Genomic DNA, 53445 nt, shown 5'->3' with positions numbered 1-53445 from the left:
GTCCGGCGGGCCTGCGTGACCTGGTCGCAGTTCCTCCCGACCTTCGGGGCGCTCTTCGTCATCGTCATGCTCCGGGCCAATGCCACGTACTGGCTCGGCCGCGGGGCAGCTGCCGGTGGTCGTCGTTGGCGCAAGAGCGAAGGGGAGGGCTCGCCCGCGTGGCAGCGCGCCCGATCACTGGTCAACAGGTGGGGGCCGATCGCGGTCGTCCTGTGCTTCTTCACCGTCGGCATCCAGACGGCTGTCAACGCGACGGCCGGCGTCACCCGGATGCCGCTGCGCCGGTACCTGCCCGCCGTGACTCTCGGCTCGATCGCCTGGGCGACGATCTACGCGACGGTGGGTCTGGCCGCTGCGCGTGCCTGGCTGGCGGCCGCCGCCAGGTCGCCGCTCGCGGCGACGGTGCTGGCCGTCGTGGTCGTCGTGGGTGTCACCGCTCTGCTGTGGTCGCGTCGCCGGCAGGCGCGTGCGCTCGTCGCGGAGGTCGAGGGGTCGACACCCGATCGGGACTCCACCGACGCCGTGAGATCGTGAGGGCATGAGCACCCCCGAGCGCGCCGGCTGGTACGACGACCCGGAGGACGAGACGCAGCTGCGCTACTTCGACGGGATCATCTGGAGCGAGCGCACCGTGCCCCGGCAGACGCGGGCCGCGCAGCCCACCCCGGAGATCGCGCCGCAGGGCGACCCGGCGGTCGGTCCCGGCGCCCCGGGCACGCAGGGCGGGCAGGGCAGCCCGGGTGGGCCGGGCACGGATGTCTTCGGCCGGCCGACCCACGGGGCAGGGCAAGCCCCCTTCGGCACGGCGCCGCAGGGCGCAGCAGGCTACGGCGACGCCGCCCCGCAGCCCACGACGGCCGACGGCCAGACCCTGGCCAGCTACGGCCAGCGCGTGGGCGCCTACCTCGTCGACTGGATCGTGCTGCGGATCCTCAACGTCATCTTCGCCGGCTGGGCCGTGTGGCTGGCGAGCCGCGACTACCTGACCTTCATCTGGGACGCGGCGGCGGCCAACGACCCGGAGCGGCTCGAGCGGGTCACGCCCGAGGAGCTGCTCGGGCTCTTCGACGTGCAGTACCTGCTCGTCGCCCTCGGTATCGGCATGCTCGTGCGGTGCCTCTACGAGGTGATCTTCCTCAGCCGCTGGGCCGCGACCCCGGGCAAGCTGGCTCTCGGCCTGTCGGTCCGCCGGGTCGACCGCCCGGGCCGGCCGAGCGCCGGGACGGCCTTCATGCGGGCGCTCCTGCCGATGGCGACGATGCTGCTGTCCGCGATCAGCTGCTTCTCGACCGCCGTGACGGCCGCCGACCTGCTGTGGCCGATCAAGGACCCGCAGCGGCAGACGCTGCACGACAAGATCGCGGGCACGCTCGTCGTCCGCGGCCGCCAGGAGAAGGTCAGCGGCGAGGCCGAAACGGACCGCGAGGCCCGCTGAGTCCTAACCGTCGCCGTAGTGCTCGAGGACGGCGCGCACGAGGGCACCCATGCGGCTGCGCTCGGGGACGAGCGGGTCGACCCCCTTCGCCTGCAGCGGGGCAGCGGTGACCGGACCGACCGCGGCGACGAGCAGACCGGCGCGTGACCGATGGACGATCTCGTCGGTGACGCCCGCGGCGTCGGCCGCCGCGAACCAGGCCACGACGGCCGGTGCGGAGGTGAAGACGACCGCGTCGACCTCGCCGGCAGCGGCGGCACGGGTCGAGGCGGTGACCGCGGCAGGGTCCGGCGCCGGACCCCACCGGTAGACGACCAGCGGCGAGACCCGCGCGCCCGCGGCCGTCAGGGCCTCGTCGAGCCCGTCGGACCCGTTGCCGTGGTGCTGGACCGCGACGCTCGCGCCGTCGACACCCAGGGCGAGGAGGTGCTCGGTGATCTCGGCGGTCGTCTCGGACTCGGCCACCCACTCGGGGGTGAGCCCGTGGGCGACGAGGGCGCCCTTGGCCTTGGGGCCCCGGGCGAAGATCCGGGCGGAGGAGAGCGCGTCCGTGAGGGAGCCGTGGAGGCCGGCCACATCGGCGGCCTCGAGCCAGCCGCGCAGACCGGCCCCCGTGGTGACGACGACGAGATCCGGCGGGTCGGCGACGAGGGCACGGGTGTCGGCGACGAGCCGCTCGTCGTCGCTGTGGTGGACGATCGACATCGCCGCGGCGTGCCGGATCGTCGCACCGCGACGGGCGAAGGCCTCGGCGAGGTCGTCGCTGCGCCGGTCAGCCGTGATGAGGACGGTGCGGCCGGCCATGACCGCCGGCAGGGGGCGGCTCACGCGTCCGTCGTGGCGCCGGCGGCGGCCATCTCGGCGAGTGCTGCCTGCGTCGTCTCGGGGGCGACCCCGGCGATGGTGTCGGTGAGCAGTCGCACCGCAAATCCCTCGCGCAGCGCGTCGAGGACCGTGGCCCTGACGCAGTGGTCGGTGGCGATCCCGCCGACGTCGAGGTCGGTGACGCCCCGCGTGCGCAACCAGTCCGCGAGACCGGTGCCGTCCTCGGCGAAGCCCTCGAAGCCGCTGTAGGCGGCGTCGTGGGCGCCCTTGCGGAAGACCTCGGTCACCTCACCCATGGCCGGCTCGAGCGCAGGGTGGAAGGCGGCGCCCGTCGTGCCAGCCGCGCAGTGCACCGGCCAGGTCGTCGCGAAGTCGGGCTCGCCGTCGGTGGCCCAGTGCGCGCCGGGGTCGTGGTGCCAGTCGGCCGTGGCGACGATCGCGGCGTAGGGCGGGCCGTCCTGGTCGAGGACTCGTGCGGCGGCCCGCTCGGCGACGGCGGCGCCTCCGGTCACGGCGAGGGAGCCCCCTTCGCAGAAGTCGTTCTGGATGTCGACGAGGACGAGTGCACGGCTCATGGTGGTGAGGATGTCATGCCCCGGCGACGAGCAGGCCCCAGAAGTGGTCGAAGGCAGTCGTCGTCGCGGGGGAGTCGACGGTGACCGCCGTGGCGAGGAAGGCGGCCCGCCCAGTGGCCGGATCGGCATAACCGATGGTGCCCAGGCCACCGGCCCATCCCACCTGCCCGCCTGGACGGACCTCGACGGTGAGCCCCCAGTCGCAGCCCGGCTCGATGAACCCCGCTGCGGTGAGCCGCTGCTCGTCGGTGAGCGTGCCGGTGCGCAGAGCCGCGAGGGACTCGGGCGAGAGGACGGTGGGACCGCCGACGAGCGAGCGCAGGAAGGCCAGCTGGTCGGGCACGGTCGAGACGAGCCCGGTGGCAAGGGACGCGAAGGGAGGCGGGTCCACGAAGGTGCCCGCCGGGAGCTCCACGGGCCTGAGCCCTCCCCCCTCGGGAGCCAGCGGTGGGGCCAGGCAGGTGGCGTCGGCGCTGTAGCCGGTGTCGGTCATCGCGAGCGGCTGCAGCACGTGCTCGGTGAGCAGCTCGGGGACGCTCGACCCGGTGGCCCGGGCGAGCAGCACCCCGAGGACGTCGCTGCTCGTGTGGTACCGCCAGGCCGTGCCGGGCTGGTCGGCCAGCGGCACGCTGCCGAGTCGGCTCATGAAGTCGTCGGGTGACATCGTTGGGCAGAAGGGGCCGGGGGCGACCTGCTCACGGGCGAGGGCATCGGCGAGGGGGCCGGGCTCGCTCACCCAGCCGAAGCCCGGGGTCATCGTCAGCAGGTGCCGCAGCGTGATCGGTCGCTCGGCGGGGACGGTGGCGGACAGATCGGCAGCGGGGTCGACGAGCACCCTCGGGTCGGCCAGCTCGGGCAGCCACGCCGCCACGGGGTCGTCGAGGGTGAGGACGCCGAGCTCGACCAGGCGCAGTGCGAGGACGCCACCGATGGGCTTGGTGCACGAGCTGAGGGCGACCTGGGTGTCCCGCGTCATCGGTGCTCCGCTGGGGGAGCGGGCCCCACCCACGCGCAGGCGGGCTCCGTCGGCATCCGCCACGCCGACCGCCCAGCCCGCGAGCTCGCCGGCACCCTGCAGCCGGTCGAGGGTGCGGGTGAGGTCCTCGAGTGCGTTCATCGCCCCACCGTGGCACGGATCTGCCGGGCGCGGCGAAGGGGGAGTGCCCCCCTTCGGCAGCACACTGGAGCCATGACCTCGTGCACGATCCCCGACCTCCCCGAGCTGCACCCGACGCTGGCCCACCGCTTCAGCCCGGTGCGCTTCCGGGAGGACGCCGTGGTCGAGCGAGCACACGTCGAGACGATGCTCGAGGCCGCTCGGCGGGCGCCCTCCGCGGGCAACTCGCAGCCGTGGCGCTTCGTCGTGGGGGTGCGGGGGGACGACGTGCACGAGCGCATCGTGCGCCACCTGGCTCGTAGCTCAGGGGCGTGGGCGCCCGCCGCGTCGGCGATCGTGGTCAACCTCGCCGTGGTGGGCATCGAGGACGCGCCGGGCTGGGAGTACTCGGAGTTCGCGACCTATGACCTCGGTCAGGCGGTGGCGCACATGTGCGTCCAGGCGCTGACCATCGGGCTGGACAGCCACCAGTTCCGGGCCTTCGACCGCGAGGGGGTGGCGGCGGAGCTTGCCGTCCCGCCGCACCTCGAGGTCGTCTCGATGACGGCCTTCGGCGTGGCCGATCATCGCCCGGGCGAGATCCCGTCACCCGGGACCAGTCGGGAGCGGCTCGCTCTCGAGGAGATCGTCTGGCTCGAGGCCGGCGACGGGGCCTGATCAGTCCCGGGCGGCCAGCTCACCGTCGGACCTCAGCACGCAAAACAGGTTGCCCTCCGGGTCGACGAGGGTCACCCACCCGGTGCCGGGACCGTAGTGCCCGCGAAGGTCGGCGTGGAGGCTCGCGCCGTGGGCGAGCAGGCGCTCGACCTCCTCGGCCTGCGTCAGGTCGGTCGGCCGCAGGTCGTAGTGCATCTTGGTCTTGCCCGGCGTGGGGTCCGGGACCTCGATGAAGAGCACCCTGTGCCCAGTGACCGGGTCGACGAGCATGCACTCCTCGTGCCCGGGGCGGTTGGGGTCGCCGGGCACGTCGGTGTAGCCGATGACGCCCTTCCACCACTCGCTGAGGGCGTAGGCGTCGCGGCAGTCGAGGGTGGTGTGCGAGATGCGGGAGGTCATCCGCTCACCCTCGCGGCAGGTCAGCGGAGCCGCAAGCGGATTGCGTCAGGCCGTCGCGAGCCGGTAGCCCCGCTTGACGACCGTCTCGACGACCCGTCGGTCCCCGATCGCCTCACGCAAGCGGCCGACGGCCACCTCGACGGCGTGACCGCTCGCGGAGTCGCCCGGCAGCACCTCGAGGACGTCGGCACGGGTGACGACATCTCCCTTCGCGTCGATGAGCAGGTGGAGCACGGACAGGCCGCTCGGGGAGATGGCGAGCACCCGGTCGCCGAGGAGCGCGGCGGTGCTGCGCAGCTGCAGCGGTCCGGCGACGGTCTCGACGGCGGTGGCCATCATCGCCTCGTAGTGGCCGACCAGGGCTCGCACGAGCGACCCCAGCCGGGCCCGCTCCGGGAGCAGCGGGCTGATGCCGACGTGCTCGAGCGGGCGCGCGGTGACCGGCCCGACGGCCGCGACGACGAGACGGCCGGTGCGGACCCGGCCGACGATCGACGGCAGAACGCCGGCGTCCCGAGCCGCGTCGAGCCAGGCCGCCGCGGCCGGTGCGGAGGTGAAGACGACGACGTCGATGTCACCCACGGCCGCCTGCTCGACGCCGCAGGTCACCGCGTCGGCATCCGGTGGTGGCCCCCAGCGGTAGACCACGAGAGAGGTCACCGTGGCACCGGCGGTCGCCAGATCGACGTCGAGCTCGTCGCACCCTGCGCCGTGGTGCTGGATCGCGATGCTTTGTCCCGCAACGCCTTCAGTGATCAGGAAGTCACGGATCTCAGCGGAGGTCTCCGACTCGGCGACCCAGTCCGCGTCGTGCCCGGCCGCCTGGATCGCGCCGCGCGCCTTGGGGCCGCGGGCGACGATCCGGGTCCGGTCCAGGACCTCGTGCAGCTCCTCACCCAGACCCGTGGCGTCGGCCGCCTCAACCCACCCGCGGAATCCGATCGCCGTCGTCACGACGACGACGTCGGGCGGTGCGGCGAGGAGGGCCCGGGTCCGCTCGACGAGCTCCGCGTCGGCGGTGTGCGGCACGATCGTCAGCGCCGGGGTGTGCACGACCCGGGCACCGCGCCGCTCGAGGGCGGCGCGCAGGTCACCGGCGCGCCGGTCCCCGGTGACGAGGACGACGCACCCGGCGAGCAGTTGCGGCAGGCTCACGTGACACTGCGGTCGAAGGGGGAGCCCGTCACCTCGTCGCCGCGCGGCTCGATCCACACCTCGCCGTCGACGACGGCCACCGGCCAGGTCCGCAGGTCGACCGGGTCGCTGCCGGCCCCGTCGAGGCAGGCGCCGGTGCGCAGGTCCCAGACCTGCTTGTACATCGGCGAGATGACCGTCGGGACCCCGCCGCGCGTGCCGACGAGCCCGCGGGCGACGACGTGTGCGCCGCTGTAGGGGTCGAGGTTGGCGATGCCGTGGACCTCGTCGTCATGGGTGCGGATCAGCGCGACCTGCACACCGTCGACGAGGGCGACCGCGCCGCGCTCGGGAACGAGGTCGGTGAGGGCGCACAGGCGTACGCGGGCCTGTGGGGGAGCAGCGGTCATGAGCGGACCTCCAGAGTCGTGCCGGCGATGAGGACGGACCCGGAGGTGCGCTCCTCCGGGGTGGCGGGACGGGCCTGGCCGCGCTCGCCGACGTAGGCGAGCGAGTCGTCGACCGCGTCAGGGGCATTGACGAAGGACGCGAAGCGGGCCAGCTTGTCCGGGTCGGCGAGCGTCGCCGCCCACTCGTCGCGGTAGTTGCCCACGTGGGCGGCCATCGCGGCATCGAGGTCGTCGGCGATGCCGAGGCTGTCGTCGATGACGACGGCACGGATGGCGTCGAGACCCCCTTCGTGCTCCTCGACCCAGGGGGCGGTGCGCTGCAGCCGGTCTGCGGTGCGCACGTAGTACATGAGGAAGCGGTCGATGGTGCGCACGAGCGTCTCGGTGTCGAGGTCCTCGGCGAGCAGGCGGGCGTGCTTGGGGGTGAATCCGCCGTTGCCGCCGACGTAGAGGTTCCACCCCTTGTCGGTGGCGATGATGCCGACGTCCTTGCCGCGGGCCTCGGCGCACTCACGGGCGCACCCGGAGACGCCGAGCTTGATCTTGTGCGGCGAGCGGAGCCCGCGGTAGCGCAGCTCGAGGTCGATCGCGAGGCCGACGGAGTCCTGCACGCCGAAGCGGCACCACGTCGAGCCGACGCAGGACTTCACCGTGCGCAGCGACTTGCCGTAGGCGTGACCCGACTCGAAGCCGGCGTCGACCAGCCGCCGCCAGATGCCGGGCAGCTGGTCCATCCGGGCACCGAAGAGATCGATCCGCTGGCCGCCGGTGATCTTCGTGTAGAGGCCGTAGTCCTTGGCGACCTCGCCGATCGCGATGAGCCCTTCGGGCGTGACCTCGCCGCCCGGGATGCGCGGGACGACCGAGTAGGAGCCGTCCTTCTGCAGGTTGGCCATGACGTGGTCGTTGGTGTCCTGCAGGGTCGCCTGCTCGCCGTCGAGGATGTGCCCGGTGCCGAGCGAGGCGAGGATCGAGCCGATGACCGGCTTGCAGATGTCGCAGCCGCGGCCGGTCCCGTGGCGCTCGATGATCTCGCTGAAGGTCCGCAACCCCTGGACCCGGACGATGTCGAAGAGCTGGGCACGCGACTGCTCGAAGTGCTCGCACAGCGCACTGCTCACCTCGACGCCGGCGGCGGCGAGCTCGCTCGTCACGAGCTTCTTGACCAGCGGAAGGCAGGAGCCGCAGCTCGTGCCCGCGAGGGTGCACGCCTTGACCCCCGCGAGGTCGGTGCAGCCCCCTTCGCCCACGGCACAACGGATCTCGCCCGCGGTGACGTTGTTGCAGGAGCACACGGAGGCCTCGTCGGGCAGGTCGCCGGCAGGTGCCGGCGCGGACCCCTCGGGCAGCAGGTAGGCCGCGGGGTCGCCGCCGAGCTCGCGACCGACCATCGGGCGAAGGGAGGAGTAGGCACTGGCGTCGCCGACGAGGATGCCGCCGCGCAGGGTGCGGGCGTCGTCGCTCATGACGAGCTTCTTGTAGACGCCCGCGACGGGGTCGGAGATGACGACCTCGAGCGAGCCGGGCTCCTGCGCGAAGGCATCGCCGAAGCTCGCGACGTCGACGCCCAGGAGCTTGAGCTTGGTGGACAGGTCGGCCCCGGGGAAGGTCCCGGCACCGCCGAGCAGCCGGTCGGCGACGATCTCCGCCATCGTGTAGCCGGGGGCGACCAGGCCGAGGCAGCGACCGCCGATGCAGGCGACCTCCCCGATCGCGTGGATCGCGGGATCCGCTGTGGCACAGGCGTCGTCGACGACGACGCCCCCGCGCTCGCCGATCTCGAGCCCGGCCTCGCGGGCGAGCTCGTCACGCGGGCGGACGCCGACGGCGAAGACGACGACGTCCACGTCGAGCGCGGGGCCCTCGCTGAACTTCATCCGGGAGACGGCGCCTCGCTCGCCGACGATCTTCGACGTCGCGGTCGAGGTGCGCACCGAGACCCCGAGCCCCTCGATGAGCCGCTTGAGCCCCTCGCCACCACCCTCGTCGACTTGGAGCGGCATGAGCCGTGGCGCGAACTCTACGACCGTCGTCTCGACCTCGAGCGCCCGCAGGGCGCCGGCCGCCTCGAGGCCGAGCAGGCCGCCGCCGACGACCGCGCCGCGGACCGGCCGGTCGAGCTCCTCCCGACGGGTCTCGACGAACTGCCGCAGGTCGGCGACGTCGTCGATCGTGCGGTAGACGAAGGCGCCGCGCAGGTCCTTGCCGGGCACCGGTGGCACGGCGGCGTAGGAGCCGGTCGCGAGGACGAGGGAGTCGTAGGGCAGGACCTGGCCGGTGCTCGTCGTCACCGTCCGGGCGTCGCGGTCGATGCTCTCGGCCCGGACACCGCGGCGCAGCGTGACGAGCGGGTCGTCCCACAGCTCCTGCCCGCCGAGGGCGAGGTCCTCGGGGTGGCGCCCGGTGAAGTAGGAGGTGAGGGCGACGCGGTCGTAGGGCGCGCGCGGCTCCTCGCACAGCAGCGTGACGGCCCACCGCCCGGCGTCGTCCCGGGCGCGCAGCGCATCCACGAGCCGGCGGGCGACCATGCCGCCGCCGACGACGACGAGCTGTTGCGGCTGGGTGGTGGAGGTGGTGGTCTCTGGCATGGCGCTCAACTTAGGAAGCCCTCGTTTCGGCTCGGTCTTGGTCGTGTTTCCCCGGTGTGAACCCGCCCTCACCGGGTGCAGTCGTGGGCTGTGAGGGGCCCGTGTCTGCGCCGAGCCAGTCGAGGATCCCGCACACCGCATCGGTGCACCCACCGCAGCCGGTGGTCGCCCGGGTGCTCGCGGCGATCTGCTCCACAGTCGTTGCGCCGGAGGCGAACTCGGCGCGGATGTCCCCCTTCGTCACGCCGTTGCACCGGCAGATCGTCGCCTGGTCCGGGATGAGCGAAGGGGAGTCGCGTCGCGTCGTCGTGGCGGCCGGAGCGATGGCCGGCAGCAGCAGGTGCGCCGGGTCTGCGGGCAGGGGAGTGCGACGGGTGTAGGTGGTGATCAGGTCGGTGCCGACGCGGCCTGCCCCCACGGCGGCCGCGCCCACGAGCAGGCCGTCGCGCACGACGATCTCGAGGTGCCGTCCGGCGGCCGGGTCGCTCAGCCGCACGACGCGCAGGCCGGGGTCGTCGACTCGCCCGCTGCCGCACACACCCATCGTCACGATGTCGACACCGTGGGTCTTGGGCTTGACGACGTCGCCGACGCCGGTGGTCACGGCCTCGGGGTCACGACCGGTGAGCAGGTCGGCGAGACGGCGGGCCTGCTCCCACCCCTGGGCGACGAGGCCGCTGGCGCCGCCGGGAGGTTGGGCGCAGTCACCGATGGCGTGCACGTGCGGGTCGCTCGTCGTCAGGTCGGCGTCGACGAGGACGCCGCGGTCGACCTCGAGGCCAGCCTCGGCCGCCAGCGCGACATGGGGCACGGTGCCCGTGCACAGCACGAGCAGGTCGGCGGCCAGGACCTCGCCGTTGGTCAGCTGCACCCGTCGCAGCCGGCCCTCCTCGACGACGATCTCCTGCGCCCCGACGCCGACCCGCTGGTCGACACCGGTCCGGCGCAGGGTCGACTCGACGACCCGGCTGGCGGCCTCGTCGAGCTGGCGCTCCATGAGGGCGGGGGAGGGGTGGACGACGGTGACGGCGAGGTCGCGTCGGGCGAGCCCGCTCGCGGCCTCGAGGCCGAGCACGCCGCCGCCGAGGACGATGGCGCGGCGGGCGTTGAGGGTCGCCGCGATGATCTCGCGGGCGTCGTCGATGGAGCGCAGCACGTGGACGCCGCTCGGCAGGTCGCCGCCGGCTGGATCGTCACCGAGACCCGGGACCGTCGGGACCCGGGCGGCCGCACCTGTGGCGATGACGAGCTCGTCGTAGGGGACGCGCGTGTCGTCGGCGAGGACGACGTCGCGGCGTCCACGGTCGATCGCCCGCACCGCGACGCCGCGCTGCACCGTGACGCGCGGGTGGTCGGGCGCGGGGAGGGCGATCGCCGAGAGCCCGCGCGTGCCCGCGACGACGTCGCTGAGCAGCACTCGGTTGTAGGGCTCGCAGGCCTCGTCGCCGAGCACCGTGACGAGGTGTTCGCCGGCGTGGTCGGCCGTCGTGAGGTCCTCGACGAAGCGGGACCCGACCATCCCGTACCCGATGACGACGATGTGGCTCATGCGCTGACCTCCAGCGGTTCGGGGACGAGATCGGTCGTGCTGGCGGCGACGTCGACGGCGCACACCTTGAACTCCGGCATCGACGAGATCGGGTCGACCGCGTCATTGGTCGCCCGGTTGACGCTCCCGGCGCCGGCGAAGTGGAAGGGCATGAAGACGGTGTCCGGCCGGACCCGGTCGGTGATCCGCGCGGGAGCGGTGACCGTGGCCCGCGCCGTGCGCAGGTCGAGCTGGTCGCCCTCCTCGATGCCCAGGCGGTGGGCGAGGAGCGGGTGCACCTCGACGAAGGGGGTGGGTTGCGCCGCGAGGAGCGCCGCCACCCGACGCGTCTGGGCCCCCGACTGGTAGTGCTCGAGGACGCGCCCGGTGATGAGGAAGAGCGGGGCGTCGGGACGCAGGTCCTCGGCCGGCCCGAGGTGGTCGACGGGCACGAGCCGGGCCCTGCCGTCGGGCGTGGGGAAGTCGTCGAGGAAGGCGCGCGGTGTGCCCGGGTGCGGGGCCTCCCCTTCGCCGGTGGCGGGGCAGGGCCAGTGCAGGTCGGTCTCGCGGTCGAGGCGGGCGTGGCTCAGCCCGGAGTAGTCGGCGCGGCCGCCGACGCTCGCCCTGGCCAGCTCGTCGAAGACCTCCGACGGGACCGTCGACCACGTGCCCGGGGCATCGAGGCGGGCGGCGAGCTGGGCCCACACCCACAGCTCCGAGACGACGCCGTCGGGCGGGTCGATGGCCTTGCGGCGACGGATGATGCGGCCCTCGAGGTTGGTCATCGTGCCCTCCTCCTCGGCCCACTGCGTGACCGGCAGGACGATGTCGGCGAGGGCGACGGTCTCGGAGGGGACGACGTCGCAGACGACGAGCAGGTCGAGTGCGCGCAGTCGATCGGCGACGGCATCGGCGCGGGGTGCGCTCACGACGGGGTTGGCCCCGTGGACGAGAAGTGCCCGGGGTCCGTCGGGGGTGCCGAGGGAGCGCAGCAGCTCGACGGCCGGCAGGCCCGGGCCGGGCAGGTCGTCGGCGTCGACGCCCCAGACCGCGGCGACGTGCTCGCGGGCGGCCGGGTCGGCGATCATCCGGTAGCCGGGCAGCTGGTCCGCCTTCTGCCCGTGCTCGCGCCCACCCTGGCCGTTGCCCTGACCCGTGAGGGCGCCATAGCCGCTCCCTTCGCGTCCGACGAGGCCGAGCGCGAGGGCGAGGTTGATCGCGGCGGTGACCGTCGCGGTGCCCTGGGTGGACTGCTCGACGCCGCGCCCGGTGAGGACGTGGACGCCCGCGCCTCCCCGTGAGGGGCTGGCCGCCGCGAGCAGCCGAGCGGTCGCCCGCAGGTCGTCAGCGGGTACCCCGCAGACCTGCTCGGCCCGCTCGGGCCACCACGCGGCGACGGAGCGGGCGACGTTGTCGAGCCCGCTCGTCCGCTCGGCGAGGTAGGCCTCGTCGGCGAGCGACTCGGCGAGGACGACGTGCAGCAGTGCCTGGAGCACGACGAGGTCGGTCCCGGGGACGGGCTGCAGGTGGACGCCCTGCCCGTCGTCGGTGAGGTCGGCCGTGGCCGAGCGGCGCGGGTCGACGACGACGAGCCCACCGGCCGCGCGAGCTCCCGCGAGGTGCCCGACGAAGGGAGGCATCGTCTCGGCGACATTGCTGCCGAGCAGCAGGATCGCGCCGGAGGTGTCGAGGTCGGTGACGGGGAAGGGCATCCCCCGGTCCATCCCGAGCGACCGGTTGGCGGCGGCCGCCGCGGAGGCCATGCAGAAGCGGCCGTTGTAGTCGATGTGCTTGGTGCGCAACGCGATCCGGGCGAACTTGCCGAGCTGGTAGGCCTTCTCGTTCGTCAGCCCGCCACCGCCGAAGACGGCCACCGCGTCCGGACCGTGCTCGGTCGCGATCTCACGGAGCCGCCCGGCGAGGAGGTCGAGCACCTCGTCCCAGCCCGTCGGGTGCAGCTCGCCGTCGGCGCCGCGCACCAGGGGAGTGGTGAGCCGGTCGGGGGCGCGCAGCACCTCGGCGGAGGTCCACCCCTTGCGGCACATGCCGCCCCGGTTGGTCGGGAAGTCGCGGGCCGTGACCTCGACCCGCTCACCCTCCGGCTCCAGACTCATCGCGCACTGCAGCGCGCAGTAGGGGCAGTGGCTGTCGACCATCAGATGCCCTCGTCGGCCAGGCGCGCGCCGCGGCGGACGTAGACCGCCCACGTGAGCGTCGCCATGAGGACGTAGGCCGCGATGAAGACCCCGATCGCCGGCACGAGCGAGCCGAAGCCGGTCGTCGACATCGCGAAACCACGCGGCACGAGGAAGCCGCCAACGGCACCGACGGCGCCGGCGATCCCGATGCAGCCGGCGGCACTGCGGCGTGCGATGGCGAGCTCCTCGCCGTCACGCACCCCGGCCCGGAAGACGGCCGGGATCATCCGATAGGTCGCGCCGTTGCCGATGCCGGCCCCGGTGAAGAGCACGAGGAAGGCGAGGAGGAAGAGGACGAAGGAGTGCGCGGAGAGGGCGAGGATCGCCAGCCCCGCGGCGAGCCCCATGACGACGAAGGCCGCGATGGTCACCCGCGCGCCGCCGAGCCGGTCGGCGATGGTCCCGCCGAGCGGTCGGCTCGCGGCGCCGAGGACCGCGCCGACGAAGGCGATCGATGTCGTCACCTCGGGGAACTGGCTCGTGAGCAGCGTCGGGAAGGCCGCCGAGTAGCCGATGAAGGAGCCGAAGGTGCCGATGTAGAGGAAGGAGATGATCCAGGTGTGGGGGTGGGTCGCGGCCTTCGCCCAGCTGCGGTGGTCGGACCGCGCGGTGCTGAGGTTGTCCATGCCGCGCCAGGCGCCGAGCGCGGCGAGCAGCACGAGCGGCACGAAGAGCAGGCCGGCCCGCTCGAGGTGGATCCCGGCGCCGATCGCGATGACGGCGGGGACGACGAGCTGCACGATGCCGGTGCCGAGGTTGCCGCCGGCTGCGTTGAGCCCCAGCGCCTTCCCCTTCTCCGCCTCGGGGAAGAAGAAGGAGATGTTGGTCATCGACGACGCGAAGTTGCCCCCGCCGAAGCCGGCGAGTGCGGCGATCGCGAGGAGGAGGCCGAAGGGGGTCTCCGGCCGGCCCACGACCCAGGCCAGTGAGAGGGTGGGCAGCAGGAGCAGCAGCGCCGAGATGATCGTCCAGTTGCGCCCGCCGACGAGCGGGACCATGAAGGTGTAGGGGACCCGCAGGAAGGCGCCGACGAGGCTCGGCACCGCGATGAGCCAGAACTGCTGGTCCAGGGTCAGCGCGAAGCCGGCGGCGGGCAGCTGCGGCACGACGACGCTCCACAGTGCCCACACGCAGAAGCCGAGGAACTCGGCGAGCACCGACCAGCCCAGGTTGCGGCGGGCGACCGCACGGCCGCCGCCCGCCCAGAAGCCGGCGTCCTCCGGGTCCCAGTGGTCGATCCAGCGGCCGGCCCGACGGACGGGACCGGCGGGGGTGGTGGCGTCAGCGGTGCTCGCGGGCAGCGTCGTGGTCATGCCGGGAGGCTGGCAAGACCGTGTTTCCCCGTCGGTCCGCGGACGTAAAGCCCGCGTTACCCTGCGCGCACACCCGGGGTCGCAGCGCTGTGAGGGTGGGTCGAGACCGCTACGGCGTCTCGGTGAGGAAGACCGTCTCGACGGCCGGCTGACCCTGGCTCAGCTGGTGCGCCGAGCGCGGCAGCTCGGCGACCGAGGCCTCGTGCCGGGCGCGCGCGCCCTCGAGACTCGCGTGCTCGCGCCCGACGACCTCGCCGCCCTCGACGAGCCGCACGAGGAGGTCACGGTCGTCGCCGTCGCCGACCGGCTGCTCCCCGATGCCGAGCACCTCCGCCTCGGCGACACCGAGCGGGTTGCGCCGGCGCAGGGCGTACTTGCGGCCGCCGACCGACTGCTTGTCCTTGCTCTTCTTGGCGACGCCGATCATCCGCCCTTCGTCGTCCTCGCGGGCGACGAGCTTGTAGACCATCGACGCCGTCGGGTGGCCCGACCCGGTCACCACGCGGGTGCCGACGCCGTACGTGTCGACGGGCGCCGCCGCCAGCGCCGCGATGGCGTACTCGTCGAGGTCGGAGGTCACGACGATCTTGGTCTCGGTCGCACCCAGCGCGTCGAGCTGCTCGCGGACCTCGCTCGCCTGGACCACGAGGTCACCCGAGTCGAGGCGCACCCCACCGAGCGAGGTGCCGGCGACCTCGACGGCCGTCCGCACCCCTTCGGTCACGTCGTAGGTGTCGACGAGCAGGGTCGTGCCGACCCCGAGCGAGGTGACCTGTGCCTCGAAGGCCTCGCGCTCGCTCTCGTGGAGCAGGGTGAAGGCGTGCGCGGCCGTCCCGCCCGTCGGCACGCCGTGCCGCCGCCCCGCCTCGAGGTTGGAGGTGGACGAGAAGCCGGCGATGTAGGCGGCCCGCGCCGCCGCGACCGCCGCCTCGTCGTGGGTGCGGCGGCTGCCCATCTCGATGACCGGCCGCGACCCGGCGGCACCGGTCATCCGCGACGCGGCCGAGGCGACGGCGGAGTCGTGGTTGAGGATCGACAGGACGACCGTCTCGAGGATCACGCCGTGCGCGAAGTCGGACTCGACGACGAGCACGGGGGAGTAGGGGAAGTAGGTCTCGCCCTCCGCGTAGCCCCACACGTCGCCGTCGAAGCGGTAGTCGGCGAGGAAGTCGAGCGTCGTCACGTCGACGACGTCGTGCGCGCGCAGGTGCTCCAGCTCGGCGTCGCCGAAGCGGAAGCCCTCGATCGCGTCGAGGACCCGCCCGACACCCGCCAGCACGCCGTAGCGACGGCCGGAGGGCAGTCGTCGCGCGAAGGTCTCGAAGACGCACTGTCGCGACGCGGCGCCGCTGTGGAGCGCAGCCTGGAGCATGGTCAGCTCGTAGTGGTCGGTGAGCAGAGCGGTGCTGGGTCGGATCGTCACGCGCGCCACTCTAGGGTGGAGGGCGTGTCCATCGCCCCCGCCGAGCAAGAGACGAGCGAGCCCGACGTCGTCGAGGCCGTCGACACCCCGTGGATGACGTTGGTGTGGAACGACCCCGTCAACCTCATGTCGTACGTGACCTGGGTCTTCCAGACGCACTTCGGCTACCCGAAGCAGCAGGCGGAGAAGCTCATGATGGACGTGCACCTCAAGGGGCGGGCGGTCGTCTCGACCGGTCCCAAGGAGCAGATGGAGACCGACACCGAGGCGCTGCAGAGCTACGGCCTGTGGGCGACCTTCCAGAAGGACGTGTGATGGCGCGGGCCTTTGCCGCGGACGGCGACCACCTGGTCGCCCTGCTCGACGAGACCGAGCGGGCGGTCGTCGCCGGCCTGTGCGCGCAGGTCATGGACCTCGTCGCGCCGGCCGCCACGACGAAGGGGGAGTCCGCCGACCCCTTCGAGGCGATCGTCGCCGGGCTGGGTGACCTGTCGACGGACGTCGACCCGGGGGTCGAGGTGCCTGACCGGGCCTTCGGCCTCGACCACGACCGCGACCCGGCACTCGACCGGCTCTTCCCGACGGGCAACCGTGAGGACGAGCAGGAGGCCGCCGAGTTCCGCCGCTTCACGGAGCAGGGTCTGCGGCGGCGCAAGCACGAGGGCCTGGCGACGACGATCACCACCCTCGAGGCCGCAGATGCCGACCGGTGGGTCGTCACGCGCGCGCAGGCACCGCAGGTGCTCGTCGCCCTCACCGACGTGCGTCTCGTCATGGGCGAGCGCCTCGGGCTGCGCACCGACGACGACGCGACCCGGCTCGAGGAGCTCGTCGAGACGCTCGACCCGGACGACCCCGCCGTCTTCGCCCTCGGCGTCTACGACTTCCTCACCTGGCTGCAGGAGTCGCTCACCCGGGCCCTCGTCGGCGGGGCGCCGGAGTGAGCGGGAGCGCCCAGCCGATCGGCGTCTTCGACTCGGGCTTCGGCGGGCTGACGGTGGCCCGGGCGATCATCGACCAGCTGCCCCACGAGTCGGTGGCCTACCTCGGCGACACGGCGCGAGCGCCCTACGGCCCCAGGCCGATCGCGCAGACGCGTGAGTTCGCGCTGGAGTGTCTCGACCGGCTCGTCGACCACGGGGTCAAACTGCTCGTCATCGCGTGCAACACCGCCTCGGCCGCAGTGCTCCACGACGCCCGTGAGCGCTACGACGTGCCCGTCGTCGAGGTCATCCGCCCGGCCGTGCGGCGGGCGGTCCTCGCCACCCGCAACCACAAGGTCGGGGTCATCTCCACGGAGGGCACGCACCGCTCGCGCGCCTACCTCGATGCCTTCGCGGCGGCCCCGCACACCGAGGTCTTCTCCCAGCCCTGCGCGCGCTTCGTCGAGCTCGTCGAGGCGGGCACGACCTCCGGGCCGGAGGTGCTCGACGTCGCCCGCGGCTACCTCGACCCCCTTCGTCGGGCGGAGGTGGACACGCTCGTCCTCGGGTGCACCCACTACCCGCTCCTCGTCGGCGCTCTCTCCTACGTCATGGGGGAGGGTGTCACGCTCGTCTCATCGGCGGAGGAAACGGCCAAGGACGTCTACCGTGTCCTTGCGGACCACGACCTGCTGCGTCCCGAGTCGCTGTCGGCTCCGGGGCACGGGTTCACCACGACGGGGGACCCGGAGCGCTTCCGGGTCCTGGCCCGCCGCTTCCTCGGCCCCGAGGTGGCGGACGTCTTCGGCAACATGGGAGAAGAGTCGTGAGGCTCACCGTCGTCGGTTGTTCCGGTTCCTTCGCGGGGCCCGACTCGCCGGCCTCCTGCTATCTCGTCACCGCCGAGCACGAGGGCCGCACCTGGCGCATTGTGCTCGACCTCGGCAACGGCGCGCTCGGGGCGCTGCAGCGGCACACCGACCTGGCCGACCTCGACGCCGTCTTCGTCAGCCACCTGCACCCCGACCACTGCATCGACCTCACCGGCATGTACGTCACCCGCACCTACCGGCCGGAGGGCCCGCTCGCCGACCGCCTCCCGGTCTACGGTCCGGCGGGTGCGGCCGAGCGGCTGGCCGCGGCCTACGAGGGGATCGACGAAGGGGGGATGACCGGGGTCCTCGACTTCCGCCGGCTCTCCACGAGCGTGCCGACGCACCTCGGGCCCTTCGTCGTGCGTGCCTTCCGCGTCAACCACCCGGTCGAGGCCTACGGCTTCCGCGTCGAGGCCGATGGCCGGGTGCTCGCCTACAGCGGCGACACCGATTCCTGCGACGCGCTGACCCCGCTCTTCGCCGACGCCGACCTCGTGCTCGTCGACTCAGCCTTCGTCGAGGGGCGCGACGAGGCCCGCGGCATCCACCTGACCGGACGCAGGGCGGCCGAGGCCGCCGTCGCCGCCGGGGGAGTGGGGCGCCTGATGCTCACCCACATCCCCGCGTGGAACGACCCCGAGGTCTGCCGCGCCGAGGCCGCCGCCGTGTGGCCCGGCGAGGTCGAGCTGGCCTGCCCGGACGCGACCTACGACGTCTGAGCGTCGCCACGGCGCGTCGCGCGGCAGTTCGCTCGTCGAGCGACGAAGCATCGCCGATGTGAGGGTGCCGTGACCCCGAACTGCCGCGCGACACGCCGCCGCGCTCGACGCCGGCCGACGAACCTGCTGGGGTGGGGCCATGGACGCGCGCCTGCCCACCCCCCTTCGCCCCGGTGACACGATCGCGGTCACCGCACCGAGCTCCGGGGTCCCGCCGACCCTGCAGCCCCGCCTCGACCTGGCGGTCGCCGGGCTGCGGCGGCGCGGCTTCGAGGTCGTCGAAGGGGTCTGTCTCAGGGGCGGCGACCACGTCTCCGCGTCGAGGGAGGCGCGGGCGGACGAGCTCATGGCCCTGCTGGTCGACCCGGACGTCGCCGCCGTCGTCCCGCCGTGGGGCGGAGAAACGGGCATTGACGTCCTCCCGTGGCTCGACCTCGACCTGCTCTCGCAGTGCGACCCGACCTGGTACGTCGGCTTCTCCGACACGACCACGACGATGCTGCCGCTCACGTTGCGGGCCGGCTGGGCGACGCTGCACGGCAGCAACCTCATGGACACGCCGTACGCCCCGGCTCCCGGTCACCTTCACTGGCTCGACGTGGCCATGGCCGAAGGTGGCGGGCTCACCCAGACCGCCGCCACGCACCGCCGCGCCGCCGGTTGGGACGACTACGAGGCCGACCCGGGCGTCGACGAGTTGACGCTCACCGAGCCCACCGGGTGGTCTCTGCTCGAGGGGGAGTCCGCGAGCTTCGCCGGGCCGTTGATCGGCGGGTGCATCGAGGTGCTCTCGCCGCTGGCGGGGACTCCCTTCGGCGACGTGTGGTCGTGGGCGCAGGTGCAGGAGCAGCCGCCCGTGGTCCTGCTCGAGGCCGCGGAGGGCAATGCCTTCGAGATCGTCCGCTGCCTGCACGGGCTGCGGTTGGCGGGGTGGTTCGACCGGTGCGCCGGCGTCGTCATCGGCCGCACGCCTGCACCCGATGCGCCGACCCTGACCCACCACGAGGCGGTGCGCGACGCCCTCGGTGGGCTCGATGTGCCCGTCGTGCTCGACGCCGACGTGGGGCACCAGCAGCCGCAGATGCCGCTCGTCCTCGGGGTCCCCACCCGGGTCGAGGTGGGCCCGGAGACCCAACGGGTCACCCAGGACCTCGCCCGCCGGACCGCATCGCCCTAAGGTCGTGCGCGCTCGCCGACCCGTCCGGTGACCCAGGCGGCGATCCGCTCGCCGATGATTTCGGGGGAGCGGGCGAAGCTATAGTGGTTGACCGCCTTGCCCGGGGCGTCCACTGCCTTGGTGAAGGTGAAGCGCTCGACGTCGGCGCTCGCGAAGAGCTCGACGAGTTCGTCGACGGCAGCCGGGGGTGCGAGGGTGTCGTTGTCGAGGTCGACGACGAGCAGCGGCAGGGTGCGCTCGGCGAGTTCCGACGCGATGTTGCGACCCCCGGGAGCCAGGCGTCCGGTGCGGGAGAAGGCCGCCCACTCGCGCATCAGGGTCACCGCCTGCGTCCCGCCGAAGCCGAGGCGCGCGCCGGGCCAGAAGCCGCACAGCCGCGAGATCACCGCGATGAGCTGCGTCTGCGCGAGCGTCTTGACCCCTTGCTGCGCCCGCCAGTGCGGCGTCCCCGACCCGATGAGCACGGCGGCGTCGACTGCGGGCGTCGGGCCGGCGAGGTGCGCAGCGAGGACGTGGCCGCCGAGGGAGTGCCCCAGGGCGACGACCGGGCCGTCGTGCTGCCGGCGGACGGCGTCGACGACTGCCGGCAGCCAGCCGTGGGCGAGGTCGTCGTAGCCGAGGTCGCGTCCGCGGCCGACGTGCGGCAGCGACTCGTCCTGGCCGGTGTAGTCGGCGACGCCGGCGGCCAGGCCGTGCCGGGCGAGCTCGTCGACGAAGGGGCCGTAATAGCCCGCCGGCACCCCCATGGCTGGCATGACGAGGACGAAGGGAGCGGACGTCGCCTCGGTCCCCGCGACGTGCAGGGTCGTCGTCGCGCCACCGGGCAGGGTGATGTCGCGGTGCTTGTCCACGGCGGTGAGCCTACGGCCGTCGTGGATCGTTAGCCTGAGCGCATGACTGACACCACCCCCCGGCACGACGGACGCACCCCCGAGCAGCTGCGCGAGGTGCGCATCACGCGCAACTGGCTCGACCACGCCGAGGGCTCGGTCCTCGTCGAGTTCGGCCGCACCCGCGTGCTCGTCGCTGCGAGCTTCGAGGCGGGGGTGCCGCGCTGGCTCAAGGGCCAGGGCACCGGCTGGGTCACCGCCGAGTACGAGATGCTGCCGCGCTCGACCAACACCCGCAGCGGGCGCGACTCGCGCAAGGGCAAGGTCGGCGGCCGCACCCACGAGATCTCCCGCCTCATCGGCCGCAGCCTGCGCGCGGTCATCGACACCAAGGCGCTGGGGGAAAACACGATCGTCCTCGACTGCGATGTCCTGCAAGCCGACGGTGGCACCCGCACTGCGGCCATCACGGGCGCCTACGTCGCCCTCGTCGACGCCGTCGAGGACGCCCGCAGCCGTGGCCTGATCCCGTCCGGTGCGACGCCGCTCACCGGCTCGCTCGCCGCGGTCTCGGTCGGCGTCGTCGACGGCCGCGCGGTCTGCGACCTCGACTACCCCGAGGACTCCACCGCCGAGACCGACATGAATGTCGTCATGACCGGCACCGGCGAGTTCATCGAGGTGCAGGGCACGGCGGAGGGCGCTCCCTTCGACCGGGCGCTCCTGGGTGAGCTGCTCGACCTGGCCACCACCGGCTGCGCCGCGCTCACCAAGAAGCAGCAGGAGGCGCTCGCCGAGACCCCGCGGGAGCGCGTGCTGTGACCCGGCGGGTCGTCCTCGCGACGCACAACGAGCACAAGGTCAACGAGCTGCAGCAGATCCTCGGCGAGGCGGACCTGGGCCTCGAGATCGTCTCGATGGCCGCCTTCCCCGAGGTCGGTGAGATCCCGGAGACTGAGGTGACCTTCGCCGGCAATGCGCGCCTGAAGGCCGAGCACGTCGCGATGCGCACCTCGCTGCCCGCGCTCGCCGACGACTCCGGCCTGGCCGTCGAGGTGCTCGGCGGCAGCCCGGGCATCTTCTCCGCGCGGTGGTCGGGTCTGCACGACGGGGCGGACCTGCCGCGGGCCGAGAAGGACCGCCGCAACCTCCAGCTCCTGCTCGACCAGCTCGCTGACGTGCCCGACGAGCACCGCCGGGCGGCCTTCCGCTGTGCGGCTGTCCTCGCGATCCCCGGCGGCACCACCGTGACGAGCGAAGGGGAGGTCCCCGGGGTCATCGTGCGGGAGGCGGTGGGGGACAACGGGTTTGGCTACGACCCGATCTTCGTCCCCGACGGCGACACCCGCACCCTGGCGCAGTACACCGACGTGGAAAAGAATGCGATCAGCCACCGCGGCCGTGCCCTCCGCGCCATGGTCCCGCTGCTGCGCGAGCACCTGACGCCCCACGCTGGTTGAGGTGCGAGGCCGCCCGCGGCCGAGCCTCGAAACCTGTCCGGACCCGCGTCTCGAGGCTAAAGCGCGGCTAGGGGCCGATCTGGGAGCGTGCCCACGCAAGGCTGACCATTCAGAGGGGGTCGGTGAACGAGACAGGCGTTTCGGTGGCGCGAGCGTAGGCAATCTCTGAGCGAGTGGACTCGCCGATGTACCCGCCCGGGTTGACCACGAGCACCCTGTCGGCGAGGTCGATCTTGCGCAGGTGGAGTGCGTCCAGCATGGCCTTCTGGTCGCTGGTGACCTCCCCGTCGATCTCGCCGGGCATGAGGGCGATGAGTCCCGAGAGGGTCAGATCCCGGTGTGCCCTACGCAGGTCATCTGCGAACCGCAGATGCACACGATCTCCGGTCGCTCTGACACGGTCCAGTCCTCCACTCAAAATCTCTTGTGCCGAAGGCGGGACTTGAACCCGCACGCCCGTGGACACGGCATCCTAAGTGCCGCGCGTCTGCCATTTCCGCCACTTCGGCTCGGTCGTGCAGTCTAGGCGCTGGTGTAGCGACCCTTCTGTCGGCCGGCGAACGTTTCGGTTGTGGAATGGCAGTTCGGACATAGGTAGCGGACGCTTTCAGGCACGTTGTTCGTCATGTCGCCGTCGATGTGATCAACATGCAACGAGATGGTGTGGCACTTGCCAGTTTCCATCGCACCCGCACATCTCGCACACGTACGGCCGACCGATCTCATTGAGCGCACGTCGGAGTTGCTCAGGCTTGGTCCGGTTTGCGTCGCGAGGCTTCCGGACGAGGATCTGTGCCGCCGTCAGTGGAGGTTTCGTGGGAAGCAGACCACGTTGCGTGAAGTGAGACGTGTCCACTTCGAGCTTCTTCAGCATGCGTCCTATGTGGGCCTGGGTGCCTCCGGCTTGCCTCAACCCCAGGTATCTGAGAATCCCCGCGACCGAAGTCGAGTTGGCAGCAGCCTCTTCCAGCAGTTCCTTTGTGTACTTCCTCCCCATGAGGGAACTCTAGAGTTGACCACCGACAACGATTCTCGCTCAAGGAGGTGCCCGGTGAGCGACCACTCCTTCACCACGACCCTCGCCTGGTCGGGCTCGACGGGCGTCGGCTACGACGACTACTCCCGCGAGTACGAGCTGACGATGGCGTCGATGACGACGCACGCGAGCAGCGACGCTGCCTTCCGGGGCGACGCCAGCCTGCCCAACCCCGAGCAGCTCCTCGTCGCGGCGGCGAGCAGCTGCCAGATGCTCTCCTTCCTCGCCGTCGCCGCCCGGGCCCGCCTCGACGTCGTCGACTACTGGGACGAGGCGGTGGGGGAGATGCCGGAGGGCGAGCGGCCGATGTGGGTGACCCGGATCGTCCTGCGTCCGCACATCACCCTCGCTGCCCCGGCCCCCCGCGCCAAGGTCGAGCGGCTCGTCGAGGTCGCCCACAGGGAGTGCTTCATCGCGCAGAGCCTGCGCAGCGAGATCGTCCTCGAGCCGACCTTCGTCGGCATCACCGACTGATCGCACCGGTCAGCCGCGCGTGCGCCCCGGCACCGACCGCGGGTCGAAGCCGTAGGGCAGCTCCAGCCGGTGCGCCGCCATGAGCTCGCCGTCCGAGAGCACCTCGCGCGTCGCGTCGTCGGCGACAACCCTCCCTTCGGAAAGCACGACCGACCGCTCGCACAGCTGGAGGGCGTACGGCAGGTCGTGCGTCACCATGAGCACCGTGATGTCGAGGCCGTCGACGATCTCGGCGAGCTCGCGACGCGAGGCCGGGTCGAGGTTGCTGCTCGGCTCGTCGAGCACGAGGATCTCCGGTCGCATCGCGAGCACGGTCGCGACCGCGACCCGCCGCTTCTGCCCGAAGGACAGGTGGTGCGGGGGCCGGTCGGCGACGTCGAGCATGCCGACCGCCGTGAGGGCCTCCTCGACCCTGGCGTCGACCTCGTCCGCCGAGAGCCCGAGGTTGCGCGGGCCGAAGGCGACGTCCTGCGCGACGGTCGTCATGAAGAGCTGGTCGTCGGGGTCCTGGAAGACAATGCCGACCCGCCGGCGCACGTCGAGCAGGTGCTCACGGACCACGGGCAGCCCCGAGACGGCGACGGACCCGCTCGTCGGGGTGAGGATGCCGTTGAGGTGGAGCACGAGCGTCGTCTTGCCCGCGCCGTTGGGCCCGAGCAGGGCCACCCGCTCACCGGGGTGGATGTGCAGGTCGACGCCGTCGAGAGCACGGTGCCCGTCCGGGTAGGTGTGCCGGACCCCGCGCAGGTCGATGACGGGCGTGCTCACGAGGTCATCATCGCGCAGACGAGCACCGTGCCCGCGGCCAGGGGCAGCAGCATCGCGAGGACCCAGGTCGTGGCGGGCACGGGCGTCCGGTCGACGCGCAGGCGCCCGTCGTGGCCACGCGAGAGCATCGCGAGGTGCACTCGCTCGCCCCGCTCGTACGAGCGGATGAAGAGCGCGCCGGCGGTGCCCGCGAGGACCGGCCACGAGCGCAGTCCGCCGCCGCGGAAGCCGCGGGACTCGCGGGCCACCCGCATCGCCTGCAGCTGGCCGCCGACGACGTCGGTGTAGCGGACCATGAAGCCGAGGATGAGGACGAGCTGTGCGGGCAGCCGCAGTCGGGCCAGGCCGGCGACGACGTCGGCCGGGGGAGTGGTGGCAGCGAGCAGCAGCGAGGCCCCGACCCCGAGCGTGCCCTTCGCGAGGAGACCCCACGCGCCCCACAGGCCGGCGACCGAGAGGGACAGCGGCCCGACGTCGGTCCGCGGCCCCGTCGCGACGAAGGGCATGAGCACGGCGAAGACGACGAAGGGCACCTCGACGAGCAGTCGGGGAGCCAGGTGCCGCACGGGGACGCGACTGACGAGCACCGTCGTGAGGAGGAGCGCCGCGTGCACCCCGAAGGCCCACACCGCCTCCCGCGGCGTCGCGACGACCGCGACGACGAAGAGCAGCGTGGCGACGATCTTCAGGTGGGCCGGTGCTCGGTGCAACCAGGACCGGCCGTGGTGGGCCAGCGCGTGGTGGTGCGGTCCGGCCACCTCAGTCGCGGCGGCGCACGAGACGCAGCACGAGCCACATGACGGCGGCGGTCAGCGCGACGCCGACGACCCCGGCCAGGCCGCCGGAGAGCGGGCCGTCGACCCCCTTCGTCCCGTAGTCGGCGAAGGGAGACCCCTCGGCGGCGTGGTCGCCGGCGGAGTCGGCGAAGCCGAGGGTCTCGGCGACGTGCTCGAGCCCGTCGGGGTGGCCCGAGGCCCAGGCGCTCACCACGGCCGCGAGCAACAGGCAGACGGCGAGGCCGGCGACCACGAGGGTGCGGGTGGAGACGCGCTGCCTCATCGGGCGACCGCCTCGTCCGCGCGGAGGTGCGGCTCGACGGGTTGCGGGGCCCCGTGCACGAGGTCGGGTCGCACCGACAGGACGGCGGAGACCACGAGACCCGTGATGACGGCCTCACCGATCCCGATGACGACGTGCCACGAGAGCATCGCCGTCAGCAGCGCCCCCAGCTCGACCGGGGCCGTGCCGCCGATCGCGAAGAGCCCGGTGAAGACGGCGGCGGCGGCCGGCACGGACACCAGTGCGCCGACGGACGCGGCCACTGGCACGCTCCCGGTGCGAGCCGGCAGCACCCGTCGGGCCGCCGCAAAGACGGCCCAGCCGACCCAGACGCCGACGATCGCCATGAGGACGACATTGGTGCCGAGCGCCGTCAGCCCGCCGTCGGCGAAGACGAGCGCCTGCACGAGCAGGACGACCGTGAGGCACAGCGTCGCGACCCACGGCCCGACGAGCACGGCCGCGAGGGCACCGCCGATGAGGTGGCCTGAGGTGCCCGCTCCCACGGGGAAGTTGAGCATCTGGGCCGCGAAGACGAAGGTCGCGACGAGCCCGGCGAGGGGAGCGACCCGGTCGTCGACCTCGCCGCGGCTGCGGCGCAGCGCGAGGGTCACGCCGGCGGCCGCCACGACGCCGGTCGCGACCGATGTCGGGACGTCGAGGAATCCGTCGGGGACGTGCATGTGACTCCTTCGGCAGCGCGGGGCTCTGGGATAGGTTCGGGGCAGAGCGTCCACCGACCATAGGGCACGCGCAGTGCCACAGAGAGCGAGGCGAGATGGGCGAGCGACTCAGCCCGGGCGACCAAGCGCCGGACTTCACCCTCCCCGACGACACCGGGACCGAGGTCTCCCTGAGCGACTTCCGCGGCAAGCGGGTCATCGTCTACTTCTACCCGGCGGCGATGACCCCGGGTTGCACCAAGCAGGCGTGCGACTTCAGCGACTCGCTCGAGGCGCTGCGCGCCGCCGACACCGAGGTCATCGGCATCTCCCCGGATCAGCCGGCGAAGCTCGCGAAGTTTCGCGAGCGCGACGGGCTGACGATCACGCTCCTCTCCGACGCGGACAAGGCGGTGATGACCGCCTGGGGCGCCTATGGTGAGAAGAAGTTGTACGGCAAGACGGTCCAGGGCGTCATCCGCTCTACGATCGTCGTCGGAGAAGATGGCGTGGTCACCCACGCCCAGTACAACGTCAAGGCGACGGGCCACGTGGCCCGCATCCGCCGCGACCTCGGCATCGAGTAAGGACGGAACCCCCACGTGAGCAATGACAACCCGAGCATGACCAAGCTCGAGAACGACATCGTGACGACCCGTGACCGGCTCGCCCAGACGATCGACGAGCTGACGGTCCGGGCTGCGCCCAAGAACGTCGTGGCCCGCCAGAAGGAGCAGGCCAAGGCCTCCTTCGCGCAGGCGACGCGCACCGAGTCGGGCGAGCTGCGGATGGACCGTGTCGCGATCGCGGCGGCTGCCGTCGCGGGCCTGATCGTCCTGAAGATCATCTCGACCAACCGCAAGCACAAGAAGTGGGAGCGGCAGCGCGCCAAGCGCTCCTGGTGACCTCACCACAGCGTGACGAGGGGCGGTTCCCCGGCGGGGTCCGCCCTTCGTCATGCCGTGGTCAGGCGCCGGATGCCTTGTCGTGGCGTCGATTTCGTCTCCGCGGCATCGTGGTGCTAATGTCTCTCCTCGCGCGCCAATAGCTCAATTGGCAGAGCAGCTGACTCTTAATCAGCGGGTTCGGGGTTCGAGTCCCTGTTGGCGCACAGATCACGAAGGGCCCCACCGCATCGCGGTGGGGCCCTTCGTCGTGGTGCCGTGGGTCAGTCGCGCCACTCGTCGAGGTCGATCTCCTCGGCGTCGCCGGGGTCCCGGCGGCCGCGCAGGAGCAGGCCGATGCCGGCCAGGATGACGAGCAGGCCGCCGAGGCCGGCCGCCCAAGCCCACCACGGCGTGCCGGAGTCGTCGTCGGTGGTCGCCTCCTCGCCTGCGGCGTCGTCGGTCGTCCCGGAGTCGTCGGGCAGCGACGGAGCGGTCTCGCCGTCCGTCGGGCTGGTCGAGGCGCTCTCCTCGGGCGAGGTGGAGCTGCTCGTGCTCGGCTCCTGCGTGGAGGAGGGGGTCGTCGGCTCCGACGTGCTCGAGGCGGGGGGCGGGGTCGTGCCGGAGGTCGACGACGAGCTGCTCGGCGCGTCGCTCGAGGTCCCCGACGTCGCCGAGGTCGTCGGCTCGCCCGCACCCTGGTCGCCCTCCGGCGGGGCGTAGGTGAACTTCACCGATCCGCTGATCGGGTGCCCGTCGGCGCTGACGACCTTGTACGTGATCGTGTAGTCGCCGGCGTCGATGACCGTCTTGAGCGGCTGGTAGACCGTGTTGCCCGCGAGCTCGAGGTCCCCGTCGGTGACGTCGGTCGAGCCGCTCTTGACGCTCACCTGGTTGAGCCCGTCCTTGACCGGCTCGTTGAAGCGCAGCATCACCTCCGGCGGCGTGGCCGTGAGGGTCGAGCCGTCCTTGGGGCTGGACGCCTCGAGCCGGGCGTGCGCGGCTGCCGGGGGCGCCGCGACGAGCGCGGCGAGGAGCAGCGCGGCGAGGGCGGCGAGGACGGTCGCGACACGGACGAAGGGGGGATGGGGGCGGTCGGTGGTGATCACCCTGCCATCGTGCCCGATCCGCCTGTACGGACCCGGGAGGTGGGTGGTCACGAGCACCCTCCGAGAGCAGGTACGATGGTCCGCGCTGCCTGAGACAGGCAGCCGTGGTGGGTATAGCTCAGCTGGTAGAGCATCGCGTTGTGGTCGCGAGGGTCGCGGGTTCAAGTCCCGTTACTCACCCCAGGATGGCGAAGGCCCCCCGGGTTCACCCGGGGGGCCTTCGTCGTGCTCGGGCCGAGGGCCGCCGCTTAGCCCGCGTCGGGGCCGGACACCTGGTGGCGCGCGGCGATCTCCTTGAGCTCCGCGCTCTCCAGCCCGGGCTGCGGTCGGAAGACGGCCTCGCGGTAGTAGCGCAGCTCGGCGATCGACTCGGTGATGTCGGCGAGGGCCCGGTGGCCGCCGTGCTTGTCGGGGGAGGCGAAGTAGGCGCGCGGGTACCAGCGGCGGGAGAGCTCCTTGATCGAGGAGACGTCGATCATCCGGTAGTGCAGGTGCCCCTCGAGGGTCGGCATGTCCCGGGCGAGGAAGGCGCGGTCGGTCGCGACCGTGTTGCCGCCGAGCGGCGCCTTGCCGGCGTCGGGGACGTACGCGCGCACGTGGGCCAGCACGGCCTCCTCGGCCTGCTCGAGCGTCATCCCGTCGGCGAGCACGTCGAGCAGGCCGGAGCTCGTGTGCATGTCGCGCACGAAGTCGTTCATCTGGGTGAGAGCTGCCTCGGGCGGACGGACGATGACGTCGAGCCCGTCGTCGAGATGGTTGAGCTCGTAGTCGGTGATGAGCACGGCCACCTCGATGAGGGCATCGTGCTCGAGGGAGAGCCCGGTCATCTCGCAGTCGATCCAGACGATGCGTTCGGACGAGTTCGTGGTGGAGGAAGTCACGTCCGCCACCCTAGCCGCGGGGGACTTGAGGCCCCGGTCACTGGGGAGTCCTACCCACCGACAGGCGGCCCCTGCTCGGTTAGCGTTGACGCCATGACCGCGACGCCACCCCCGCCTCCCCACGGTCAGCCGCCGGCTCCGGGCACGCCACCCCCGCCGCCGGCTGCCGTGACGTCGACCCCGCCGCCGCCCCTGGGGGGAGCGACGCCTCCTCCGCCCACCAGCGCGGGGACCACCCCGCCTCGGCCTGCCGGGCAGCCCCCGGCCCCGCCGAGCGGCGGCGCGCCGGAGGACACGCTGTCCCGACGGATGATGCGCCGCCCCGTGCCGGACGAGCCGGAGTGGTACCGCACGGCGACGCGCTCCATCGCCCTGGCCGAGGAGACCGCGCGCACCGACTCGCGGGCCAAGGTCCTCGAGCTGCAGCGCGCCTACGAGGAGCAGCAGCGCGCTGCCCAGCAGGCCGCCGCCCAGCAGCAGGCGGCCGCTCAGCACCAGGCGGCGCAGCAGTACCAGCAGCACCAGGCCTGGCTGCAGCAGCAGCAGTACTCGGCGCACTACGTGACGTCGGCCGCGCAGAGCAACCCGACGCCGCGCCCCACACTGCGGACCTGGATCCTCGGCGGCATCGTCGCCCTCTTCTCTCTCCTCCTCATGCTCCTCTTCGCGCTCATGTGGCTGCCGAGCCTCGGGGTCGTCCTCGTCCTCGTCAGCCTCATCGCGGCGCTCATCCCGCTGTGCATCGTCGTCCCGATCTTCCTGTGGCTCGACCGCTTCGAGGCCGAGCCCTGGCGCTACCTGCTGACGGCCTTCCTCTACGGCGCGCTGGGCTCGACGATGCTCGCGATCATCGGCAACGGGATCTTCGGGGCCGTCCTGGGGGCCATCTTCGGCGCAGAAAACGAGGAGGTGCTCACGACCGTCGTCTCGGCGCCGCTCGTCGAGGAGACGACGAAGGGGGTCTTCCTCCTCATCATGTGGTGGTTCATGCGTCGTGAGTTCAACGGCCTGACCGACGGCATCGTCTACGCGGGCATCGTGGCCGCGGGCTTCGCCTTCACCGAAAACATCCAGTACCTCGCCGTCTCCGGGATCGAGCACGGGGTGGAGGGCTTCCGCGCGACCTTCATCCTGCGCGGCCTCGTCACCCCCTTCTGCCACCCGATGTTCACGGCGATGACGGGGGTCGGCGTCGGGGTGGCCGCGGTGTCGCGCTCGACGGGCGTCAAGATCGTCGCGCCGATCATCGGCTGGTGCGCCGCGGTCCTCCTCCACGGTCTGTGGAACCTCGGCGCCTCGAGCGGCGAGATCGGTCTGGTCGTCAACCTCGGCTTCGGCTTCGTCGTCTTCGTCGTCTTCGTCGGCTTCGTCATCTGGACCCGCAAGCGCGAGGGCAGGGTCATCGGCCAGCACCTCATGGCCTACGTCGACACCGGGTGGATCTCCGGTGCCGAGGTCACGATGCTCGCGTCGATGAAGGCCCGCCGGGCGGCGCGTCGCTGGGCGCGCTACCACCGCGGCCCGGGCGGGTTGCGCTCCATGCGCAGCTTCCAGGACTGCGCCTCGGAGCTGGCCCTGCTGCGCTTCCGCCAGCTGAGCCACGCGGCGGACCCGCAGGCCCTGCACCGCGAGCGGGTGCTGCTCGACTCGATGACCGCCCGCCGCCGCGAGTTCGCCGGCGCGGTCTGACCGCTCAGGCCTGCTGGCCGACGATCTCCACGGGCTCGTCGGTCAGCACGGCCACTGCGGCCCGGTGGTCCTCGCTCGCCAGCTCGACGTCGGCGATGGTGATCGCGGCCGGGCGCGGCTCCTCCGCCTGCCAGCCGACGAGCGCCGGCGGGTCGAGCGGCCCCGAGACGAGCACCTCGGCGGGGTCGACCACGAGGCCGTGACCGGTTGCCTTGAGCACCGCCTCCTTGCGGGCCCACACCCGGGCGCGCGCCACGAGCAGTTCGTGCCCCGCGAGGCCGGCAAAGCCCTCCACCTCGTGCCGAGCGAGGGTGGCCGCGGCGAAGCCGTCGAAGTCGGCGTCGGTGAGGTCCTCGACATCGACCCCGACGTCCGCGCCCTCCGTGGCCGCGACGACGGCGACGGAGGGGGTGTACGACAGCGAGAAGTGCCACCCGGGGGCGTCGAGCACGCTCGGCTTGCCGTGAGCGTCGCTGCCGCACGTGGTGCACCGTTGGGCGAAGGCCAACGACGCCGGGTCGCGGTCGAGCAGGTCGGCGAGGAGGCGCCGCACGAGCGCGTGGCCCGTGACGAAGGGAGCGGTCTCCCGCTTGCGCCCGGCGCGGTCGCGCTCGCCGGCGTCGAGCAGCGCGAGATCGGCGGACGAGGTGCTCACCCGCGCCTCACGCACGACGACTCGGACCGACATGGTGCCGATCATGGCAGGTCGTGGCGCTCACTACACTGGGACTCGCCCCGGCGTGGACACCTCGCCGCCCGGGCATGCCTCCGTAGCTCAGCTGGACAGAGCAAGGGCCTTCTAATCCCTAGGTCGCAGGTTCGAGTCCTGCCGGGGGCGCGGCGCACGCGCTCGTGCTGGTTAAGGTGTGCCCATGGGTGAGAGGTCACGGGGAACCATCGCGGACAGCGACCTCCTGGGTCGGGTCACCGCCCTCCGGGACGAGGTCGAGCGCAGCCGCCTGACGCTCGACCTGTCGAGCACTCGAGCGGCCCGCGACGAGCGTCGTGAGCTGCTCGCCCAGCTCGACGACTACGTCATCCCGCGGCTCTCCTCGATCGACGCTCCGCTGCTCGCCGTCGTCGGCGGGTCGACCGGCTCGGGCAAGTCGACGCTCGTCAACTCGATCCTGCGGCGCGAGGTGAGTCGCTCGGGGGTGCTGCGCCCGACGACGACGAGCCCGGTGCTCATCCACCACCCCGACGACGTGCGGTGGTTCCGCGACGCGCGGGTCCTCCCTTCGCTCGCCAGGGTCACCGGTGACGAGGGCGCCGACCCGCAGCCGGGGACGGTGCGGCTCACCGCCTCGCCGACGCTCCCGCCGGGCATGGCGGTCCTCGACGCCCCCGACATCGACTCCGTCGTCTCGGCCAACCGCGACCTGGCCGCGCAGCTGCTCTCGGCGGCCGACCTGTGGCTCTTCGTCACGACGGCCGCGCGCTACGCCGACGACGTCCCGTGGCGGCTGCTCCGGCAGGCCTCCGACCGGGGCACGGCGGTGGCCATCGTCCTCGACCGCGTCGACCGGCCGGCGGCCGCCGAGGTGCGCACCCACCTCGTCGAGATGCTGCGCGAGCAGGGCCTCGAGACGGCCCCCGTCTTCACCGTGCCCGAGACCGAGCTCGACGCCTCCGGACTGATCCCCGAGGCCGACATCGAGCGGCTGCGCGCCTGGCTGACGGCGCTCGCCGGCGACCAGCGTGCCCGGGCGAGCGTCATCCGCCAGACGCTGCAGGGGGCGCTGCGCTCCCTCGACGGCCGGGCGAGCGGGCTGGTCGCTGCCGCCCGCGCCGACCGGGAGGCGACGGGCAGCCTGACGCAGACGGCCTACGACGCCTACGACGCCGCCGAGCAGGGCGTGACCGACGGCATGCAGGACGGGCAGCTGCTCCGTGGCGAGGTGCTGGCGCGGTGGCAGGAGTTCGTCGGCACCGGCGAGTTCTTCCGCAAGGTCGAGAAGGGGGTCTCGCGCCTGCGCGACCGCGTCACCTCCGCCGTGGGCGGCGGGCCACCGCCGTCGGCCGAGCTCGACGAGGCGCTGCACACCGGTGTGAGCGCGCTCCTCATCGCCGAGGCGGACGCCGCGGCGGCGACCATCACCCGCACCTGGCGCGGCACCGAGGCCGGCCAGCTCGTCCTCGAGCAGCACCCCGAGCTCGCCCGTTCCTCCGCCGACCTCGAGCCCGCCGTGGAGCGGCTCGTGCGCGACTGGCAGGGCGATGTCCTCGACATCGTCCGGTCCGAAGGGGGCAACCGCCGCACCAATGCGCGCATCGCCGCCTACGGCGTCAACGGCATCGGCCTCTTCCTCATGCTCGTCTCCTTCGCCCACACCGGTGGCGTGCTCGTCGCCCCGGAGGTCGCGATCGCGGGCGGCACGACCGCCCTGGCGCAGAAGGTGCTCGAGGCGATCTTCGGCGACCAGGCCGTGCGCGACATGGCACGCAAGGCGCGCGGGCTGCTGCTCGAGCGGGTCGCCACCCTGTACACGGCCGAGCGCGAGCGGTACACGACGGTGACCGGCGAGCTCTCGGTGAGCGAGGCACAGATCCGGCGTCTCGAGCAGGCCACCGCAGCGGTGGGGGAGGTGTCCCGATGAGCCGGCTCAACCCCCTTCGGCGTGACGACGGGCGCACGGCCGTCCCCGCGGAGGAGCTCAACGCGCGCGCGGACGCCCTCGAGACGGCCCTGCGGGTGGGCGGCGATCGTCTGGAGCCGACGCCCGCGGCCCGGGCCGGGGAGGTCGTCGGCAAGGTCCGCGAGCGCACCGGTCTCGTCGGTGGGCACACCGTCGTGGCGCTCGCCGGCGCGACGGGGTCCGGCAAGTCCTCCCTCTTCAACGCGCTCGTCGGCGCCGACGTCGCCCGGGCGGGCATGCGGCGCCCGACGACCTCGACCCCCACGGCTGCCGTGTGGGGTGCTGAGCCGGCCGGCGAGCTGCTCGACTGGCTCTCCGTGGGCACCCGGCACCAGGTGGAGGCGGGTGACGACGCGCTGGACGGGCTCGTCCTCGTCGACCTGCCCGACTTCGACTCCCGCGAGTCGGCCAACCGGCAGGAGGCGCAGCGGGTGCTCGAGCTCGTCGACGTCTTCGTGTGGGTGACGGACCCGCAGAAGTACGCCGACGCCGTGCTCCACGACGACTACGTCGCGGTGCTGCGCGAGTACGGCGCGGTGACGATCGTCGTGCTCAACCAGGTCGACCGCCTGCCCGCTGGCGGGCAGGAGCAGATCGAGGCCGACCTCTCCCGCCTGCTGGAGCGCGATGGGCTGCAGACCCACGAGGTCATCGGCACCTCGGCCCGCACCGGCGCCGGCCTCGACGAGCTGCGGCAGCGACTGCGGGGCGCGGTCGAGCACGCCGACGCCGCCCGGCACCGGTTGGCGGCCGACCTGCGCACCGCCGCCGACACCCTGGGTCCGTCCGTCGGCGACGCCGAGGCCGGTGTGCCGGGTGGCGCCCGGGCCGAGCTCGTCGACGCGCTGGCGCGCAGCGCCGGTGTGCCGACGGTCGTCGACGCGGTCGCACGGGATTTCCGGCTCGAGGCCTCGGCTCGCACCGGCTGGCCCTTCACCCGCTGGGTGCGGGCGCTGCGCCCGGCGCCGCTGCGACGTCTCCGACTGGACCGTGAGGCCGACGGCGCACCCGACATCCGGGAGCACGACGTGCGGGCCGTGCTCGGCCGCTCGTCCATCCCACCACCGGCGCCCGCTGCCCGGGCCGCCGTCGACCTGGCGGCCCGCCGCATCGGCACCGCTGCGGGTGAGGGGCTGCCGACACGGTGGGCCGACGCCGTCGCCGACGCCGCCCGTCCGGTCGACGGGGACCTGGCCGATGCCCTCGACCAGGCCGTGGTCCGGACCCCGCTGCGGGGACGCAGGCCGCTGTGGTGGGCCGTCGCCGGGCTGCTGCAGGTGCTGCTCGCGGTCGCAGCCGTCGCCGGCCTGCTGTGGCTCGTCGTCGTGGCCCTGGCCGGGTGGCTGCAGCTGCCCGAGATCCCCACGGCCGACGTCGGCCCCTTCGCGACACCCTTCCTCCTGCTCGTCGGAGGGCTGCTCGGCGGCCTGCTGCTGGCGGCCGTCTGCCGGTGGTTGGCCGCCATCGGTGCTCGCAAGCGGGCCCACGCCGTCGACAAGCGGTTGCGTCGAGCCATCGGTGAGGTGGGTGACGAGCGGGTCATCGAGCCGGTCGAGGCCGTGCTCGCCGATCACGGTCGCACCCGGCAGGGCCTCGAGCGGGCTCTCGGCCGGACGCGCTAGTCGGCTGGCGGGATCATCCCGTGCGGCGGCGCCCAGCCGGTCGGGGATGCGAGACCACGTGGCCGGCGACGCCCTGATCCTCGTCCCCAGGCTCGCGCGCCGGGCCCGCGTCGTCCACATCCTGCGCCGGGCGCGGCTGTGCTCCCTTCGCCTCGGTGAGGCTGGACGCACGGGCCCACCGACCGTGGTGGGCGGGGAGTGAGGACAGCATCATGAACGAAGTCGAGATCACCGTCGCCGGCCGGGTCGTCGCCGACCCCGAGCACCGCGTCACGGGCAACGGACGCACCTTCACGACCTTCCGGGTCGCGTCGACGGTGCGCCGGCGCAACCGTGAGGGCGTCTTCGTCGACGTGTCGACGAGCTTCTACAACGTCGCCGCCTTCCGGTCCCTCGGGATGAACTCGCACGTGTCGCTGCGCAAGGGGGACCCGGTCGTCGTGCGGGGTCGCCTGACGATCAACACCTGGCAGCGCGCCGACGAGTCGTGGGGCAGCTCGGCCGACATCGAGGCGATCAACCTCGGGCACGACCTGACCTTCGGGACGACGGAGTACGCCAAGGCCGCCGGCCGTGGAGTCGTCGACAGCCTCGCCGAGCAGGCGGGCGCTGACGGCTTGGCCCGCATGACCGAGCGGATGGAGCGGTCCGAGGGGCCGAGCTGGGCCGTGCCCGAGGCGGGGCCGACGGGGGCCGACGTCGACGGAGACGAGGCGACCCACGACGAGGAGGCCGAGGTGGGGGTGCCGTCACCGGCCTGAGGGCAGCGACCGATTCGGGCGCGGGGGCAGGAGTGGATAGCCTGCCCCCATGGCCGACTACATCTACACCATGGTTCGTGCGCGCAAGGCGCACAACGAGAAGGTCATCCTCGATGACGTCTCGATGTCCTTCTTCCCCGGAGCCAAGATCGGGATGGTCGGGCCCAACGGGGCCGGCAAGTCGACCATCCTCAAGATCATGGCCGGGCTCGACCAGCCGAGCAACGGCGAGGCCCAGCTCAAGCCGGGGGCAACCGTCGGCATCCTGCTCCAGGAGCCGCCGCTCAACGAGGACAAGACCGTCCTGGGCAACGTCGAGGAGGGTGCGGGCGAGATCAAGGCCAAGCTCGACCGCTACAACGAGATCTCCGAGCTCATGACCGAGCCCGACGCGGACTTCGACGCGCTCATGGAGGAGATGGGCAAGCTCCAGGAAGACATCGACCACGCCGACGCATGGGACCTTGACTCCCAGCTCGAGCAGGCGATGGACGCCCTGCGGTGCCCGCCGCCGGACGCCGACGTCACCCACCTGTCCGGTGGTGAGCGTCGCCGGGTCGCGCTGTGCAAGCTGCTGCTGCAGAAGCCGGACCTGCTGCTCCTCGACGAGCCGACCAACCACCTCGACGCCGAGTCGGTGCTGTGGCTCGAGCAGCACCTCGCCTCCTACCCGGGCGCCGTCGTCGCCGTGACGCACGACCGGTACTTCATGGACAACGTCGCCCAGTGGATCGCCGAGGTCGACCGCGGTCGGCTCTACCCCTATGAGGGCAACTACTCGACCTATCTGGAGAAGAAGCAGGAGCGCCTGCAGATCCAGGGCAAGAAGGACGCGAAGCTCGCCAAGCGACTCAAGAACGAGCTCGAGTGGGTGCGCTCCAACCCCAAGGCCCGCCAGACGAAGAACAAGGCCCGGCTGGAGCGCTACGAGGAGATGGCGGCGGAGGCCGACCGGACCCGCAAGCTCGACTTCGAGGAGATCCAGATCCCGCCGGGCCCGCGCCTGGGCAGCAAGGTCATCGAGGTCTCGGGTCTGAAGAAGGGCTTCGGCGAGCGGGTCCTCATCGACGACCTGTCCTTCACCCTGCCCCGCAACGGCATCGTCGGCATCATCGGCCCCAACGGCGTCGGCAAGACGACCCTCTTCAAGACGATCGTGGGCATCGAGGAGCCGGACGCCGGCACCGTCGACATCGGTGAGACGGTCAAGCTGTCCTACGTCGACCAGAACCGCGGCGGCATCGACCCGGAGAAGAACGTCTGGGAGGTCGTCTCCGACGGGCTCGACCACATCCAGGTCGGCCAGGTCGAGATCCCTTCGCGCGCCTACGTCAGCCAGTTCGGCTTCAAGGGCCCCGACCAGCAGAAGAAGTCGGGCGTGCTCTCCGGTGGTGAGCGCAACCGCCTCAACCTCGCGCTCACCCTCAAGCAGGGTGGCAACGTGCTGCTCCTCGACGAGCCGACCAACGACCTCGACGTCGAGACCCTCGGGTCGCTCGAAAACGCGCTGCTCGACTTCCCCGGCTGCGCCGTGGTCATCTCCCACGACCGGTGGTTCCTCGACCGCGTCGCGACGCACATCCTCGCCTACGAGGGCACCGACGACGACCCGGCGAGCTGGTACTGGTTCGAGGGCAACTTCGAGGGCTACGAGGCCAACAAGGTCGAGCGTCTTGGCGAGGAGGCGGCTCGCCCGCACCGCGTGACGCACCGCCGCCTCACCCGCGACTGAGTCCCCGCTGCACGACGACGGGCGCTCGCCCCCACCACGGGGACGGGCGCCCGTCGCGTCGCGTCAGCGCAGCTCGGCCTTGACGAGGTCGGCCGCCCGGGCAGCGCGCGGGCGGCCGCCGCGGCGGTGTCCAGCCGTCGGGCCACGCCGAGCTCGACGAGGGTGTCGGCGAGCAGGATCGCCAGCTGTGGCACCCACCGGCGCGCCTCCACGCCCGTCGGGAGGTCACCGACCGCCTCGAGGTCGGTGCGCCGTCCGACCTGGAGGACGAGGTGCCAGCCCGGACGACCGCCGAAGGCCGTGACGCACTCCCTGTAGAAGTCCGGCCGGTCGGTGTAGCTCGACCCGGTCGGCGTGGGGCTGCATGGCGCGTGGGACGAGGGCGAGGGCCCGCGGCGGGACGCCGGCGAGGTCGCGCTGGGCCGGGTCGTTGACGACCTCGAGACGGTGCCCGCGCCGGACGACCTCGCTCAGGATCTCGAGACTGGGCAGGGTGTGGCTGACGGCGTCGACGCCGAACATGACGATGTGGGCCATGCCCCGTTGGTGGCCGGGCAGCAGGTCAGGGCGCCACCGAATTGCCGCCGCCCAGCGGGCACGAGTGCTCCGCGACGTAGTGCGGGCGACCGCCGCGCTGCTCTCGGGAGACGAACACGGTCACCTCGTGGGCGCACCACGCGGGGCCGACGTAGTCGCCCAGGGTCGCGAGCCACGGCGTGGCGTCGACGGGGTGCCGGGACCGGGCCAGGGTCAGGTGGGGCGTGTACGGACCGCCTGCGGTCGGGACGCCGGCAGCGCTGCAGGCCCGTCGGGTGCGCAGGGCCAGGTCAGTGAGGTCGTCGAGGGCGCCGGGGGCGTCGGCGCCGAGTCCGAGCCACGCCACGCGCGCCTCGTGGGTGTCCGGGAAGAACCCGGCCCCGACGAGGCGCAGGTGCAGGGGAGGGGAGGCGGTCGCCTCACGGGTGATCGCGTGGACGACGTCGTCGAGCCCGTCGCCCGGGACCTCTGCCATGAAGGCCAGCGTGACGTGCCACAGGTGCGGTGGCGTCCAGCGCAGCACTGGCTCACCGACACGACGGGGCACGAGGAAGGCCTCGAGGTGGGCCCGGGCCGGCTCGGACGGGACGATCGCGGCGAAGACACGCACGCCGCCATCGTCCCTCACCGTCGGGCCACACGCGGTCACCAGCGCCGGTAGCGTGCGCGGCATGGCGTCACTCGTGGAGCAGCTGGACGGACACACCCACGTCGTGGGGGAGGTCTTCGCCGGCGGGCTCGGCGAGGAGGAGCGTCTCACCGGGGTCGAGCTGGTCGACTGCACCTTCCGCGACGCGTCGTGGGCCGGGTCGACCCTCGCCGGCGTGCACCTCGACGGGTGCAGGTTCGAGCAGGTCGACCTCTCCCGGGTGCGGCTGCCCGATGCGGTCGTCGACGGGTGCACCTTCACCGGCTGCAAGGCACTCGCGACCTCGTGGGCGATGCAACGGTCGCCGGTCATCGCGCCCGACCCGAGTCGCTGGGTCGACTGCCAGCTGTCGTTGGGCGGCTTCGGCGGTCTCGACCTGACCGGCGCCGCCTTCGAGCGGTGCGTGCTCGACGAGGCCGACTTCGACGGCGCGGTCCTGCGCGAGGTCGTCTTCGACGAGTGCTCCCTGGCCGGTGCCAGGCTCGTGAGGGCGGACCTGCGTGACGCCGACTTGCGCTCGGCGCGCGACTACGTCGTCGACGCGCGTGAGACGCGGGTCGAGGGCCTGCGCGTGGACCCGGCGGGGGCGCTGGGCCTGCTCACCCCCTTTGGCGTCGTCGTCGACTGACCGGCTCAGCGGCGCTCGTCGGCCTGCCGGCTCGACCAGGCGCGGTCGGCCGCCATGATGCTCGCCGGCGAGTCGAGGTCGACGCCGGCGCGGGTCGCTGCGCGCCGCACCCGTGGTGAGTCGAGGTCGGGGCGCCGCACCGTCTTGGACGTGATGCGTCGGTCCGCTTCGGCACGTGGGCGCTGGCGGGCCGTCTGCTCGGCGGCGCCGGCATCTGCGCGTGCTGTCGTCGCGGGAGTCACCGTGACCGCGGCGCCCGTGAGGGGTGCGCCGGCGAGGGGGCTGTACCCGTCGCGGTGACCGGCGGTGTTGGGGTGGTAGCTCTCGCTGATCGGGTTGCTCAGGCCGTTGACCCACTCGGGGTCGTCGCACACCGCGTGGCCGGTGAAGCGGGAGGTCGGGTCGACGAAGGTGAAGCCTGCAGACGTGGCTGCCGTCCGCAGCCGGGCGTTGAGCAGGTCGGCCGTGCCATTGAGCCGGGTCTGCTCCTCCGGCGCGAACCAGGTGAGGGCGTTGCAGTCCTCGCCCATGAAGAGGCGCGGGTAGCCCACGACGACGACGCTGGCGCTGGGCGCCTTGGTGCGGATGGAGCCGAAGAGCGTGGAGAGCCGGCCCGGCAGGGTCGAGGTGATCGTGGACTGCGCGGTGTCGATCGCGCCGTTGCAGTCGCTCGACCAGCCCGGCAGAGCGCACTCGGTGAGCACATCGGCGAAGCCCGCGTCGTTGCCGCCGACGGAGATGCTCACCCGGTCGGTCGAGGACGACAGGGCCCCCAGCTGGGTCGCCGTGACGTCGGCTGTCGTCGCTCCCGAGCAGGCCCGCAGGTCGAGGTCGAGCCCACCGGAGGCCGCGACGAGCGAGGGGTAGGCACGGGTGGAGCGGTGGCAGCTCGTGCCGTCGTCGAGGTAGCTGCCGGTGCCGGTGCCGGAGGAGTAGGAGTCGCCGAGGGCGACGTAGCGGTCGCCCGGGGCGGCCTGCGCCGGCAGAGCGGCGGCGAGGGCGAGGCAGGTGAGGGCGGTGGTCGTGGCGAGGCGGACGGGACGCATGTGCGACTCCTCGGGTGGGTGTGGCCGTCCCTCGGAGGCTAGGGCCGTCGGGGCGCCCGCGTCAGCGGTCGTGGGGGAGTCCGGGAGATGCGCTGACCACTTCCTGACACCTGGCCCGGTCCGCGTCGGGTGTCAGTCCCCGCGGGCGCCGACGAGACGCAGTGCGAGGGCGCCGTAGGTCTGCGCGATCGAAGCCGGCGTGGTTCGCTTGATGCCGGGGTGGTACCAGCGGGCGACGTCGACGACGAGGGAGAGTGCGGCGAGGGCCGTGGCCCGCACGTCGCTCACCGCGAACTCGCCGGTTGCCACACCGTCACTGATGATCGCCTCGACGACGCCGTCGATCTCCCTCCGCAGGGTGAGCACCTCGCGCTGGTGGTCGGGGGAGAGGTGGCGGAACTCGTACTGGACGATGCGGGCGACCTGGTGCTGCTCGGCGTGCCAGCGGGCGAAGGCCGAGATGACCTCCTGCAGGGCGTCGGTCGGGGAGCCCGCTTCGGCGGCGGCCGCGGCGAGGGCATCGCGGGCACCCTCGTGCCCGACGCGACTAAGCTGGAAGAGCAGGTCCTCCTTGCTCGCGAAGTGGACGTAGACCCCAGCGGGTGACAGGCCGGCGCGCGAGGCGATGTCGCGCGTGGTGGTGGCGTGGAATCCCTTGTCGGCGAAGGCATCCGCTGCGGCCTCGAAGAGCCGCACGACGGTGGGGTTGTCATGCGCCGGGAGCGAAGGGGTAGGCGTCGTCACGTTGACAGCATGCCTCCTGGCGACGAGACTAAGCAAGCGCTTAGTGCGATGTCGCACACCACGTCCCAGGAGAGGTGACCATGCCCCGCAACATCTACGACGACGACCACGAGTCCTTCCGTTCCTCCGTCAAGGAGTTCGTCGACCGCACGCTCGCGCCGCGCGCGGAGTCGATGATCGCCGAGCACACCATCCCTCGTGAGGTGTGGCTCGAGGCCGGCAAGCAGGGCTTCTTCGGTCTGACGATCCCCGAGGAGTTCGGCGGCGCCGGCATCGACGACTACCGCTTCAACGCGGTCCTGGCCGAGGAGCTCGCCAGGTTCAACGTCGCGGTGTCCTCGTGCTTCGGCATCCACGCCGACATCACCGCTCCGTACATCGTCGCCCTGGGCACCGAGGAGCAGAAGCAGCGCTGGCTGCCCCAGGTCGCCACCGGCGAGAAGATCCTCTCCATCGGCATGACCGAGCCCAACGGTGGCTCCGACCTCGCCGCACTGAAGTCCACGGCGGTCAAGGCCGACGACGGCTCCGGCGACTGGATCATCAACGGCTCCAAGACCTTCATCACCAACGGTCACCAGTGCGACCTCGCGGTCGTCGCGATCCGGACCGACCCCTCCAAGGGCGCCAAGGGCATCTCCCTCTTCGTCCTCGAGAAGGAGGACGAGGGCTTCACCAAGGGCCAGCCCCTGGACAAGGTCGGCCAGCCCGAGTCCGACACCTCCGAGCTCTTCTTCGACAACGTGCGTGTCCCCGCCGACCGCCTGCTCGGGCCCGAGGGCATGGGCTTCATCTCGATGATGCAGAAGCTCCCGCAGGAGCGCCTCGGCAATGCCGTGGGCTGCGTCGCGCACGCCCAGCAGATCCTCGAGGAGACGATCGAGTACACCAAGGAGCGCAAGGCCTTCGGTCAGCCGATCGGCTCCTTCCAGCACAACAAGTTCAAGATCGCCGAGCTCGTCACGAGCCTCGAGGTCGCCCAGGCCTACGTCGACGACTGCGTCGCCGCGCACGCCGAGGGCAAGCTCTCCGCCGTCGACGCCGCCAAGGCGAAGTGGTGGGCCGCCGAGACCCAGAGCAAGGTCCTCGACGAGTGCGTGCAGCTGCACGGTGGCTACGGCTACATGAACGAGTACCGCGTGGCCCGCGCCTGGCGCGATGCCCGGATCAACAAGATCTGGGCGGGCACCAACGAGATCATGAAGGAGCTCATCGGCCGCGACCTGGGCCTGTGACGCCAGACGCATGCGAGGTCGTGGGCGACGAAGGAGCCTGCGGCTGCGCGGAGTCGGCGGAGCAGGCCCCAAGAATCGGTCTGTGACACCGGGCTAGCGCCACACGGCAGGCCCACCCCGTGAGACGGGGTGGGCCTGCCTTCGTCTTCCCTGCGTGATTTGAGACACTGGGAGACCAGCGAGGCGAAAGGAGCCCGGTGAGCACCACAGCGCACGTCATCACGGTCTCGAACCGGGTGAGCGCCGGCGAGCGGGAGGACCTGTCGGGTCGCACCGCGGTCGAGCTCCTGGAGGCGGCCGGCCTCGAGACGACGACGAGTGTCGTTCCGGACGGCGCGGACGAGGTCGAGTCCGTCCTGCGCGCCTCCATCGCGGCGGGGTGCCGCCTGATCATCACCAGCGGTGGTACCGGCGTGACGCCCACCGACCGGACGCCGGAGGGCACGGCCCCGGTCCTGGACCGGGAAGTCCCCGGTCTCGCCGAGCTGCTGCGGGCCGAGGGCTCGCGGCACACTCCCTTCGCCGCGATCTCCCGTGGACTGGTCGGTGTCGTGGACGCCTCCCCGGACCACCCGGGTGCCCTCGTCGTCAACCTCCCCGGCAGCCCCACGGGGGTCCGTGAGGGCCTGGACGTGCTCCTGCCCCTCGTCGAGCACGTCCTCGACCAGATCGCCGGAGGCGACCACTGATGGCACACACCGCGTGGATCGCCACCGACCCGATCGACCTGACGGCCATGCTCGCGAGCGTGAGCGGGCCGTCCCACGGAGCCGTCGCGAGCTTCGTCGGGCAGGTGCGCGACCACGACCCCGAGGCCACGGGCGAGGTGGTGGCGCTGCGCTACACCTGCCACCCGGACGCCCAGCGCTTCATCGAGGAGATCGTCTCGGCGACGATCGTCCGGCACGACCCGCAGGGCTTGGCCGAGGTGCAGGCGACCCACCGCGTCGGTGACCTCGACGTCGGTGACCTGGCGCTCGTCGTCACCGTGGGCAGCGCCCACCGGGATCTCGCCTTCACCCTCTGCCGCGCCGTCGTCGAGGCGGTCAAGCACGAGCTGCCGGTGTGGAAGCAGCAGTTCGAGGCCGATGGCTCGCACGCCTGGTCGGGGCTGAGCTGCTGATGTCCCGCCCGCTGATCGATCCCCACGGTCGCGTCCACCGCGACCTGCGGGTCTCGGTGACCGACAAGTGCAACCTGCGCTGCACCTACTGCATGCCGGCCGCGGGCCTGCCCTGGCTGCCCAAGGACGAGCTGCTCACGACCCCCGAGCTGCTCACCCTCGTCGAGGCGGCGGTCACGGCGGGCATCACCGAGGTGCGTCTCACGGGTGGCGAGCCGCTCGTGCGCCCCGATGTCGTCGAGATCGTCTCGGGCATCGCGGCGATGGAGGGCCCGCAGGGCCGTCCCGAGGTGTCGATGACGACCAATGGTCTGGGCCTGGCCAAGATCGCGCCGGCGCTCAAGGAGGCCGGTCTGACCCGGGTCAACGTCAGTCTCGACACGCTGCACCCAGAGCGCTTCCACGAGATCACGCGTCGTGACCGCTTCGACGACGTCGTCGCCGGCATGGCGGCCGCCCACGAGGCCGGGCTGCGGCCGGTCAAGGTCAACTCGGTGCTCCAGCGTGGCATCAACGACGACGAGGTCGTCGACCTCACGCGGTGGGCGGTCGAGCGCGGCTATGAGCTGCGCTTCATCGAGCAGATGCCGTTGGACGCCCAGCACAGCTGGGAGCGTACGGAGATGATCACCGGGCAGGAGATCCTCTCGTCGCTGCGTGCCGAGTTCGACCTCGAGGAGCTGCCCGGGCGAGGGGCCGCCCCGGCCGAGCGCTTCCGCATCGACGGCGGCCCGGCGACGGTGGGTGTCGTCGCCTCGGTGACGATGCCCTTCTGCGGGTCGTGCGACCGGCTGCGCCTCACGGCCGACGGCCAGCTGCGCAACTGCCTCTTCGCCAACGGCGAGACGGACCTGCGTGGGCCGCTGCGCTCCGGCGCGACGGAGGAGGAGATCCATGCTCTCGTGCACGAGTGCCTGGCGCTCAAGCTGCCCGGCCACGGGATCAACGAGCCCGGCTTCCTCCAGCCGCCGCGTCCGATGAGCGCCATCGGCGGATGACTCACCCCCCGGCGAAGGGGGGCAGCACGTCGATCGTCGCTCCGGCGGTGACCGGTGTGGAGTCGTCGTCGACGTAGCGGCCGGCGTGCAGCACGGAGCACCGCTCGAGGACCTCGCTCAGCCGATCCCCGTGCGCCCGACGGGCAGCCGCGAGCACCTCTCCGACTGTGGCGCCGTCGAGCTGCTCCTCGTCGGTGCCGGCCGCCTCGGCGGCGCCGGCGAAGTACCGGATCGTCGTGCTGCTCATGCCTGCTCCGTCCTCGACGCCGGGGGCAGCGTCGACTCGAGGTGCGATCGTAGGGAGTCCAGGTCGACCGGGCGGCCCTGCTCCTGCAGGCGCCCGACGGCCAGGCCGAGGATGTAAGCGCCGACCGGCGCCATGGGCCGCTCGAAGTCGTGCGCGATGGTCTTCGTCATCGCGAGGATGCTGCGCACGTCGACGGCCTCGGGGTCGAGCCCCAGTGCGGCGCAGGCGTGCTCGATCCAGTCGGCCCAGCGCTCCTCGGCCGGTCCGTCGTCGGTCCGGGTGCTCATCGCTCGTCCTCCTGCTGGGTGGGCTCGTCACGGGGCTCGAGCCGTTGGGCCCACGCGGCTAGGTCGGCCCAGGTGTCGATGTCGGCGACGTCGGCGCGGCTCGCCGGCACGGTGACGAGGGTCGCCTCGGCGAAGAGCTCGTGGAGGGCCCGGTCGCGCGGTGAACCCAGCCGCTCGAGGCCGCGGCGCAGCGTGCTCGTGCGGTGGATACCGAGCAACCACTGGGGGCGGTCGTCGGCGTCGGCCAAGCACCAGCCGTCGTGGTCATCGGTCGTGACGTCCGTGCTGCGGACCGCCCACGACCACGCGGCGAGCAGTCGACCCAGCGCGGGGAGGGGGTTGGCCAGGTCGCACGACGCGACCAGGGTCCACTCGGCGGCTCCGCCGGCGGCGTCCAGGGCCGACAGCCCGGCGGCGACGCCTGCGACGGGTCCGCCCCGGGGCGGGTCCTCGAGCGTGCGGTGGACACCGTCGGGGACGGCGACGTCACCGACGACGGTGATGGTGTCCGCGTCGGCCACGGCGACGAGCACCCGGTCGAGCAGGCGCTGGCCGTCGAGCTCGAGGTCGGCCTTGCTCGCGCCGCCGAGGCGGGAGCCGGTGCCGCCGGCGAGGATCACCGCGTCAAAGGGGGTGGGCTCGCTCATGCGCCCTCCCGCATCCACGTGCCGCTGCGGCCGCCGGTCTTCGTCAGCAGCCTGATGTCGGTGATGTGGGCGCTGCGGTCGCGACCCTTGACCATGTCGACGACGGCCAGCGCGGCGACCGAGACGCTCGTCAGGGCCTCCATCTCGACGCCCGTGCGGTCCGCGGTCCGGACGGTCGCGGTGATGTCGACGCCGTCGTCGGTGATCGCCAGGTCGACGACGGCTCCGTGCACGCCGATGACGTGCGCGAGGGGCAGCAGCTCGGGTGTCTTCTTCGCCGCCTGGATGCCGGCGATGCGGGCGACGGCGAGGACGTCCCCCTTCGGCACGGAGCCGTCCCGCAGGAGCGAGACGGTCTCTGCTGAGGTCACCACGCGGCCTGCGGCGGTGGCCGATCGGATCGTCGGCTGCTTGTCGGTGACATCGACCATGCGGGCGTGGCCCGCGGTGTCGAGGTGGGTCAGCGGGTGGTCCATCTACAGGCTCCTGACCCCGACGAGGTCGCCGGGCTCGACGGTGTCGGTCTCCTCGCCGACGACGGCCAGCGCGTGGGCGCCGCCGAGCGAGGTGGCCATGTGCGAGGCGGATCCCCGCCGGTGGGCCGGGGTGGCGACGAGGCGTCCCTCGTCGTCGCTCGTGAGGCGCACGGGGACGAACTGCCGGCGTCCCTCGGGGGATCGCCAGCCGGTGCCGGCGACCGCGAGCGTCGCACCGCCGGGTGCCTCGCGGCCGAGCAGGCGGTCGATGACGGGTCGGCCGAAGACCTCGAAGGAGATCGCGGTGCTCACCGGGTTGCCGGGGAAGGCCAGCACGGGCACGCCGTGCCACCGGGCCCAGCCCTGTGGCTTGCCGGGTTGCATGCGCACGTGGCGGAAGACCCCGTCCGCGGACTCCTGCAGGACGATGCGGGAGACGTCGAAGTCACCCACGCTCACCCCGCCGGTGAGGATGATCAGGTCGCTGCCCCGTGCGAGCTCGTCGAGGCCCGAGGTGAAGGCCGCGCGCTGGTCCCCGAGGACGACGGGTCCGCGCACCTCGACCCCGAGCTCGGTGAGGGTGGCGGCGAGGTGGGTGCCGTTGGACTCGAAGATCTGGCCCCGCTCCAGCGCCCCACCGGGGGCGACGAGCTCGTCACCGGTGGCTGCGACGGCGACGACCGGGCGGCGTCGCACGGAGACGGCGGCGGTGCCGGCGGCCGCGAGCGTGCCGAGCACGCGTGCGGTGACCGTCACCCCGGCGTCGGCGACGACGTCATCGGCCCGCACGTCCTCGCCGGCGCCGCGCAGGTGCTGTCCGGGCTCGACGGTCCCGGTGATGGTCACGATCTCGTGGCCGCCGTCGGTGAGCTCGACCGGGACGATCGTGTCGGCGTCCGTGGGCACGGGTGCGCCGGTCATGATGCGCACGCACTCGCCGGCGGCGAGGGCGGGGTCGAGCGAGGAGCCGGCGGCGACCGCACCGACGACGCGCAGCGTGCTCGTCCCGTCGGCGAGGTCGGCGTGGCGCACGGCGTAGCCGTCCATGCCCGAGTTGGCGAAGGCGGGCACATCACCGCGGGCCCGCACCGGCTCGGCGAGGACCCGGCCGAGGGCCTGCACCAGGGGGACCTGCTCGGTGTCCGTGAGTGGCCCGCTGCCGGCGAGCAGGTCGGTGAGCAGCTCCTCGCGGTACTCGTCGACGGTCAGCAGGACGCGGGCGGTGGGGCCGGTCATGAGTGGGACTCCTGGGCGAGCGGGACCGGGTCGGGCCAGGCGAGCATGCCGCCGTCGAGGACGTGCAGCTGCACGAAGCCGCGGGCACGCAGCGTGGTCGCCGCGAGTCGGGCCCGCGCCCCGGAGTGGCACACGAGCACGATGTCACGGTCGGTCGGCAGCCCGGCGCTGGAGGTCGGGTCACCCGTGAGGGTCGGCACGGGGATGTGGACGGCGCCGGGGACGCTGCCGGCAGCCAGCTCGTGCGCCTCACGCACGTCGAGGACGAAGGGGGCGTGCGCCCCGGAGAGCTGGTCGGCCAGGTCGGCAGGGGAGACGAGGGGGGTGCCCTCGGGCTCGGTGTCCTCGACCGTGGCGGGCAGGACCGCCGGGGGGCGGGTGCGTGGCCCGCGAGCGACGAGGGGCAGCTCGCGCTGGGTGGCGGCGAGCACGTCGATGAAGAGCAGCCGGCCGAGGAGGGGCGCACCGACACCGGTGATGAGCTTGATCGCCTCGGTCGCCATCATCGAGCCGACCTGGCCGACGAGTGGTCCGACGACGCCGGCGTCACCGCAGGCGGGCACCGACCCGGGGGCCGGTGGTCGCGGGAAGAGGTCGCGCAGCCCCGGGGCGGGGTGGCCCTCCGGCGCTGCGGTCCAGAAGACGGTGAGGTGAGCCTCGGTGCGGTAGACGGCTGCCCAGACGAGAGGGACACCGAGCTCGTCGCAGGCGTCGGCCACCGCGTAGCGGGTCTCGAAGTTGTCGCTGCCGTCGAGCACGATGTCGTGGTCGGCGAGCATCGCGGCGGCATTGTCGGCAGTGAGGTGGTCGGTGATCCCGACGATCTCGACGTCGGGGTTGACGGCCCGCACCCGCTCGAGGGCGCTGTCGACCTTGGGCCGACCCACGTCGGCGCTCGAGTGGATGACCTGCCGCTGCAGGTTGGTCTCGTCGACCACGTCGTCGTCGACGACGGTGATCCGACCGACGCCGGCCGCAGCCAGGTAGAGCAGCGAGGGGGAGCCGAGTCCACCGGCCCCGATGACGGCGACGCGGGCCGCGAGGAGGCGACGCTGGCCCCCTTCGCCGATGGCGGGCATGAGCAGGTGGCGCGAGTAATGGCTCACCTGCTCCCCGGTCAGCGCCGGTCCGGGGGCAACGAGCGGTGGGAGGCCCATGTACCGACCGTAGTTCACCAGGGCTGCGGGTCGCTGCCCGGTCTCATCGCGCCGTGCGACCCCCGCTCAGCCCACGGGCTTGATCCGCACCATGGCCTCCTGGGCGATGGTCGCGACGAGGACACCCTCCTCGGTGAAGACCTTGCCGACCATGAGCCCGCGACCGGAGCGGGTCGAGGGCGACTCCTGGTCGTAGAGCAGCCAGGCGCCCGGGTCGACGGGGCGGTGGAACCAGATGGTGTGGTCGATGGTCGCCGGCGTCAGCCCGGGCTCGGACCAGGTCAGGCCGTGGGCCCGCAGCATGCTGTCGATCGGCGTGTAGTCCGAGGCGAAGGCGAGGACGGCACACCGGGTCAGCTGGTCGTGGGGGAGCTGGGCGATGGTCCGGAACCACACCCGCTGGTGACCGTCCCGCTCGGGGGCCGGCGCCATCATGATGTCGCCGTCGACGTAGCGGTGGTCGACGGGCCGCGTGGCGACGTACTTGGCGCGCGGGTGGTTGATGGCGCCGTAGCTGTCGCCGATCGACTCGAGCTCGTCGGGGCCGGGCACGTCGGGAGCGTCGACCTGGTGGTCGAGGCCGTCGGAGGGGTCCTGGAAGGACGCGGTCATCGACAGGATCGGGCGTCCGTGCTGCAGCGCGTGGACGCGTCGGGTCGAGAAGGAGCGGCCGTCGCGCATCCGCTCGACGGCGAAGCGGATCGGCAGGTCGGAGTCCCCGGGACGCATGAAGTAGGCGTGCAGGGAGTGCGGCATCCGGTGCGGCATCTCGGGGAGGACGGTGCGCCCGGCCGCCATGAGCGCCTGCGCGAGCACCTGACCGCCGAAGACCCGCCCGTGCGGCATGGCGATGCTCTCGCCCTCGAAGACGTCGGCCGAGCTCGCGCCGAGCTCGCCCACCCCGTCGGCACCCTCGACGCGGATGGTCGCGTGACCGACCTCTTGGAGCTCGAGCGTCGCCAGAGCGGTGCTCAGGTTGATGCGCTGTGCCTGCTCGACGGAGTCTGCGGCCATGGTGCTCCTCGGTGTCACGTGGTCAACGGACCGAGCCTAGGCGAGAGGGGTGCCCGGGGTCAGCATCGGTCTGCCGCGCGGACCGCGCGGGCTCACCCGTCGACGGCGAGGGCGAAGGGGAGGACCTCCCGTGCTCCGGCCCGACGCAGGGCCCGAGCCGCCGTGGTCATCGTCCACCGGGAGTGGACGACGTCGTCGACGAGGAGGACCGGTCCGGTGAGGCCCGGGAGCTGGTGGGCGAGCTCGGGGTCGACGGTCAGCCGCTCCCACACCCCGGCGAGGCGGTAGGCGGAGTTGCCGCCCGGCTCGCCCACGGGTCCGCCGTCGACGGGGGTGAGCGCACCGAGCACCGGCAGCCGGCCGATCTGCCCGAGCTGATCGGCGAGCGAGGTGACGAGCGTCGGGCGAGACCGCGAGGGGACGACGACGATGCCGGCGGGGCGGGTCTGCCACCCCCACTCGGCGAGCACCCGGACGACGGCGCGGACCACCTGGTCCGGTACCGGCTGGTCCTCGGAGAGGAGCTCGCGCAGCCGTGGGCCCCAGCCGAGGTCGGTGACGCGCGCCAGGGCGCGGCCGGGCGACATGGCCTCGTCGGCGGGGATGCGTCCCTTGACCGGGACCCCGAGACGGTCCATGCCGCTGGGCCACTGAGCCCGCGGGTCGAGGTCGACACCGGTCCGGTCGAGCGTGGAGCGGGCCGAGCCGAGTGCGTCGTCGGCCACCTCGGCGTCGATCCACGGGCCGGCGCAGCGGTCGCATCGGCCGCAGTCCTGTGCGCTCGCGTCGTCGAGGGTGCGCTGGAGGAAGGCCATCCGGCATCCGGTGGTGTCGATGTAGTCGAGCATGTGCTGCTGCTCGGCCTCACGGGCGGCGGCGACCCGCTCGTAGCGCTCCGCGTCGTAGACCCACGGCTGGCCGGTGCCGATCCAGCCACCGCTCACCCGCTGGACCGCGCCGTCGACGTCGAGCACCTTGAGCAGCAGCTCCAACCGCGTGCGGCGGATGTCGACGATCGTCTCGAGGGCACCCGTCGACAGGGGACGGCCGGCCTCGGCGAGCGCGGTGATGACGGCGGCGGCCTGGTCCTCGCGGGGCATGGACGAGGAGGCGAAGTGCTTCCAGATCGACACGTCGTCGTGCCCGGGCAGCAGGACCACGTCGGCCCGCTCCGTGGCGCGGCCGGCGCGACCGACTTGCTGGTAGTAGGCGACGGGCGACGAGGGGGCACCGAGGTGGACGACGAACCCGAGGTCGGGCTTGTCGAAGCCCATGCCGAGGGCGCTCGTCGCGACGAGGGCCTTGACCCGGTTGTGGCGCAGGGCCTCCTCCATCGACGCCCGCTCCTCCGCGTCGGACCGGCCGGTGTAGGCGGCGACCTCGTGGCCGGCGGCCTGCAGCGCGGCGGCGACGTCCTCGGCAGCGCTCACCGTCAGGGTGTAGATGATGCCGCTGCCCTCGAGCCGGCCGAGGTGGGTGGTGAGCCAGGCGAGGTGGCGGTCCATCCCGGACCGTGGGAGGACGGCCAGCCGGAGGCTGTCGCGGGCGAGCGGCCCGCGGACGGTGAGGACCTCGCCCTCGGTGCCGGCTGCCAGCTGCTCGGCGACGTCGTGGACGACGCGCTCGTTGGCCGTCGCGGTCGTCGCGAGCACCGGGGTGCCCGCGGGGAGCTCGCCGAGCAGGTCCTTGATCCGGCGGTAGTCGGGGCGGAAGTCATGGCCCCAGTCGCTGACGCAGTGCGCCTCGTCGACGACGAGCAGACCGCACCGCCGGGTGAGGTCGGGCAGCTGCTCGGCGCGGAACCGTGGGTTGTTGAGCCGCTCGGGGCTGACGAGCAGGACGTCGACCTCGTCGCGGGCGAGCCGGCCACGGACCTCGTCCCACTCCTGGGCGTTGGCCGAGTTCATCGACACGGCGCGCACGCCGGCCCGCTCGGCGGCGGCGATCTGGTCGCGCATGAGCGCGAGCAGCGGCGAGACGATGAGCGCGGGGCCGGCTCCCTTCGCCCGCTGCAGGCGTGAGGCGACGAAGTAGACCGCGGACTTGCCCCACCCGGTGCGCTGGACGACGAGCACCCGCCGCCCACCCCCGACGAGGGCCTCGATCGCCTCCAGTTGTCCGTCGCGGAAGGTGACGTCGTCGCGACCGACGAGCTGCCGCAGGACAGCGGTCGCGTCGTCGTGGAGGGAGCTGGTCTGTGTGGTCATCGTGGTCAACCGTAGGTCAGCCCACCGACGACGAGCCGGCCGCCGACGGGGGATGGGGATGACCGCGGCGGTCGGTGGGAGGATGTGGACATGACGAGCGAGACCACCGAGCCGGGGGCCTTCACGGCCGAGATCGGCCTGCGCTGGGGCGACATGGACGCCTACGGCCACGTCAACAACGTCCAGTACCACCGGCTGCTCGAGGAGGCCCGGATCCGCGCCTTCCGCCGCTGGTTCCACGCCAGCGGTGGTGACAGCATGCTCCGCTCGGGGGTGCTCCTCGCCCGTCAGGAGATCGAGTTCCTCGAGCAGCTCACCTATCGTCCCGAGCCGGTGCTCATCGACATGTGGGTCACCGCCGTCGGCGGAGCCAGCTGGGACATGGGCTACACCATCCGTGACGAGGACGTCGTCTTCGCCCGCGCCGAGTCGACCCTCGTCGCCTTCGACCTGGCCACGCAGGGTGCGCGTCGGCTGACCGACGACGAGCGCGCCGCCCTGAGCGCCCAGCTCGGCGGACCGGTGCCGATGCGACGGCGCCGATGACCTCCCTTCGTCTCGTCGACGAGGAGAGCGCCGCCGACCTCGCGACCTACCTCGCCCGGGCCCGCCGCGTCGACGAAGGGGGCTTCGTCCGTCTCCAGGCCGTCGGCCCCGTGCTCGCGGCGTGGACCTGCGTGCTGCCGGGGCGCGGCCTGACCAACTCCGGGCTGGTGCTCGGTCTGCGGACCTTCGCGCTCGCGGAGCCCACGCAGCGCGATCTCACCGTGCCCATCGGTGCCGTGACCGACCGCCTCGCTCGCGGCGGTGTCGAGCTGCAGGACCCGCCGGTCCTGGCCTCGCCCGGGTGGTCGGCGGTCAGTCCGCCCCGGTCGGGCTGGGAGCGCGTCGGTCAGGTGCCCGACACGGCGCTGCAGGACCACGCTCGCGACGGGATCGCCGAGATCGCCCGCGGGGTGCCGGAGGGGGCCGGCTCCGCCGCCGTCGCCGACCTGCGCGCCCGCGTCTGGATGCGGCTGACCGACACGGTGCCCCCGGTGCCTGCGGGCACCGCCTTCGCGCTCCACGCGCTCGGCTTCCTGCGGCCCGCGCCGGAGGCCCGGGCCGAGGTGCACGCGCTCGGGCCGTGGACCCGGGTCTCGACCGACCGGGGCTTCGTCATCGCCCGCTGACCCGGTCGTCGGCGCCCCCATAGGCTGGGGGCGTGGACGATCACCTCGCCGACCTGCCCACCGACATCGACGACGCGGCCCTCGCGGCGGCCCTGACCCGGCAGGCGGCGATGCTCGCCGCCCGCATGCGCTCGGAGGGCCTGCGCGCGCAGCACAAGACCTCGATCTCCGACGTCGTCACGGCCGCTGACCACGCGGCCGAGGAGCTCGTCGAGAGCACCCTGCGTCGCCTGCGCCCCGACGACGGCATCGTCGGGGAGGAAGGCGCCGAGGCGCCGTCCCGCTCCGGCCGGACCTGGGTCATCGACCCGGTCGACGGGACCTACAACTTCCTCTCCGGGCTCGGCACCTGGTGCAGCGCGCTCGCCCTGCGCGACGGCGAGGGCCTCGTGCTCGGCGCCGTCCACCAGCCAGCGGTCGACGAGTCGTGGATCGGCGGTCGTGGCCTGCGGACGCGCCTCAACGGCACCGCGGTGGGTGAGCTGGCCGACCTGCCGCTGGCCGAGGTCGCCATGGCGACCTATCTCCACCCCGCCGTCCTGCCCGACGACTCCCTGCGCGAGCCCTGGCTCGCGGCGCTCTCCGGCGCGGCCACCGTGCGGATGTTCGGCTCCGGCTCGTGCGACCTCGCGGCCGTCGCGGCCGGGCGCCTCGGCGTCTGGGCCCAGCAGTCGGTCCCCGAGTGGGACTGGCTGCCCGGCGCAGCGCTCGTCACCGCCGCCGGCGGGCGCGCCGATCAGGTCGAGGCCCGCGGGCACGTGTGGAGCGTCGCCGGTCGGCCGACGGCCGTGGGCCAGGTCGCCGCGGCGCTGCAGTCCTGACGCGCAGCTGCGGGTCCCGAGGCAGCGGCGCCGGCCGCACACCGTCACGGGCGAAGCGGGTGGCCCCGCTCCGCGAGCACGTCCCGCAGGATGTCGATGCGGTCGGTGACGATGCCGTCGACCCCGAGGTCGAGCAGCCGGTGCATCTCGTCGGGGTCGTCGATGGTCCACACGTGCACCTGCTTGCCCAGCGCGTGCGCGGCGGCGACGAGGCGGGGCGTGACGAGGGTGATGCTCGCCCGTCCGACCCGCTGCGAGACCGGGATCTGCAGCGCCTGCGAGGGGGAGCGGAGCAGGCGGGTCACCACGCGGGGCAGCAGCC

60 protein-coding genes, 4 tRNA genes and 1 pseudogene (2 of these 65 cut by a window edge) are annotated in these 53445 nt (G+C 72.7%); 31 read left to right on the top strand and 34 right to left on the bottom strand.

Annotation, left to right across the window (positions count from 1 at the left end):
* The 3 genes in view from AB4Y78_RS10090 to AB4Y78_RS10080 are tightly spaced (at most 4 nt apart) and all read left to right on the top strand, a layout consistent with a single transcriptional unit that may run on beyond the window.
* On the top strand, positions 1 to 19 hold the end of the coding sequence (locus AB4Y78_RS10090; RefSeq protein ID WP_441713468.1) for a heme oxygenase (biliverdin-producing). It extends 659 nt beyond the left edge of the window; 19 of the gene's 678 nt are visible here — the last part of the coding sequence; the start codon falls outside the window, past its left edge; the stop codon is at positions 17 to 19.
* Positions 16 to 534, top strand: a complete 519-nt coding sequence (locus AB4Y78_RS10085; protein WP_265229790.1) for a DedA family protein — start codon at positions 16 to 18, stop codon at positions 532 to 534. The genes AB4Y78_RS10090 and AB4Y78_RS10085 overlap by 4 nt, the downstream gene beginning before the upstream one ends.
* Before the next feature lie 4 nt (positions 535 to 538).
* Positions 539 to 1435: an RDD family protein gene (locus tag AB4Y78_RS10080; protein ID WP_007928153.1), complete on the top strand. Its 897-nt coding sequence runs from the start codon at positions 539 to 541 to the stop codon at positions 1433 to 1435.
* Between the two features lie 3 nt (positions 1436 to 1438).
* On the opposite strand, the gene AB4Y78_RS10075 is transcribed toward AB4Y78_RS10080, so the two are convergent.
* The 3 genes from AB4Y78_RS10075 to AB4Y78_RS10065 are packed head-to-tail and all read right to left on the bottom strand — an operon-like array spanning position 1439 to position 3952.
* Entirely contained in the window at positions 1439 to 2263 is an 825-nt protein-coding gene (locus tag AB4Y78_RS10075) for a uroporphyrinogen-III synthase (protein ID WP_441713469.1), read from the bottom strand.
* Complete coding sequence (locus AB4Y78_RS10070) at positions 2260 to 2835, bottom strand: isochorismatase family protein (RefSeq protein ID WP_007928163.1); 576 nt, start codon at positions 2833 to 2835, stop codon at positions 2260 to 2262. Before AB4Y78_RS10070 ends, AB4Y78_RS10075 begins: the two co-directional genes overlap by 4 nt.
* Before the next feature lie 13 nt (positions 2836 to 2848).
* On the bottom strand, positions 2849 to 3952 hold the full coding sequence (locus AB4Y78_RS10065) for a serine hydrolase domain-containing protein (RefSeq protein WP_441713471.1): 1104 nt from the start codon (positions 3950 to 3952) through the stop codon (positions 2849 to 2851).
* 72 nt (positions 3953 to 4024) lie between these two features.
* Between AB4Y78_RS10065 and AB4Y78_RS10060 the strand changes: the two genes are divergently transcribed.
* Positions 4025 to 4609 carry a nitroreductase family protein gene (locus tag AB4Y78_RS10060; protein ID WP_441713472.1) on the top strand — a complete coding sequence of 195 codons (585 nt, stop codon included), beginning with the start codon at positions 4025 to 4027 and terminating at the stop codon, positions 4607 to 4609.
* Here AB4Y78_RS10060 and AB4Y78_RS10055 read toward each other — a convergent pair whose 3' ends face one another.
* The 8 genes from AB4Y78_RS10055 to AB4Y78_RS10020 all read right to left on the bottom strand — a co-directional run bounded on the left by AB4Y78_RS10055 (position 4610) and on the right by AB4Y78_RS10020 (position 15611).
* A complete protein-coding gene (locus AB4Y78_RS10055; protein ID WP_007928179.1) occupies positions 4610 to 5008 on the bottom strand; it encodes a VOC family protein in 399 nt (132 codons plus the stop codon).
* A gap of 45 nt (positions 5009 to 5053) precedes the next feature.
* Positions 5054 to 6163 carry a uroporphyrinogen-III synthase gene (locus tag AB4Y78_RS10050; protein WP_441713473.1) on the bottom strand — a complete coding sequence of 370 codons (1110 nt, stop codon included), beginning with the start codon at positions 6161 to 6163 and terminating at the stop codon, positions 5054 to 5056.
* Positions 6160 to 6552, bottom strand: coding sequence for a nitrite reductase small subunit NirD (gene nirD, locus AB4Y78_RS10045; protein WP_306513554.1), 393 nt, complete (start codon positions 6550 to 6552; stop codon positions 6160 to 6162). The genes AB4Y78_RS10050 and nirD overlap by 4 nt, the downstream gene beginning before the upstream one ends.
* On the bottom strand, positions 6549 to 9140 hold the full coding sequence (gene nirB / locus AB4Y78_RS10040; protein ID WP_441713474.1) for a nitrite reductase large subunit NirB: 2592 nt from the start codon (positions 9138 to 9140) through the stop codon (positions 6549 to 6551). The genes nirD and nirB overlap by 4 nt, the downstream gene beginning before the upstream one ends.
* Positions 9141 to 9150: 10 nt before the next feature.
* On the bottom strand, positions 9151 to 10689 hold the full coding sequence (locus AB4Y78_RS10035; RefSeq protein WP_441737097.1) for an FAD-dependent oxidoreductase: 1539 nt from the start codon (positions 10687 to 10689) through the stop codon (positions 9151 to 9153).
* A complete protein-coding gene (locus AB4Y78_RS10030; RefSeq protein ID WP_128276767.1) occupies positions 10686 to 12824 on the bottom strand; it encodes a molybdopterin oxidoreductase family protein in 2139 nt (712 codons plus the stop codon). Before AB4Y78_RS10030 ends, AB4Y78_RS10035 begins: the two co-directional genes overlap by 4 nt.
* Positions 12824 to 14179, bottom strand: coding sequence for an MFS transporter (locus AB4Y78_RS10025; protein ID WP_007928192.1), 1356 nt, complete (start codon positions 14177 to 14179; stop codon positions 12824 to 12826). The genes AB4Y78_RS10030 and AB4Y78_RS10025 overlap by 1 nt, the downstream gene beginning before the upstream one ends.
* A gap of 109 nt (positions 14180 to 14288) precedes the next feature.
* A complete protein-coding gene (locus tag AB4Y78_RS10020) occupies positions 14289 to 15611 on the bottom strand; it encodes a nicotinate phosphoribosyltransferase (RefSeq protein ID WP_441713477.1) in 1323 nt (440 codons plus the stop codon).
* A 15-nt stretch (positions 15612 to 15626) separates the two neighbouring features.
* Here AB4Y78_RS10020 and clpS point away from each other — a divergent pair, with 15 nt between their 5' ends.
* The 5 genes from clpS (at position 15627) to AB4Y78_RS09995 (ending at position 19296) form a co-directional block, all read left to right on the top strand.
* Complete coding sequence (clpS, locus tag AB4Y78_RS10015) at positions 15627 to 15917, top strand: ATP-dependent Clp protease adapter ClpS (RefSeq protein WP_441713478.1); 291 nt, start codon at positions 15627 to 15629, stop codon at positions 15915 to 15917.
* Positions 15917 to 16546 carry a DUF2017 domain-containing protein gene (locus AB4Y78_RS10010; protein ID WP_265229781.1) on the top strand — a complete coding sequence of 210 codons (630 nt, stop codon included), beginning with the start codon at positions 15917 to 15919 and terminating at the stop codon, positions 16544 to 16546. Before clpS ends, AB4Y78_RS10010 begins: the two co-directional genes overlap by 1 nt.
* On the top strand, positions 16543 to 17355 hold the full coding sequence (gene murI, locus AB4Y78_RS10005; RefSeq protein ID WP_265229780.1) for a glutamate racemase: 813 nt from the start codon (positions 16543 to 16545) through the stop codon (positions 17353 to 17355). Before AB4Y78_RS10010 ends, murI begins: the two co-directional genes overlap by 4 nt.
* Positions 17352 to 18119, top strand: coding sequence for an MBL fold metallo-hydrolase (locus tag AB4Y78_RS10000; RefSeq protein WP_007928200.1), 768 nt, complete (start codon positions 17352 to 17354; stop codon positions 18117 to 18119). Before murI ends, AB4Y78_RS10000 begins: the two co-directional genes overlap by 4 nt.
* A gap of 139 nt (positions 18120 to 18258) precedes the next feature.
* A complete protein-coding gene (locus AB4Y78_RS09995) occupies positions 18259 to 19296 on the top strand; it encodes a S66 family peptidase (protein WP_441713480.1) in 1038 nt (345 codons plus the stop codon).
* On the opposite strand, the gene AB4Y78_RS09990 is transcribed toward AB4Y78_RS09995, so the two are convergent.
* On the bottom strand, positions 19293 to 20147 hold the full coding sequence (locus AB4Y78_RS09990; RefSeq protein ID WP_441713481.1) for an alpha/beta hydrolase family protein: 855 nt from the start codon (positions 20145 to 20147) through the stop codon (positions 19293 to 19295). The two genes, AB4Y78_RS09995 and AB4Y78_RS09990, sit on opposite strands and share 4 nt — an antisense overlap.
* A gap of 42 nt (positions 20148 to 20189) precedes the next feature.
* On the opposite strand from AB4Y78_RS09990, the gene rph reads away from it, so the two are divergent.
* A complete protein-coding gene (gene rph, locus AB4Y78_RS09985) occupies positions 20190 to 20948 on the top strand; it encodes a ribonuclease PH (RefSeq protein ID WP_441713483.1) in 759 nt (252 codons plus the stop codon).
* Positions 20945 to 21586: an RdgB/HAM1 family non-canonical purine NTP pyrophosphatase gene (gene rdgB, locus AB4Y78_RS09980; RefSeq protein WP_441713485.1), complete on the top strand. Its 642-nt coding sequence runs from the start codon at positions 20945 to 20947 to the stop codon at positions 21584 to 21586. Before rph ends, rdgB begins: the two co-directional genes overlap by 4 nt.
* A gap of 109 nt (positions 21587 to 21695) precedes the next feature.
* Here the strand turns inward: rdgB and AB4Y78_RS09975 are convergent, their stop codons facing one another.
* Both AB4Y78_RS09975 and AB4Y78_RS09970 read right to left on the bottom strand, forming a co-directional pair.
* Positions 21696 to 21890 carry a hypothetical protein gene (locus AB4Y78_RS09975; protein ID WP_259920898.1) on the bottom strand — a complete coding sequence of 65 codons (195 nt, stop codon included), beginning with the start codon at positions 21888 to 21890 and terminating at the stop codon, positions 21696 to 21698.
* Between the two features lie 123 nt (positions 21891 to 22013).
* Positions 22014 to 22095: transfer RNA gene (locus AB4Y78_RS09970), tRNA-Leu, on the bottom strand.
* Between the two features lie 542 nt (positions 22096 to 22637).
* Here AB4Y78_RS09970 and AB4Y78_RS09965 point away from each other — a divergent pair.
* A complete protein-coding gene (locus AB4Y78_RS09965) occupies positions 22638 to 23096 on the top strand; it encodes an OsmC family protein (protein WP_259909658.1) in 459 nt (152 codons plus the stop codon).
* Between the two features lie 9 nt (positions 23097 to 23105).
* Here the strand turns inward: AB4Y78_RS09965 and AB4Y78_RS09960 are convergent, their stop codons facing one another.
* From AB4Y78_RS09960 to AB4Y78_RS09945, 4 genes are read right to left on the bottom strand one after another with little or no spacing between them, the layout of a single operon-like run.
* The gene (locus AB4Y78_RS09960; protein ID WP_259909659.1) at positions 23106 to 23864 is read right to left on the bottom strand and encodes an energy-coupling factor ABC transporter ATP-binding protein; all 759 of its coding nucleotides are present in this window, start codon (positions 23862 to 23864) and stop codon (positions 23106 to 23108) included.
* The gene (cbiQ, locus tag AB4Y78_RS09955; RefSeq protein ID WP_259909661.1) at positions 23861 to 24622 is read right to left on the bottom strand and encodes a cobalt ECF transporter T component CbiQ; all 762 of its coding nucleotides are present in this window, start codon (positions 24620 to 24622) and stop codon (positions 23861 to 23863) included. Before cbiQ ends, AB4Y78_RS09960 begins: the two co-directional genes overlap by 4 nt.
* Position 24623: 1 nt before the next feature.
* Positions 24624 to 24923, bottom strand: a complete 300-nt coding sequence (locus AB4Y78_RS09950; protein ID WP_040881781.1) for a PDGLE domain-containing protein — start codon at positions 24921 to 24923, stop codon at positions 24624 to 24626.
* On the bottom strand, positions 24920 to 25606 hold the full coding sequence (locus AB4Y78_RS09945) for an energy-coupling factor ABC transporter permease (protein WP_128276762.1): 687 nt from the start codon (positions 25604 to 25606) through the stop codon (positions 24920 to 24922). Before AB4Y78_RS09945 ends, AB4Y78_RS09950 begins: the two co-directional genes overlap by 4 nt.
* A gap of 95 nt (positions 25607 to 25701) precedes the next feature.
* On the opposite strand from AB4Y78_RS09945, the gene bcp reads away from it, so the two are divergent.
* The 3 genes from bcp to AB4Y78_RS09930 all read left to right on the top strand — a co-directional run bounded on the left by bcp (position 25702) and on the right by AB4Y78_RS09930 (position 26696).
* The gene (bcp, locus tag AB4Y78_RS09940) at positions 25702 to 26172 is read left to right on the top strand and encodes a thioredoxin-dependent thiol peroxidase (protein WP_007929815.1); all 471 of its coding nucleotides are present in this window, start codon (positions 25702 to 25704) and stop codon (positions 26170 to 26172) included.
* 15 nt (positions 26173 to 26187) lie between these two features.
* A complete protein-coding gene (locus AB4Y78_RS09935) occupies positions 26188 to 26490 on the top strand; it encodes a DUF3618 domain-containing protein (RefSeq protein WP_007929816.1) in 303 nt (100 codons plus the stop codon).
* Between the two features lie 133 nt (positions 26491 to 26623).
* Positions 26624 to 26696 (top strand) — tRNA-Lys (locus AB4Y78_RS09930).
* 57 nt (positions 26697 to 26753) lie between these two features.
* On the opposite strand, the gene AB4Y78_RS09925 is transcribed toward AB4Y78_RS09930, so the two are convergent.
* On the bottom strand, positions 26754 to 27578 hold the full coding sequence (locus AB4Y78_RS09925) for a copper resistance protein CopC (protein ID WP_128276761.1): 825 nt from the start codon (positions 27576 to 27578) through the stop codon (positions 26754 to 26756).
* Between the two features lie 107 nt (positions 27579 to 27685).
* On the opposite strand from AB4Y78_RS09925, the gene AB4Y78_RS09920 reads away from it, so the two are divergent.
* Positions 27686 to 27761: transfer RNA gene (locus AB4Y78_RS09920), tRNA-His, on the top strand.
* 65 nt (positions 27762 to 27826) lie between these two features.
* Here the strand turns inward: AB4Y78_RS09920 and orn are convergent.
* Positions 27827 to 28468, bottom strand: coding sequence for an oligoribonuclease (gene orn / locus AB4Y78_RS09915; RefSeq protein WP_441713487.1), 642 nt, complete (start codon positions 28466 to 28468; stop codon positions 27827 to 27829).
* Positions 28469 to 28768: 300 nt separating this feature from the next.
* Between orn and AB4Y78_RS09910 the strand changes: the two genes are divergently transcribed.
* Positions 28769 to 30148 (top strand): PrsW family intramembrane metalloprotease, encoded by a 1380-nt coding sequence (locus AB4Y78_RS09910; RefSeq protein ID WP_441737094.1) that lies wholly within the window; start codon positions 28769 to 28771, stop codon positions 30146 to 30148.
* A 4-nt stretch (positions 30149 to 30152) separates the two neighbouring features.
* Here the strand turns inward: AB4Y78_RS09910 and AB4Y78_RS09905 are convergent, their stop codons facing one another.
* On the bottom strand, positions 30153 to 30836 hold the full coding sequence (locus tag AB4Y78_RS09905) for a 4'-phosphopantetheinyl transferase family protein (RefSeq protein WP_441737091.1): 684 nt from the start codon (positions 30834 to 30836) through the stop codon (positions 30153 to 30155).
* A gap of 76 nt (positions 30837 to 30912) precedes the next feature.
* On the opposite strand from AB4Y78_RS09905, the gene AB4Y78_RS09900 reads away from it, so the two are divergent.
* From AB4Y78_RS09900 to ettA, 6 genes are all read left to right on the top strand, one after another.
* Positions 30913 to 30986: transfer RNA gene (locus tag AB4Y78_RS09900), tRNA-Arg, on the top strand.
* A 34-nt stretch (positions 30987 to 31020) separates the two neighbouring features.
* Complete coding sequence (locus tag AB4Y78_RS09895; protein ID WP_441713490.1) at positions 31021 to 32745, top strand: dynamin family protein; 1725 nt, start codon at positions 31021 to 31023, stop codon at positions 32743 to 32745.
* Complete coding sequence (locus AB4Y78_RS09890) at positions 32742 to 34406, top strand: GTPase (protein ID WP_128276760.1); 1665 nt, start codon at positions 32742 to 32744, stop codon at positions 34404 to 34406. The genes AB4Y78_RS09895 and AB4Y78_RS09890 overlap by 4 nt, the downstream gene beginning before the upstream one ends.
* A 46-nt stretch (positions 34407 to 34452) precedes the next feature.
* Positions 34453 to 34608, top strand: coding sequence for a hypothetical protein (locus tag AB4Y78_RS09885; protein WP_259909669.1), 156 nt, complete (start codon positions 34453 to 34455; stop codon positions 34606 to 34608).
* A 10-nt stretch (positions 34609 to 34618) separates the two neighbouring features.
* Positions 34619 to 35167 (top strand): single-stranded DNA-binding protein, encoded by a 549-nt coding sequence (locus AB4Y78_RS09880; RefSeq protein ID WP_441713491.1) that lies wholly within the window; start codon positions 34619 to 34621, stop codon positions 35165 to 35167.
* 49 nt (positions 35168 to 35216) lie between these two features.
* Positions 35217 to 36899, top strand: a complete 1683-nt coding sequence (gene ettA / locus AB4Y78_RS09875) for an energy-dependent translational throttle protein EttA (RefSeq protein WP_007925964.1) — start codon at positions 35217 to 35219, stop codon at positions 36897 to 36899.
* A 101-nt stretch (positions 36900 to 37000) separates the two neighbouring features.
* On the opposite strand, the pseudogene AB4Y78_RS09870 reads toward ettA, so the two are convergent.
* Together AB4Y78_RS09870 and thpR are read right to left on the bottom strand one after the other, a co-directional pair.
* Positions 37001 to 37304 (bottom strand): annotated as a pseudogene (locus AB4Y78_RS09870) (hypothetical protein); the annotation flags it as partial.
* 157 nt (positions 37305 to 37461) lie between these two features.
* Positions 37462 to 38046: an RNA 2',3'-cyclic phosphodiesterase gene (thpR, locus tag AB4Y78_RS09865; RefSeq protein ID WP_441737088.1), complete on the bottom strand. Its 585-nt coding sequence runs from the start codon at positions 38044 to 38046 to the stop codon at positions 37462 to 37464.
* Between the two features lie 61 nt (positions 38047 to 38107).
* On the opposite strand from thpR, the gene AB4Y78_RS09860 reads away from it, so the two are divergent.
* Entirely contained in the window at positions 38108 to 38713 is a 606-nt protein-coding gene (locus tag AB4Y78_RS09860) for a pentapeptide repeat-containing protein (protein WP_441713493.1), read from the top strand.
* 5 nt (positions 38714 to 38718) lie between these two features.
* Here the strand turns inward: AB4Y78_RS09860 and AB4Y78_RS09855 are convergent, their stop codons facing one another.
* The gene (locus AB4Y78_RS09855) at positions 38719 to 39759 is read right to left on the bottom strand and encodes an SGNH/GDSL hydrolase family protein (RefSeq protein ID WP_441713494.1); all 1041 of its coding nucleotides are present in this window, start codon (positions 39757 to 39759) and stop codon (positions 38719 to 38721) included.
* Between the two features lie 132 nt (positions 39760 to 39891).
* Positions 39892 to 40503: a TetR/AcrR family transcriptional regulator gene (locus AB4Y78_RS09850; RefSeq protein ID WP_169330587.1), complete on the bottom strand. Its 612-nt coding sequence runs from the start codon at positions 40501 to 40503 to the stop codon at positions 39892 to 39894.
* 80 nt (positions 40504 to 40583) lie between these two features.
* Between AB4Y78_RS09850 and AB4Y78_RS09845 the strand changes: the two genes are divergently transcribed.
* The 4 genes from AB4Y78_RS09845 to moaA all read left to right on the top strand — a co-directional run bounded on the left by AB4Y78_RS09845 (position 40584) and on the right by moaA (position 43859).
* Entirely contained in the window at positions 40584 to 41738 is a 1155-nt protein-coding gene (locus AB4Y78_RS09845) for an acyl-CoA dehydrogenase family protein (protein WP_441713496.1), read from the top strand.
* A gap of 197 nt (positions 41739 to 41935) precedes the next feature.
* A complete protein-coding gene (locus AB4Y78_RS09840) occupies positions 41936 to 42427 on the top strand; it encodes a MogA/MoaB family molybdenum cofactor biosynthesis protein (RefSeq protein WP_441713497.1) in 492 nt (163 codons plus the stop codon).
* Positions 42427 to 42861 (top strand): molybdenum cofactor biosynthesis protein MoaE, encoded by a 435-nt coding sequence (locus AB4Y78_RS09835; protein WP_441713498.1) that lies wholly within the window; start codon positions 42427 to 42429, stop codon positions 42859 to 42861. Before AB4Y78_RS09840 ends, AB4Y78_RS09835 begins: the two co-directional genes overlap by 1 nt.
* Positions 42861 to 43859, top strand: coding sequence for a GTP 3',8-cyclase MoaA (moaA, locus tag AB4Y78_RS09830; protein WP_441713499.1), 999 nt, complete (start codon positions 42861 to 42863; stop codon positions 43857 to 43859). The genes AB4Y78_RS09835 and moaA overlap by 1 nt, the downstream gene beginning before the upstream one ends.
* 1 nt (position 43860) lies before the next feature.
* Here moaA and AB4Y78_RS09825 read toward each other — a convergent pair whose 3' ends face one another.
* The 8 genes from AB4Y78_RS09825 to AB4Y78_RS09790 all read right to left on the bottom strand — a co-directional run bounded on the left by AB4Y78_RS09825 (position 43861) and on the right by AB4Y78_RS09790 (position 51130).
* Positions 43861 to 44106 (bottom strand): MoaD/ThiS family protein, encoded by a 246-nt coding sequence (locus AB4Y78_RS09825; RefSeq protein ID WP_007925982.1) that lies wholly within the window; start codon positions 44104 to 44106, stop codon positions 43861 to 43863.
* Entirely contained in the window at positions 44103 to 44393 is a 291-nt protein-coding gene (locus AB4Y78_RS09820; RefSeq protein WP_007925984.1) for a DUF6457 domain-containing protein, read from the bottom strand. Before AB4Y78_RS09820 ends, AB4Y78_RS09825 begins: the two co-directional genes overlap by 4 nt.
* Positions 44390 to 45040, bottom strand: coding sequence for a molybdenum cofactor guanylyltransferase (gene mobA, locus AB4Y78_RS09815; RefSeq protein ID WP_007925986.1), 651 nt, complete (start codon positions 45038 to 45040; stop codon positions 44390 to 44392). Before mobA ends, AB4Y78_RS09820 begins: the two co-directional genes overlap by 4 nt.
* On the bottom strand, positions 45037 to 45516 hold the full coding sequence (gene moaC / locus AB4Y78_RS09810) for a cyclic pyranopterin monophosphate synthase MoaC (protein ID WP_441713501.1): 480 nt from the start codon (positions 45514 to 45516) through the stop codon (positions 45037 to 45039). The genes mobA and moaC overlap by 4 nt, the downstream gene beginning before the upstream one ends.
* Positions 45517 to 46752: a molybdopterin molybdotransferase MoeA gene (locus AB4Y78_RS09805; protein WP_441713502.1), complete on the bottom strand. Its 1236-nt coding sequence runs from the start codon at positions 46750 to 46752 to the stop codon at positions 45517 to 45519.
* Positions 46749 to 47909, bottom strand: coding sequence for a ThiF family adenylyltransferase (locus AB4Y78_RS09800; RefSeq protein ID WP_441713504.1), 1161 nt, complete (start codon positions 47907 to 47909; stop codon positions 46749 to 46751). The genes AB4Y78_RS09805 and AB4Y78_RS09800 overlap by 4 nt, the downstream gene beginning before the upstream one ends.
* 66 nt (positions 47910 to 47975) lie before the next feature.
* On the bottom strand, positions 47976 to 48923 hold the full coding sequence (locus AB4Y78_RS09795; RefSeq protein WP_441713505.1) for an acyl-CoA thioesterase: 948 nt from the start codon (positions 48921 to 48923) through the stop codon (positions 47976 to 47978).
* A gap of 92 nt (positions 48924 to 49015) precedes the next feature.
* On the bottom strand, positions 49016 to 51130 hold the full coding sequence (locus AB4Y78_RS09790; protein ID WP_441737084.1) for a RecQ family ATP-dependent DNA helicase: 2115 nt from the start codon (positions 51128 to 51130) through the stop codon (positions 49016 to 49018).
* 90 nt (positions 51131 to 51220) lie between these two features.
* On the opposite strand from AB4Y78_RS09790, the gene AB4Y78_RS09785 reads away from it, so the two are divergent.
* Genes AB4Y78_RS09785 through AB4Y78_RS09775 form a run of 3 tightly spaced genes read left to right on the top strand, consistent with a single transcriptional unit; the run spans position 51221 to position 53123 of the window.
* On the top strand, positions 51221 to 51676 hold the full coding sequence (locus AB4Y78_RS09785) for an acyl-CoA thioesterase (protein WP_441713508.1): 456 nt from the start codon (positions 51221 to 51223) through the stop codon (positions 51674 to 51676).
* Positions 51673 to 52302, top strand: coding sequence for a hypothetical protein (locus AB4Y78_RS09780; RefSeq protein WP_007926000.1), 630 nt, complete (start codon positions 51673 to 51675; stop codon positions 52300 to 52302). The genes AB4Y78_RS09785 and AB4Y78_RS09780 overlap by 4 nt, the downstream gene beginning before the upstream one ends.
* 32 nt (positions 52303 to 52334) lie before the next feature.
* Positions 52335 to 53123 carry an inositol monophosphatase family protein gene (locus AB4Y78_RS09775; protein WP_441713509.1) on the top strand — a complete coding sequence of 263 codons (789 nt, stop codon included), beginning with the start codon at positions 52335 to 52337 and terminating at the stop codon, positions 53121 to 53123.
* A gap of 44 nt (positions 53124 to 53167) precedes the next feature.
* Here the strand turns inward: AB4Y78_RS09775 and AB4Y78_RS09770 are convergent, their stop codons facing one another.
* On the bottom strand, positions 53168 to 53445 hold the 3' portion of the coding sequence (locus AB4Y78_RS09770) for a glycerophosphodiester phosphodiesterase (protein WP_128276756.1). Its footprint extends 520 nt past the window's final position; 278 of the gene's 798 nt are visible here — the last part of the coding sequence; its start codon lies off the right edge, out of view — the gene reads right to left on this strand; the stop codon is at positions 53168 to 53170.

Source organism: Janibacter sp. RAF52, assembly GCF_052114035.1.
GTDB lineage: Bacteria > Actinomycetota > Actinomycetes > Actinomycetales > Dermatophilaceae > Janibacter > Janibacter hoylei.
Note: the sequence above shows the minus strand (reverse complement) of the source record. Positions and strands in the feature narration are given on the sequence as shown.

Coding starts and splice junctions, on each gene's coding strand:
- AB4Y78_RS10080 (WP_007928153.1), top strand. CDS start 539: ATGAGCACCCCCGAGCGCGCCGGCTGGTACGACGACCCGGAGGACGAG.
- AB4Y78_RS10070 (WP_007928163.1), bottom strand. CDS start 2,835: ATGAGCCGTGCACTCGTCCTCGTCGACATCCAGAACGACTTCTGCGAA.
- AB4Y78_RS10065 (WP_441713471.1), bottom strand. CDS start 3,952: ATGAACGCACTCGAGGACCTCACCCGCACCCTCGACCGGCTGCAGGGT.
- AB4Y78_RS10060 (WP_441713472.1), top strand. CDS start 4,025: ATGACCTCGTGCACGATCCCCGACCTCCCCGAGCTGCACCCGACGCTG.
- AB4Y78_RS10055 (WP_007928179.1), bottom strand. CDS start 5,008: ATGACCTCCCGCATCTCGCACACCACCCTCGACTGCCGCGACGCCTAC.
- nirD (WP_306513554.1), bottom strand. CDS start 6,552: ATGACCGCTGCTCCCCCACAGGCCCGCGTACGCCTGTGCGCCCTCACC.
- nirB (WP_441713474.1), bottom strand. CDS start 9,140: ATGCCAGAGACCACCACCTCCACCACCCAGCCGCAACAGCTCGTCGTC.
- AB4Y78_RS10035 (WP_441737097.1), bottom strand. CDS start 10,689: ATGAGCCACATCGTCGTCATCGGGTACGGGATGGTCGGGTCCCGCTTC.
- AB4Y78_RS10030 (WP_128276767.1), bottom strand. CDS start 12,824: ATGGTCGACAGCCACTGCCCCTACTGCGCGCTGCAGTGCGCGATGAGT.
- AB4Y78_RS10025 (WP_007928192.1), bottom strand. CDS start 14,179: ATGACCACGACGCTGCCCGCGAGCACCGCTGACGCCACCACCCCCGCC.
- AB4Y78_RS10010 (WP_265229781.1), top strand. CDS start 15,917: ATGGCGCGGGCCTTTGCCGCGGACGGCGACCACCTGGTCGCCCTGCTC.
- AB4Y78_RS09995 (WP_441713480.1), top strand. CDS start 18,259: ATGGACGCGCGCCTGCCCACCCCCCTTCGCCCCGGTGACACGATCGCG.
- rph (WP_441713483.1), top strand. CDS start 20,190: ATGACTGACACCACCCCCCGGCACGACGGACGCACCCCCGAGCAGCTG.
- AB4Y78_RS09975 (WP_259920898.1), bottom strand. CDS start 21,890: ATGCCCGGCGAGATCGACGGGGAGGTCACCAGCGACCAGAAGGCCATG.
- AB4Y78_RS09950 (WP_040881781.1), bottom strand. CDS start 24,923: ATGAGGCAGCGCGTCTCCACCCGCACCCTCGTGGTCGCCGGCCTCGCC.
- AB4Y78_RS09945 (WP_128276762.1), bottom strand. CDS start 25,606: ATGCACGTCCCCGACGGATTCCTCGACGTCCCGACATCGGTCGCGACC.
- bcp (WP_007929815.1), top strand. CDS start 25,702: ATGGGCGAGCGACTCAGCCCGGGCGACCAAGCGCCGGACTTCACCCTC.
- AB4Y78_RS09910 (WP_441737094.1), top strand. CDS start 28,769: ATGATGCGCCGCCCCGTGCCGGACGAGCCGGAGTGGTACCGCACGGCG.
- AB4Y78_RS09905 (WP_441737091.1), bottom strand. CDS start 30,836: ATGTCGGTCCGAGTCGTCGTGCGTGAGGCGCGGGTGAGCACCTCGTCC.
- AB4Y78_RS09895 (WP_441713490.1), top strand. CDS start 31,021: ATGGGTGAGAGGTCACGGGGAACCATCGCGGACAGCGACCTCCTGGGT.
- AB4Y78_RS09890 (WP_128276760.1), top strand. CDS start 32,742: ATGAGCCGGCTCAACCCCCTTCGGCGTGACGACGGGCGCACGGCCGTC.
- AB4Y78_RS09885 (WP_259909669.1), top strand. CDS start 34,453: ATGCGAGACCACGTGGCCGGCGACGCCCTGATCCTCGTCCCCAGGCTC.
- AB4Y78_RS09880 (WP_441713491.1), top strand. CDS start 34,619: ATGAACGAAGTCGAGATCACCGTCGCCGGCCGGGTCGTCGCCGACCCC.
- ettA (WP_007925964.1), top strand. CDS start 35,217: ATGGCCGACTACATCTACACCATGGTTCGTGCGCGCAAGGCGCACAAC.
- AB4Y78_RS09860 (WP_441713493.1), top strand. CDS start 38,108: ATGGCGTCACTCGTGGAGCAGCTGGACGGACACACCCACGTCGTGGGG.
- AB4Y78_RS09855 (WP_441713494.1), bottom strand. CDS start 39,759: ATGCGTCCCGTCCGCCTCGCCACGACCACCGCCCTCACCTGCCTCGCC.
- AB4Y78_RS09845 (WP_441713496.1), top strand. CDS start 40,584: ATGCCCCGCAACATCTACGACGACGACCACGAGTCCTTCCGTTCCTCC.
- AB4Y78_RS09835 (WP_441713498.1), top strand. CDS start 42,427: ATGGCACACACCGCGTGGATCGCCACCGACCCGATCGACCTGACGGCC.
- moaA (WP_441713499.1), top strand. CDS start 42,861: ATGTCCCGCCCGCTGATCGATCCCCACGGTCGCGTCCACCGCGACCTG.
- AB4Y78_RS09825 (WP_007925982.1), bottom strand. CDS start 44,106: ATGAGCAGCACGACGATCCGGTACTTCGCCGGCGCCGCCGAGGCGGCC.
- AB4Y78_RS09820 (WP_007925984.1), bottom strand. CDS start 44,393: ATGAGCACCCGGACCGACGACGGACCGGCCGAGGAGCGCTGGGCCGAC.
- mobA (WP_007925986.1), bottom strand. CDS start 45,040: ATGAGCGAGCCCACCCCCTTTGACGCGGTGATCCTCGCCGGCGGCACC.
- moaC (WP_441713501.1), bottom strand. CDS start 45,516: ATGGACCACCCGCTGACCCACCTCGACACCGCGGGCCACGCCCGCATG.
- AB4Y78_RS09805 (WP_441713502.1), bottom strand. CDS start 46,752: ATGACCGGCCCCACCGCCCGCGTCCTGCTGACCGTCGACGAGTACCGC.
- AB4Y78_RS09800 (WP_441713504.1), bottom strand. CDS start 47,909: ATGGGCCTCCCACCGCTCGTTGCCCCCGGACCGGCGCTGACCGGGGAG.
- AB4Y78_RS09795 (WP_441713505.1), bottom strand. CDS start 48,923: ATGGCCGCAGACTCCGTCGAGCAGGCACAGCGCATCAACCTGAGCACC.
- AB4Y78_RS09790 (WP_441737084.1), bottom strand. CDS start 51,130: ATGACCACACAGACCAGCTCCCTCCACGACGACGCGACCGCTGTCCTG.
- AB4Y78_RS09785 (WP_441713508.1), top strand. CDS start 51,221: ATGACGAGCGAGACCACCGAGCCGGGGGCCTTCACGGCCGAGATCGGC.
- AB4Y78_RS09780 (WP_007926000.1), top strand. CDS start 51,673: ATGACCTCCCTTCGTCTCGTCGACGAGGAGAGCGCCGCCGACCTCGCG.